The organism is Pseudomonas sp. PsB, assembly GCF_043658375.1.
Taxonomy (GTDB): domain Bacteria; phylum Pseudomonadota; class Gammaproteobacteria; order Pseudomonadales; family Pseudomonadaceae; genus Aquipseudomonas; species Aquipseudomonas putida_Z.
This window is the reverse complement of record NZ_JBIGLU010000004.1, coordinates 57,134-112,074: the sequence shown is the minus strand read 5'-3', so window position 1 is coordinate 112,074 and position 54,941 is coordinate 57,134. Positions and strand designations below refer to the sequence as shown.

At 63.5% G+C, this 54,941-nt stretch carries 53 protein-coding genes and 3 pseudogenes (1 of these 56 cut by a window edge); 26 read left to right on the top strand and 30 right to left on the bottom strand.

What is annotated here, in order from left to right; translation table 11 throughout:
- Window positions 1–118 precede the first annotated feature (118 nt).
- The 3 genes from ACGLHT_RS08210 to ACGLHT_RS08200 form a co-directional block, all read right to left on the bottom strand.
- Window positions 119–1,444 (bottom strand): SDR family oxidoreductase, encoded by a 1,326-nt coding sequence (locus tag ACGLHT_RS08210; protein WP_274119931.1) that lies wholly within the window; start codon window positions 1,442–1,444, stop codon window positions 119–121.
- A 225-nt stretch (window positions 1,445–1,669) separates the two neighbouring features.
- Entirely contained in the window at window positions 1,670–2,971 is a 1,302-nt protein-coding gene (locus tag ACGLHT_RS08205) for an Nramp family divalent metal transporter (protein ID WP_137164189.1), read from the bottom strand.
- Between the two features lie 196 nt (window positions 2,972–3,167).
- Complete coding sequence (locus ACGLHT_RS08200; protein ID WP_274078420.1) at window positions 3,168–3,920, bottom strand: SDR family NAD(P)-dependent oxidoreductase; 753 nt, start codon at window positions 3,918–3,920, stop codon at window positions 3,168–3,170.
- A 100-nt stretch (window positions 3,921–4,020) separates the two neighbouring features.
- Between ACGLHT_RS08200 and ACGLHT_RS08195 the strand changes: the two genes are divergently transcribed.
- Window positions 4,021–4,980 (top strand): LysR family transcriptional regulator, encoded by a 960-nt coding sequence (locus ACGLHT_RS08195; RefSeq protein WP_137164817.1) that lies wholly within the window; start codon window positions 4,021–4,023, stop codon window positions 4,978–4,980.
- A gap of 180 nt (window positions 4,981–5,160) precedes the next feature.
- Here the strand turns inward: ACGLHT_RS08195 and ACGLHT_RS08190 are convergent, their stop codons facing one another.
- A complete protein-coding gene (locus ACGLHT_RS08190; protein WP_137164188.1) occupies window positions 5,161–5,544 on the bottom strand; it encodes a MerR family transcriptional regulator in 384 nt (127 codons plus the stop codon).
- 164 nt (window positions 5,545–5,708) lie between these two features.
- A complete protein-coding gene (locus ACGLHT_RS08185) occupies window positions 5,709–6,287 on the bottom strand; it encodes an NAD(P)H-dependent oxidoreductase (RefSeq protein ID WP_274119930.1) in 579 nt (192 codons plus the stop codon).
- Window positions 6,288–6,435: 148 nt separating this feature from the next.
- Between ACGLHT_RS08185 and ACGLHT_RS08180 the strand changes: the two genes are divergently transcribed.
- On the top strand, window positions 6,436–7,341 hold the full coding sequence (locus ACGLHT_RS08180; protein ID WP_337993812.1) for a lipoyl synthase: 906 nt from the start codon (window positions 6,436–6,438) through the stop codon (window positions 7,339–7,341).
- Between the two features lie 15 nt (window positions 7,342–7,356).
- On the opposite strand, the pseudogene ACGLHT_RS08175 reads toward ACGLHT_RS08180, so the two are convergent.
- The 5 genes and pseudogenes from ACGLHT_RS08175 to ACGLHT_RS08155 all read right to left on the bottom strand — a co-directional run.
- Window positions 7,357–7,530, bottom strand: a pseudogene (locus ACGLHT_RS08175) (glutathione-dependent formaldehyde-activating protein); the annotation flags it as partial.
- 15 nt (window positions 7,531–7,545) lie between these two features.
- Window positions 7,546–8,679 (bottom strand): aminotransferase class V-fold PLP-dependent enzyme, encoded by a 1,134-nt coding sequence (locus ACGLHT_RS08170; RefSeq protein ID WP_075045417.1) that lies wholly within the window; start codon window positions 8,677–8,679, stop codon window positions 7,546–7,548.
- 381 nt (window positions 8,680–9,060) lie between these two features.
- Window positions 9,061–9,522 carry a type II toxin-antitoxin system YhaV family toxin gene (locus ACGLHT_RS08165; RefSeq protein ID WP_137164187.1) on the bottom strand — a complete coding sequence of 154 codons (462 nt, stop codon included), beginning with the start codon at window positions 9,520–9,522 and terminating at the stop codon, window positions 9,061–9,063.
- Entirely contained in the window at window positions 9,522–9,839 is a 318-nt protein-coding gene (locus tag ACGLHT_RS08160) for a type II toxin-antitoxin system PrlF family antitoxin (protein WP_075045414.1), read from the bottom strand. Before ACGLHT_RS08160 ends, ACGLHT_RS08165 begins: the two co-directional genes overlap by 1 nt.
- Window positions 9,840–9,993: 154 nt before the next feature.
- Window positions 9,994–10,908 carry a LysR family transcriptional regulator gene (locus ACGLHT_RS08155; RefSeq protein WP_038409468.1) on the bottom strand — a complete coding sequence of 305 codons (915 nt, stop codon included), beginning with the start codon at window positions 10,906–10,908 and terminating at the stop codon, window positions 9,994–9,996.
- A 206-nt stretch (window positions 10,909–11,114) separates the two neighbouring features.
- Here ACGLHT_RS08155 and ACGLHT_RS08150 point away from each other — a divergent pair, with 206 nt between their 5' ends.
- The 3 genes from ACGLHT_RS08150 (at window position 11,115) to ACGLHT_RS08140 (ending at window position 15,392) form a co-directional block, all read left to right on the top strand.
- On the top strand, window positions 11,115–12,137 hold the full coding sequence (locus ACGLHT_RS08150; protein WP_038409469.1) for a zinc-dependent alcohol dehydrogenase family protein: 1,023 nt from the start codon (window positions 11,115–11,117) through the stop codon (window positions 12,135–12,137).
- Between the two features lie 514 nt (window positions 12,138–12,651).
- The gene (locus tag ACGLHT_RS08145; protein WP_274079668.1) at window positions 12,652–14,037 is read left to right on the top strand and encodes a hypothetical protein; all 1,386 of its coding nucleotides are present in this window, start codon (window positions 12,652–12,654) and stop codon (window positions 14,035–14,037) included.
- A complete protein-coding gene (locus ACGLHT_RS08140) occupies window positions 14,037–15,392 on the top strand; it encodes an aminotransferase class I/II-fold pyridoxal phosphate-dependent enzyme (RefSeq protein WP_274079669.1) in 1,356 nt (451 codons plus the stop codon). The genes ACGLHT_RS08145 and ACGLHT_RS08140 overlap by 1 nt, the downstream gene beginning before the upstream one ends.
- 133 nt (window positions 15,393–15,525) lie before the next feature.
- Here the strand turns inward: ACGLHT_RS08140 and ACGLHT_RS08135 are convergent.
- Window positions 15,526–15,675, bottom strand: a pseudogene (locus tag ACGLHT_RS08135) (MFS transporter); the annotation flags it as partial.
- Here ACGLHT_RS08135 and ACGLHT_RS08130 point away from each other — a divergent pair.
- From ACGLHT_RS08130 to ACGLHT_RS08120, 3 genes and pseudogenes are all read left to right on the top strand, one after another.
- Window positions 15,673–16,798 (top strand): annotated as a pseudogene (locus ACGLHT_RS08130) (MFS transporter); the annotation flags it as partial. The pseudogenes ACGLHT_RS08135 and ACGLHT_RS08130 overlap by 3 nt on opposite strands.
- Before the next feature lie 229 nt (window positions 16,799–17,027).
- Window positions 17,028–18,677, top strand: coding sequence for a VRR-NUC domain-containing protein (locus tag ACGLHT_RS08125; protein WP_274079670.1), 1,650 nt, complete (start codon window positions 17,028–17,030; stop codon window positions 18,675–18,677).
- Window positions 18,674–20,935 carry an ATP-dependent DNA helicase gene (locus ACGLHT_RS08120; protein WP_274119929.1) on the top strand — a complete coding sequence of 754 codons (2,262 nt, stop codon included), beginning with the start codon at window positions 18,674–18,676 and terminating at the stop codon, window positions 20,933–20,935. Before ACGLHT_RS08125 ends, ACGLHT_RS08120 begins: the two co-directional genes overlap by 4 nt.
- Window positions 20,936–20,963: 28 nt before the next feature.
- Here the strand turns inward: ACGLHT_RS08120 and ACGLHT_RS08115 are convergent, their stop codons facing one another.
- On the bottom strand, window positions 20,964–22,145 hold the full coding sequence (locus ACGLHT_RS08115; protein ID WP_274119928.1) for an NnrS family protein: 1,182 nt from the start codon (window positions 22,143–22,145) through the stop codon (window positions 20,964–20,966).
- Between the two features lie 214 nt (window positions 22,146–22,359).
- Between ACGLHT_RS08115 and xerC the strand changes: the two genes are divergently transcribed.
- The 9 genes from xerC to ureG all read left to right on the top strand — a co-directional run bounded on the left by xerC (window position 22,360) and on the right by ureG (window position 29,215).
- Window positions 22,360–23,274 (top strand): tyrosine recombinase XerC, encoded by a 915-nt coding sequence (gene xerC / locus ACGLHT_RS08110; protein ID WP_015270152.1) that lies wholly within the window; start codon window positions 22,360–22,362, stop codon window positions 23,272–23,274.
- 378 nt (window positions 23,275–23,652) lie between these two features.
- Window positions 23,653–24,486 carry an urease accessory protein UreD gene (locus ACGLHT_RS08105; RefSeq protein WP_137164182.1) on the top strand — a complete coding sequence of 278 codons (834 nt, stop codon included), beginning with the start codon at window positions 23,653–23,655 and terminating at the stop codon, window positions 24,484–24,486.
- Between the two features lie 9 nt (window positions 24,487–24,495).
- Window positions 24,496–24,798, top strand: coding sequence for an urease subunit gamma (locus ACGLHT_RS08100; RefSeq protein ID WP_003256923.1), 303 nt, complete (start codon window positions 24,496–24,498; stop codon window positions 24,796–24,798).
- Window positions 24,799–24,817: 19 nt separating this feature from the next.
- A complete protein-coding gene (locus ACGLHT_RS08095) occupies window positions 24,818–25,135 on the top strand; it encodes an urease subunit beta (protein WP_025339426.1) in 318 nt (105 codons plus the stop codon).
- Window positions 25,132–26,835, top strand: a complete 1,704-nt coding sequence (ureC, locus tag ACGLHT_RS08090) for an urease subunit alpha (RefSeq protein WP_137164181.1) — start codon at window positions 25,132–25,134, stop codon at window positions 26,833–26,835. Before ACGLHT_RS08095 ends, ureC begins: the two co-directional genes overlap by 4 nt.
- A 10-nt stretch (window positions 26,836–26,845) precedes the next feature.
- Window positions 26,846–27,343, top strand: coding sequence for an urease accessory protein UreE (ureE, locus tag ACGLHT_RS08085; protein ID WP_085663694.1), 498 nt, complete (start codon window positions 26,846–26,848; stop codon window positions 27,341–27,343).
- A 17-nt stretch (window positions 27,344–27,360) separates the two neighbouring features.
- Window positions 27,361–27,906 (top strand): HupE/UreJ family protein, encoded by a 546-nt coding sequence (locus tag ACGLHT_RS08080; protein ID WP_137164180.1) that lies wholly within the window; start codon window positions 27,361–27,363, stop codon window positions 27,904–27,906.
- Entirely contained in the window at window positions 27,906–28,580 is a 675-nt protein-coding gene (locus tag ACGLHT_RS08075; RefSeq protein WP_137164179.1) for an urease accessory protein UreF, read from the top strand. Before ACGLHT_RS08080 ends, ACGLHT_RS08075 begins: the two co-directional genes overlap by 1 nt.
- A gap of 11 nt (window positions 28,581–28,591) precedes the next feature.
- Complete coding sequence (ureG, locus tag ACGLHT_RS08070; RefSeq protein WP_010953755.1) at window positions 28,592–29,215, top strand: urease accessory protein UreG; 624 nt, start codon at window positions 28,592–28,594, stop codon at window positions 29,213–29,215.
- Between the two features lie 296 nt (window positions 29,216–29,511).
- Here the strand turns inward: ureG and ACGLHT_RS08065 are convergent, their stop codons facing one another.
- The 11 genes from ACGLHT_RS08065 to mcpP all read right to left on the bottom strand — a co-directional run bounded on the left by ACGLHT_RS08065 (window position 29,512) and on the right by mcpP (window position 41,412).
- The gene (locus ACGLHT_RS08065; protein ID WP_137164178.1) at window positions 29,512–30,240 is read right to left on the bottom strand and encodes a thioredoxin family protein; all 729 of its coding nucleotides are present in this window, start codon (window positions 30,238–30,240) and stop codon (window positions 29,512–29,514) included.
- A 93-nt stretch (window positions 30,241–30,333) separates the two neighbouring features.
- Window positions 30,334–32,535: an LTA synthase family protein gene (locus tag ACGLHT_RS08060; protein WP_137164177.1), complete on the bottom strand. Its 2,202-nt coding sequence runs from the start codon at window positions 32,533–32,535 to the stop codon at window positions 30,334–30,336.
- 136 nt (window positions 32,536–32,671) lie between these two features.
- Window positions 32,672–33,952, bottom strand: a complete 1,281-nt coding sequence (locus ACGLHT_RS08055) for a hypothetical protein (protein WP_025339419.1) — start codon at window positions 33,950–33,952, stop codon at window positions 32,672–32,674.
- 46 nt (window positions 33,953–33,998) lie between these two features.
- Window positions 33,999–34,751 carry a hypothetical protein gene (locus ACGLHT_RS08050; RefSeq protein ID WP_137164176.1) on the bottom strand — a complete coding sequence of 251 codons (753 nt, stop codon included), beginning with the start codon at window positions 34,749–34,751 and terminating at the stop codon, window positions 33,999–34,001.
- A 46-nt stretch (window positions 34,752–34,797) separates the two neighbouring features.
- Window positions 34,798–35,478 (bottom strand): C39 family peptidase, encoded by a 681-nt coding sequence (locus tag ACGLHT_RS08045; protein ID WP_025339417.1) that lies wholly within the window; start codon window positions 35,476–35,478, stop codon window positions 34,798–34,800.
- A gap of 62 nt (window positions 35,479–35,540) precedes the next feature.
- Window positions 35,541–37,088, bottom strand: a complete 1,548-nt coding sequence (locus ACGLHT_RS08040) for a hypothetical protein (RefSeq protein WP_025339416.1) — start codon at window positions 37,086–37,088, stop codon at window positions 35,541–35,543.
- Between the two features lie 48 nt (window positions 37,089–37,136).
- Window positions 37,137–37,715: a hypothetical protein gene (locus tag ACGLHT_RS08035; RefSeq protein WP_025339415.1), complete on the bottom strand. Its 579-nt coding sequence runs from the start codon at window positions 37,713–37,715 to the stop codon at window positions 37,137–37,139.
- Between the two features lies 1 nt (window position 37,716).
- The gene (locus ACGLHT_RS08030; RefSeq protein ID WP_274079678.1) at window positions 37,717–38,151 is read right to left on the bottom strand and encodes a hypothetical protein; all 435 of its coding nucleotides are present in this window, start codon (window positions 38,149–38,151) and stop codon (window positions 37,717–37,719) included.
- 298 nt (window positions 38,152–38,449) lie between these two features.
- Entirely contained in the window at window positions 38,450–39,019 is a 570-nt protein-coding gene (locus ACGLHT_RS08025) for an AAA family ATPase (protein ID WP_075045391.1), read from the bottom strand.
- The gene (gene pnuC, locus ACGLHT_RS08020; protein ID WP_025339412.1) at window positions 39,016–39,582 is read right to left on the bottom strand and encodes a nicotinamide riboside transporter PnuC; all 567 of its coding nucleotides are present in this window, start codon (window positions 39,580–39,582) and stop codon (window positions 39,016–39,018) included. Before pnuC ends, ACGLHT_RS08025 begins: the two co-directional genes overlap by 4 nt.
- Window positions 39,583–39,777: 195 nt before the next feature.
- Window positions 39,778–41,412: a methyl-accepting chemotaxis protein McpP gene (mcpP, locus tag ACGLHT_RS08015; protein ID WP_025339411.1), complete on the bottom strand. Its 1,635-nt coding sequence runs from the start codon at window positions 41,410–41,412 to the stop codon at window positions 39,778–39,780.
- 298 nt (window positions 41,413–41,710) lie between these two features.
- Here mcpP and ACGLHT_RS08010 point away from each other — a divergent pair, with 298 nt between their 5' ends.
- Together ACGLHT_RS08010 and ACGLHT_RS08005 are read left to right on the top strand one after the other, a co-directional pair.
- Window positions 41,711–42,541 carry an undecaprenyl-diphosphate phosphatase gene (locus tag ACGLHT_RS08010; RefSeq protein WP_025339410.1) on the top strand — a complete coding sequence of 277 codons (831 nt, stop codon included), beginning with the start codon at window positions 41,711–41,713 and terminating at the stop codon, window positions 42,539–42,541.
- On the top strand, window positions 42,534–42,947 hold the full coding sequence (locus ACGLHT_RS08005) for a DUF1294 domain-containing protein (protein ID WP_025339409.1): 414 nt from the start codon (window positions 42,534–42,536) through the stop codon (window positions 42,945–42,947). Before ACGLHT_RS08010 ends, ACGLHT_RS08005 begins: the two co-directional genes overlap by 8 nt.
- A gap of 119 nt (window positions 42,948–43,066) precedes the next feature.
- Here the strand turns inward: ACGLHT_RS08005 and ACGLHT_RS08000 are convergent, their stop codons facing one another.
- Both ACGLHT_RS08000 and ACGLHT_RS07995 read right to left on the bottom strand, forming a co-directional pair.
- Window positions 43,067–43,426 (bottom strand): MmcQ/YjbR family DNA-binding protein, encoded by a 360-nt coding sequence (locus ACGLHT_RS08000; protein ID WP_043935581.1) that lies wholly within the window; start codon window positions 43,424–43,426, stop codon window positions 43,067–43,069.
- Window positions 43,419–44,321, bottom strand: a complete 903-nt coding sequence (locus ACGLHT_RS07995; RefSeq protein ID WP_013972466.1) for a LysR substrate-binding domain-containing protein — start codon at window positions 44,319–44,321, stop codon at window positions 43,419–43,421. The genes ACGLHT_RS08000 and ACGLHT_RS07995 overlap by 8 nt, the downstream gene beginning before the upstream one ends.
- A gap of 133 nt (window positions 44,322–44,454) precedes the next feature.
- Here ACGLHT_RS07995 and ACGLHT_RS07990 point away from each other — a divergent pair, with 133 nt between their 5' ends.
- Window positions 44,455–45,066 (top strand): FMN-dependent NADH-azoreductase, encoded by a 612-nt coding sequence (locus tag ACGLHT_RS07990; RefSeq protein WP_049277030.1) that lies wholly within the window; start codon window positions 44,455–44,457, stop codon window positions 45,064–45,066.
- Window positions 45,067–45,103: 37 nt separating this feature from the next.
- On the opposite strand, the gene ACGLHT_RS07985 is transcribed toward ACGLHT_RS07990, so the two are convergent.
- The 3 genes from ACGLHT_RS07985 to ACGLHT_RS07975 all read right to left on the bottom strand — a co-directional run bounded on the left by ACGLHT_RS07985 (window position 45,104) and on the right by ACGLHT_RS07975 (window position 48,968).
- Window positions 45,104–46,306: an NAD(P)/FAD-dependent oxidoreductase gene (locus ACGLHT_RS07985; protein WP_137164172.1), complete on the bottom strand. Its 1,203-nt coding sequence runs from the start codon at window positions 46,304–46,306 to the stop codon at window positions 45,104–45,106.
- Window positions 46,307–46,375: 69 nt separating this feature from the next.
- Window positions 46,376–46,975, bottom strand: a complete 600-nt coding sequence (locus ACGLHT_RS07980) for a helix-turn-helix domain-containing protein (RefSeq protein ID WP_025339404.1) — start codon at window positions 46,973–46,975, stop codon at window positions 46,376–46,378.
- Window positions 46,976–47,015: 40 nt separating this feature from the next.
- A complete protein-coding gene (locus ACGLHT_RS07975) occupies window positions 47,016–48,968 on the bottom strand; it encodes an FAD-dependent oxidoreductase (RefSeq protein ID WP_274119927.1) in 1,953 nt (650 codons plus the stop codon).
- A gap of 176 nt (window positions 48,969–49,144) precedes the next feature.
- Here ACGLHT_RS07975 and ACGLHT_RS07970 point away from each other — a divergent pair, with 176 nt between their 5' ends.
- Window positions 49,145–50,188, top strand: a complete 1,044-nt coding sequence (locus ACGLHT_RS07970) for an ABC transporter substrate-binding protein (protein ID WP_137164170.1) — start codon at window positions 49,145–49,147, stop codon at window positions 50,186–50,188.
- A gap of 23 nt (window positions 50,189–50,211) precedes the next feature.
- Window positions 50,212–50,967, top strand: coding sequence for a class II aldolase/adducin family protein (locus tag ACGLHT_RS07965; protein WP_137164815.1), 756 nt, complete (start codon window positions 50,212–50,214; stop codon window positions 50,965–50,967).
- Between the two features lie 89 nt (window positions 50,968–51,056).
- Here the strand turns inward: ACGLHT_RS07965 and ACGLHT_RS07960 are convergent, their stop codons facing one another.
- Window positions 51,057–52,454, bottom strand: coding sequence for a cytosine permease (locus tag ACGLHT_RS07960; RefSeq protein WP_274119926.1), 1,398 nt, complete (start codon window positions 52,452–52,454; stop codon window positions 51,057–51,059).
- 234 nt (window positions 52,455–52,688) lie between these two features.
- On the opposite strand from ACGLHT_RS07960, the gene ACGLHT_RS07955 reads away from it, so the two are divergent.
- The 4 genes from ACGLHT_RS07955 (at window position 52,689) to ACGLHT_RS07940 (ending at window position 54,883) form a co-directional block, all read left to right on the top strand.
- Complete coding sequence (locus tag ACGLHT_RS07955) at window positions 52,689–53,573, top strand: EamA family transporter (RefSeq protein ID WP_137164168.1); 885 nt, start codon at window positions 52,689–52,691, stop codon at window positions 53,571–53,573.
- A gap of 210 nt (window positions 53,574–53,783) precedes the next feature.
- Window positions 53,784–54,104 (top strand): YbjQ family protein, encoded by a 321-nt coding sequence (locus ACGLHT_RS07950; RefSeq protein WP_274119925.1) that lies wholly within the window; start codon window positions 53,784–53,786, stop codon window positions 54,102–54,104.
- 138 nt (window positions 54,105–54,242) lie between these two features.
- Window positions 54,243–54,431: a hypothetical protein gene (locus ACGLHT_RS07945; RefSeq protein ID WP_003253897.1), complete on the top strand. Its 189-nt coding sequence runs from the start codon at window positions 54,243–54,245 to the stop codon at window positions 54,429–54,431.
- A 146-nt stretch (window positions 54,432–54,577) separates the two neighbouring features.
- The gene (locus ACGLHT_RS07940; protein ID WP_137164166.1) at window positions 54,578–54,883 is read left to right on the top strand and encodes a hypothetical protein; all 306 of its coding nucleotides are present in this window, start codon (window positions 54,578–54,580) and stop codon (window positions 54,881–54,883) included.
- 46 nt (window positions 54,884–54,929) lie between these two features.
- Here the strand turns inward: ACGLHT_RS07940 and ACGLHT_RS07935 are convergent, their stop codons facing one another.
- On the bottom strand, window positions 54,930–54,941 hold the 3' end of the coding sequence (locus ACGLHT_RS07935) for a hypothetical protein (RefSeq protein ID WP_003253895.1). It continues 321 nt past the right edge of the window; 12 of the gene's 333 nt are visible here — the last part of the coding sequence; the start codon falls outside the window, past its right edge; the stop codon is at window positions 54,930–54,932.

Here is a 54,941-nt window from a genome sequence, read left to right as displayed (position 1 = left end):
TCTGCTCGTCCCGACGGGTTGCGCGAAAGAACCCGTGCGGGCGACTGTGGCGCCACAGAGCTTTGTACGCGAACCTCTGGGGGATTCTGACTTGCGTCGACTTTGACGGCACGGTCGTTCAGCTCCTGCGTCGTGAAAAGGTGATTGCAAGACCTACGATCACTCCAAGCGCCGCTGCGCCGATCAGTACAGGCGTCTTGTCTTTTGATTTCCTCCAGCCCCCATCGATACTCCTCCTGCCACTCGGCGGCTCAAAGAGGTTGCCAGATGATGTTTCGGCTTTGGGACTGCGGTTTATCCCCCGACGCGTCAGCCACCCCGATAACAGGGGCAGGCCTGGTACCAGGTAACTGGCCAGATGCGCCAGGCGGGCTGTGGCACCGACCGTGGTGTGAGCGCGTGGTGAGATTGCGCAGGCCACCATGGCCTTCGCCACAAGTTCGGGATCATATACAGGGCCCGGAGGCGTCAGCGCATGGCCTGTGTAGTTGCCGCCGTCTCGGAAGCCCGGTGTGTCCATGACGGCCGGATAGATATCGCACACGTGGATCTCGGGGAACGCCGTCAATTCCCCTCGCAGCGCCTCAGTCAGCCCACGCAAGCCGAACTTGCTCGCCGAGTACGCGGCTGCATAGGGTTGGGCCACCCAACTGCCCAGTGACAGCGTGTTGATCAGGATGCCGCTGCCTTGGGCCTTGAACAGGGGAAGGGCTACAAAAGCGCCGCGCAGGTAACCCATCAGGTCGGTCTGGATGACCTGCTCGTGGGCCTCCAGTGGTGTTTCCTCGAAATTGCCGACCGCCCCAACGCCGGCGTTGTTGATCCAGATATCGATTCGTCCGTGGCCGAATTCTGCTGCCTGCGCGGCCAGCGCTTGCACCTGGTCGTTGCGGGTGACATCGGTCGTGATCGCTATGGCATCCGTCCCGCAGTCGGTGCATTCGTCCAGGACGTCGAACAACGCTGGTTCATCGCGTGCGGCAAGCACCAAGCGAGCACCCTTGCAGGCAAATGCGTGCGCGGCGGCACGGCCGATACCGCTGGAAGCGCCAGTGATGACCACGACTTTGCCGCGCAGCGGCCCTCTGCTCGGATAGCCCTCTCGGGGCGATTCCCGCTCTTTGCCAGACGTAGTCTGGTCGTCAACTGGCGCGATCGTTTCGCTGGCTTCGATCCGAGAGATTTCAAGAGCGGTGCCGTCGACCAGGGTCAACGTCAGCCCTTCAACCGTGCCAGCCTCCCGGTTCGGAAACACGGGTTCACCCTCGGCATCCACGCTGTCGTAGATGAAACGCGTGCCCTCGATCCAACCCACGGCGGTCAGAAGCTCAGGGCCGAGGTAGTACTTCCCGTCCTGGAAGAAGCCTGGGAACTGATGTGCCCGCTCCACGTTTTCCACGCGATAGCGTTCACCTGATTTCATACCTGTCGCTTGATCGATCATTTTGCGAACCCCTGTAGATCTCGAAAATGTCAGCCTTCTGCTAGGCATCTTTGCGTGATGGATATGCAGGGGAAGCCAAGGTGGGCCGCAAAGTTCAGACCAACAAGTCCGGTGGTACGCTGCGTAGTGTAATGCAGGCAGAAAAATACCGGTCACGCCGGTATCAGGCCGAGGCGCAGCGCCAATCAGCCCTGGCCAACATTGAGCCAGGGCTGTCCGTTACCTTCAGGCGATAAGGTCCACTGCCAGCTGGAAGGCTACCCATAACGCCAGGCCAGTGGCGAAGGCCAGCGCGATGTTTTCGAACCAGTTGTTGCGGTACGCCTTGCCCAGCAGCGATTTCTGGTTGGACATGATCAGCAGGCCCAGCGAGATCACCGGCAGGCCGATGATGTTCAGCGCGCTGACACCGATGGTAAGGCTCACGAAGTCGGGCATACCCGGGATCGACCAGGCCAGTGGCGTCACCAGGATGAACAACATGAACCATTTGTGCATCGGGTCGTTGTGGAATTCCTTTCCATAGCGTTCGCGCCGCTCGGGCTTCACATGCTGGAAAGCGTCGGTGATCAGCATGGGGAACGCAGTGGTCTTGCCAGAAATGCTGGCGAACAAAGTGGCGAATACGCCTACGAAGAAGATGTACCAGCCGATCGGGCCGAAGAACAGTTCCAACGCCTTGCCCAGGTCGCCGAGCGTTTTCACCTCGATGCCGTTGGGCCGCAGGATTTCCGCGCCGACGATCCAGATTGCCAGGTTGATGACGATACCGACGAATACCGCAAACAGCAGGTCGTTGCGCTGGATGCGTTTGTGTTGCGGGCCGACCCAGCCTTTTTCACGCATGACATAGGGGTGCACGAAGTTGGCTACCGAGCCTGCCACGGCACCGATCACCGATACCGCTACCAGCAGTGCACCATGAACGCCTTCATCGGCTGGAATGCTGAAGCCGATGGTGCCTTTGACGATACCCGCCACGTCGGGGCCGGACATCACCGCCAGCGCCAGGAAGGCCAAGGTCATCACCGCCAACAGTAGTTTCATGACCCCTTCGATCATTGCGTAGATGTTGCGCCCCACCAGCATCCACACGGCCAGCACCACGGCCATGGAGCACAGCAGTGGGTAGTCGATCCGCAGCAACATCGCCAGCGCTTCCCCCGCACCCTTGATCATGTAGGCGTTCATCAGGTGCCCCATCAACAGGGCATAGGCCAACATGAACCAGGCGAACACCGGGTGCAGCTGCGCATAGCCCTGCAGAATGGTCATCCCTTGGTTATTGCACAGCTGAAAGCGGGCGATGATGTTTACGATCAGGTATCGGAGCAGGAGCGAAACGGCCAGCACCCACATCATGGCGTAACCATAGTTCGCCCCGGCGACAGATGAGGTTATCAGATCTCCTGCCCCCAACCACGACAGAACCGCGATGACGCCGGGGCCAAGCAATTTGATCAGCTTTGACAGGCGATTTTGAGGGGTTACGGCAGTTTTCCCCTCGACAGAAGGTATGCTCGACATGGTGACTCCATTGTTTTTTTTGTGAGAGCGGAGCGTAGTCGATCACAGTAGATAGGATGTCGTACAACCTAAATTTCAGCAAAAATATTTCTTAATGTTTCGAGGTAAGGGGCAATGTCCATAGAACGGTCGAGACGAAACTGACAGGCTTCCTCAAACAGTGAGGGAAGGCCGCATTTGTCGCGGCCTTTACTCGTTAGACTTGCGCCTGGCCACCGTCGACGAACAGTTCGGCCCCGTTGACGAAGCTGGCGTCGCTGGACGCCAGGAACAGAGCGGCTTTGGCAATCTCTTCAGGCTCGCCGACGCGCCCCAAGGGAATCTGCGATGCCAGGTAGTCCAGCAGGCCTTGCTGCTGAGCTGCGTCCGGCCCGGCGAGGTCTACCAGACCCGGGGTGCGAGTCGCGCCGGGGCTGATGGTGTTGACCCGGATGTTGCGATCTTTAAGGTCGAGGATCCAGTTACGGGCGAAGGCACGCACCGCAGCCTTGGAGGCCGCGTACACGCTGAATGCGGGTGTGCCCGAGCTGGCGGCAGTGGAACCGGTCAAAATCACTGAAGCGCCTTGAGCCAGAAGTGGCAGCGCTTTCTGAACCGTGAACAGCGTACCTTTGACGTTACGATCAAAAGTGTCGTAGTAGTGTTCTTCAGAAATGTCTCCCAGAGGCAACATCGAGCCACCGCCTGCGTTTGCGAACAATACGTCGATTTGCCCGTGCTCTGCAGCCACCTGTTGGTACAGGGCATCGAGTTCGTCCGGCTTGGAAGAATCCACTCGAACCCCGACTGCGCTACCAATCTGTGCGACGGCGTTGTCCAGCTCCACCTGGCGGCGCCCGGTGATGAATACTCGTGCGCCTTGTTGAGCGAAAAGCTTGGCGGTCGCCAGCCCGATGCCTGAGGTTCCGCCAGTCACGATTGCGATTTTGTTTTCAAGCTTGCCAGTCATGATCATCTCCGGTGTTTGTGATGTTGCGTTGGGAGAAGCGTATCGACGACCGGGAAAAACCAAAATAGAATTGTTGGAAACTCATCGTTGCAGAAATGAAATGAGCAAACTTCCGGATTTTGAAGGGCTGGCGATGTTTGCCAAGGTAGCTGAGGAGGGCTCGTTCGCAGCCGCCGCCAGAGTCATGGGCGTTTCAGTGCCCACAGTGTCCAGGGCGGTAGCACGGCTGGAGGAGCGGCTGGGGGGGCGCCTGTTCAACCGCACGTCTCGACAACTTTCATTGACCGAATTCGGCCAGAGCATGGCTGGCAAGGCTGGGGAAATCTACCGACAGGCCGAAGAGGTGGAAGGCGAGGCAATGGAGCTCTCCGTTCGACCTCGCGGCCTGGTTCGCCTCGCGATCCCCATGTCGTTCGGCTTGAGATGGGTCGCGCCCTTGATGCCCCAACTCATTCGGCAGTATCCAGAGCTCTCGGTAGACCTCCATTTGTCCGACGCTTCGGTTGACCTGATCGCGGATGGTTTCGACGCGGCCTTGAGGATCGCTGCATTGCCCGACTCTTCATTGGTGGCTAGAAAACTGTGTGCCGTGACTCAGTTTCTTGTCGCCTCACCGGCCTACCTCAATCAGCACGGAAGGCCAAAGCACCCCCGAGAGCTTGCAAGTATGCTTTGCCTTAGCTACGCCTACCGTGCTCGGACGCAAGTCTGGAGATTCACGCATATATCTGGAGTAGAAGAGGATGTCGTGCCTACCGGGCCTTTGCGTGTCACTAATTCGGAGGCGATGATCCCAATGCTGCTAGAAGGGATGGCCATCTCTGAACTGCCTGAGTTCATCGCGAGTGAGTATCTGGCGGATGGGCGCCTGGAAAGAATCTTGCCTGAGTGGAGTATGACTCGGGGCGGCTTGTATTTCGTGACACCGTCTGCGCGAACTCGGCCAGTGAAGATCAGAGCTGTTTCCGATTTCTTCTTTGAACACCTGTCCGCGCCGACGTGGCGTTGGGCGCCTGGGTATGAGTCATCAGGTGATATTCAGCGAGCAGGGCTGGAGTAAGGTTGGTTCATCTACAGAATGCTGATTTCGCCGTGGTTCTTTGCCTCGATTGTGCCGCAACCAGCAGTGCAAGAGGGCGAGCAGCCGCGGGGTGAGGCTGTGCCAGGCTAAATCGCCGGGGCGCCTGCGTGTTGAAAACGGCACGGGGCGCCATGGCCGTTCAGGGGCGGCGGTGCGGATTCAGCGGGCTTTTTCCAGGTGTTCGAACTGGCATTGCATCCGAGCATCTTTGAGGCTCAGCTCAAACTCTACCAAGCCGTCATGCACTTGCTGCAAGGCCTGGATCTGCCCCATCAATTCCTGCTTTTTGTTATTGATGGCCTGCATGGCCAGATCCCAGGGCAGCTCCTGGCCGCGATGATCCTGCAGAATGGCCTGCATTTCCTTGAGTTTGAAACCGAGTTGCTGAGCACATTTGATGAAGGTCAGCAGCTCTACGCTTTGCTGGCTGTAGATGCGGTACTTGCCTTCGCGTTGCGGGGGGGGCAAGAGGCCGATTTCTTCGTAATGTCGAATGCTTTTGACGGTGGTGCCCGACAGCTGGGCGGCTTTGCCGATGTACATGAAAATCCCTTTTTTGACGCATCGGAAGCGAAAAGATGTCGCGTGCTCGTACGGCGCGCGACATCTTTGCACAAGCGTCAGGGGGTTGGAAGCCAAGTTGGACAAGGTGTCGCAGCAGGGAGGCTCGGCTGGGCAGCGCAGGGGCACGATACGACCGGGGCCGATCAGCGGCTGGCGACTGCCTGGACTTGTTTGAGCCAGGCTTCACGCTGTTCCGGCCTGGAGCCCAATACCGGACCGAAGGTCAGGGTTTTCAGGGTTTTTATGCCGCAGAACTCCAGGGTGGTCTTGCGCATCTGGTGCAGGCCCGGCATGCGATACACCCACCGGTAGTACCACGGCGGCGTGTCCATGGTCACCAGAAGGTGAGCCGTGCGGCCCTTGAGCAGCTTATCCGGGAAGGGCGAGCCTTTGCAGTACTTGAAGGCAAAACCGGGCAGAAACACGCGGTCCAAGAACCCCTTGAGCAACGCCGGAATGCCGCCCCACCAGATCGGGTACACCAATGTCAGGTGTTCGGCCCAGGCAATGTCGTTCTGTGCGTTGATCAAATCAGGCTCAAGCAACTGGACCTGGTTATAGCCATCGTGCAAGACCGGATCGAAATCCAGGGTGTCCAGGCGCAGCAGGCGCACCTCATGGCCTGCTTGCGTGGCGGCCTCGACATAACGTTCGGACACAGCGCCGCAAAAGCTGTCGTTCGAAGGGTGGCCGAGGATTACGAGCATGCGTTTGCTCTTCATGACGAACTCCAGGTGATGAAGAGCCAAGGGTAAAGTCTGCCCCTTACGGTAGAGTCAAGCGTTGCCGGTTAGCGGTAGAGACAAACAGTCCAGCAGCGCTCGGGTGTAGCCCGGCAAACTGTCGAATGAGTGGGCGCAGGAACGTAATGTGTCAGGATCCCCGAAGAACATTTGGACAGGGCTGAGTCCGTTTGGGAATGCTTTCACGAACGGCTGCTATCGACCCAAAGCGGACACTGATCCAAAGCTCTGTAGTCAGTGCAGGCCTCATCGCCGGCAAGCCGGCTCCCACAGGAATATCACCAGCCTTAAGGCATGCGCTGTACTTGTGGGAGCCGCGCTTGCCGGCGATGGGCCGCGAAGCGGCCCCGGTTACAGATGTCCGCTTTGGGTCGAAAGCGTTCAGTCGCGATCAGGGCCCAAGCCACTGGATGCCGATGAGCCGACGAACCTTGCCATCGCCATTGCCGACCTTGGCCTGAAGTATGTGGTGATCACTTCGGTGGACCGTGACGACCTGCGCGATGGCGGTGCCCGCCACTTCGCCGATTGCCTGCGCGAGATCCGCAGGCTGTCGCCGGGTATTCAGCTGGAAACCCTGGTGCCGGATTACCGTGGCCGTATGGACGTTGCTCTGGACATCACGGCGCAAGAGCCGCCAGACGTGTTCAACCACAACCTGGAGACCGTGCCGCGCCTGTACCGGGCGGCACGGCCGGGCTCGGACTTCGAGTGGTTGCTGGACCTGCTGGAGCGCTTCAAGCAACGCCTGCCGGCGGTACCGACAAAGTCCGGCCTGATACTCGGCCTGGGCGAGACCGATGCCGAGGTGGTCGAGGTGATGCAGCGCATGCGTGAGCATCAGGTTGACATGCTGCCCCTGGGGCAGTATCTGCAACCGTCCCGCAGCCACCTGCCGGTGCAGCGCTTCGTGCACCCTGACACCTTCGCCATGCTTGCCGAGCAGGCCTTGGCGATGGGGTTCAGAAACGTGGCCTCCGGGCCGCTGGTGCGCTCGTCCTACCACGCTGACCGGCAACTGCAAGCAGTTTAAGGGTTCAGATCACCATCATTCGCGGTAGGTGCCTTTTTGCTTGGCGGCGTGAACCGCGAGTGCATCCATGAGTGGGGGCGACAAGCAGTCGCAAGGTTCCAGGCCAAGTTCACGCAGACGCTCGCGAATCGCCGCCATCTGTGCCGGTGGCGTGCCGCTTTCGATCACCGAGGACAAGAAAGCGGCAAATGCCAGGATGAGGCCTTAGTTCACCATCACTTCGTCCAGTGCCTGCTCAAGGGTGCTGACCGTGCGCTCGATATCGTGCAGTTTTTCGAGCCCGAACAGACCGATGCGGAAGGTCTGGAAGTCGGCCGGCTCGTCACATTGCAACGGCACTCCGGCGGCTATCTGCAGGCCGTGCTCGACAAATTTCTTACCGCTCTTGATATCGGCATCATCGGTGTAGCTCACCACTACGCCCGGGGCCTGAAAGCCGGCGGCGGCCACGCTCTTGATGCCTTTGCCGGTCAACATGGCGCGCACTCGATCGCCCAGAGCCTGCTGTTCGCCGCGGACCTTGTCGAAACCGTAGGCTCGCATCTCATTGATTACTTTGTTAAATCGCGCGAGAGAGTCGCTGGGCATGGTCGCATGGTAGGCATGCCCGCCCTGTTCGTAGGCCTGCATGATCTGCAGCCACTTTTTCAGGTCGCAGGCGAAACTGCTGCTTTGCGTCTGCTCGATGCGCTCCAGGGCCAAAGCACTGAGCATCACCAGGGCGCAGCAAGGGGAGGCGCTCCAGCCTTTCTGTGGAGCGCTGATCAGCAGGTCGACTGCGCACTTTTGCATATCAACCCAGATCGTGCCCGAGGCGATACAGTCGAGCACGAACAGGCCGCCCACCGCATGCACAGCGTCGCCGACGGCCCGCAGGTAATCGTCGGGCAGGATAATCCCGGATGAGGTTTCAACGTGGGGGGCGAAGACAATCTGCGGCTTGTGCGCCTTTATCGCCGCCAGCACTTCGTCCAGAGGGGGCGGAGCGTAGGCAGCCTGGCGACCAGTGTCGACCGGTCGGGCTTTCAGCACTGTGGTGGCCGCCGGGATGTTGCCCATCTCAAGGATCTGGCTCCAGCGATAACTGAACCAGCCGTTGCGTATCACCAGGCATTGCTGACCGGTGGCAAACTGGCGCGCTACCGATTCCATGCCGAATGTACCGCTGCCGGGCACTACCGCAACAGCCTGGGCGTTATAGACCTGTTTCAGGGTCCTGGAAATGTTCTTCATCACGCCTTGAAACGTCTGCGACATGTGATTGAGCGAGCGGTCGCTGTACACCACCGAGTACTCGACCAGCCCCTCAGGATCAATGCTGGGATAAAGCTTCGACATGGGTGACTCCTTTGGCAGGGATGTCATTGGTATCGACCCTGTCCTTAGCCTTGTCAAATGCCAAGATTGACCGGGACTGATGAAATCCATGTGATACCGCGGCGCCTGCTTCGCGGCTGAAGCCGCTCCCACAGGGGGGCGTGGCGTTCTTGCCGGCCAAGCGTGAAAGCCTTGATCCATAGCGCCTGGGCCATTTGCGCGATGAGGTGTTGGGGATCGTGCTGAGAGACTGTCCGGATCCCCGAATAACATTTGGCCCTTCATATAAATCAAATGGTTATGAATGGGGCCCCTTTTTACAGCAGCTACGAGTGGATTACAGTGGACGCACCGGGGGCGGGGCTGGCGCAGAACGTGCAATCCCTCACCCATTTGCGCAACTTATGCTTTGGGCTCGTCCCAGTCGCTACGCGTTGCAGCAGTCAGCGCATCCCAGTCATCAGGAGGGTTGCCGCGGCCCAGCATCTTCTCGAATACGGCGTAGGGATCGGATTTGCTGCCTGCGGACCGTAGGGTATTTTCGTCGTTGACCCATGCATAGACGATGACCTTGGACCTTGAGTCGTAGCGAAAGAACAGCCGAAAGCGCCTGCCGATTTTTGCGCGGCGCCAATGTCTGTAGGCGGTGCCCAGCGTGTTGCCTTGGCGGAACTCATCACGGCCTGGGTCGGCAGGCACAGCCTCCATGATCAGATGGCTCAATGCCCGAAACAGCTTGACGTTGGCGTTGCTTTCAAAACCTTGCGGATCGTTCTGCTCGGCCCGGGCGGCGGCTTCTTGCAATATGCGTAGCTGTAAAGTCACACCTTCATGGAACAACAGTGTCCAGCCATGTCGCAGCATTAGATCGCGACCTCACCATCGATATCTTCGTCCAGGTTTACAGGGTGGTTTGCATTGGCGAGCATGGTTTGCGCCAAGTCTTCCGGCAGGGTGGTGAGGTTGCGTCCGTTTCGGATATCAGCCTCCAGCAAACCCAGGAACGCACCGATGGCAGGGTCTTCGTGGGTGGTTTCTACGCGGCTGACCACGATTTCACCCCCGCGCACGTCGAATGCAATCTTGCCACCTGTGTCAACGCCCAGTAGCTGGCGAACGGATTTTGGCAGTGTGACCTGTCCCTTCGAGGTCAACGTGGCGATTTCGTGGATGGCAGGCATGAGTGTTCTCCCGGATGTATTGATCGGATGGTAAGGAATAATCCTTACTCGGTCAATCTTGGTTTTCTGCTGATCAAGGATAGGCGGGGAGGACGCTCAATAGCGCCGCAGGATGAGTTACACCACTTCCAGGGACGCGATCGGCGCGAAGCCCCTAAAGACTGTCAGGGTCGCCGAAGAACATCTGTATCCGCGACCGCAACCACCGCTCTGCCGGGTCATTGTCCTGCGCCCCGCGCCAGGCCATGTGCAGCTCGAAACTGCGCACATCCAGCGGCAGATCCTCAGCCCGCAACCCACCCGCCGCGGTCAACGCATCCGCCGTGTAATCCGGCACTGTAGCGACAATATCGGTGCCCGCCAGCAAGCTCCCCAGCCCGTTGAACTGCGGCACCGCCAGCACCACGTGGCGCTTGCGGCCAATCTCGTCCAGCGCCTCGTCGATGAACCCCGACAGGTCCCCGGCAAACGACACCAGCGCATGCGGCCGCGCGCAGAAGTCGTCCAGGGTGATGGCGCCGGGCACGCTGTCGGCGCGCAGCAGTTTCGGCATGCTGCGGCGCAGCACCTTGCGCTTGGCGTTGGCTGGCAGTTCGCTGGTGTAGCTGACCCCCACCGAGATCTCGCCCGAGGCCAGCAGCGTCGGCATCAGCAGGTAATTGACCCGGCGCACCACCAGCACGATACCCGGCGCTTCGGCGCGGATGCGCTTGAGCAGCTGCGGCAGCAGGGCGAATTCGGCGTCGTCCGACAGGCCGATGCGGAACACCGCATTGCTGGTGGCCGGGTCGAATTCGGCAGCGCGGCTGACGGCGGTGGAAATCGAGTCCAGCGCCGGGGACAGCAGGGCGAAGATTTCGTGGGCCCGGGCCGAGGGCTCCATGCTGCGGCCGGTGCGCACGAACAGCGGGTCGTCGAACAGGTTGCGCAGGCGCGACAGGGCCGCGCTGATGGCGGGCTGGCCGAGGAACAGTTTTTCCGCGGCACGGGTCACGCTGCGCTCGTGCATCAGCGTTTCGAACACGATCAGCAGGTTGAGGTCTACGCGACGCAGGTCGTTTCGATTCATCGGTGCGCTTCGCCTAAAGTGGGGCAGAGGTGAATCTTAAGGCCAAAGGCTGGTACCCTGCACGGGTTTAGGGGGACCAATCGCAGGGAAAGTCAGGTGCCCAATCGATGACAAGCATGTCGACTATTAATGACCACTGATGGTCTAACCAGCAAAGCCCGGATAAAGTCCGTGGTAATTAGAGGTTCACAAAGGCGAGGTATGCGATGTCCCGCATGATCCGTTTCCACAAGTTCGGCGCTGCCGATGTGCTCCGTTGCGAGGAGCAGGCCGAACCGTCACCTGCTGCCGACGAGGTACAGATCCGCGTCGAGGCGGTTGGCGTCAGCTGGTATGACGTGCTCTGGCGCCAGAACCTGGCACCGTCCCAGGCGCGCCTGCCGGCGGGGATCGGCCACGAGATGGCGGGGGTGGTGACCGCGGTCGGCGAAGGGGTCGAGGATATTGCGGTGGGTGACCGGGTTGCCAGCTTCCCGGCCACCAGTGCCAACGACCACCCGGTGTATGGCGATGTCATCGTGCTGCCGCGTTCGGCCATTACCCGTTATCCGGATGTGCTCACCCCGATCGAGGCCAGCGTGCACTACACGCCGCTGCTGATCGCCTATTTCGCCTACGTCGACCTGGCCCGGGCCAAGGCCGGGCAGACCGCGCTGGTCACCGACGCCAGCCACTGCGCGGGCCCTGCCTTCGTGCAACTGGGCAAGGCCCTGGGGCTGAAGGTGTTTGCCGCCACAAAAGAGGCGGATCAGCGTGAGTACCTGCTGGGCCTGGGCGCCGACAAGGTGATTGTCACTGAAGAGCAGGACCTGTTGCTGCAGGTTGGCAAGTACACCGATGGTCGTGGCGTGGACATGGTCCTGGATGGCATGGGCGGGCCGCAGATGTCGCTGCTGGGCGATGTCCTGGCTCCACGTGGCAGCCTGGTGCTGTATGGCCTGCAAGGCGGCAATCAGACGCCGTTCCCGGCTTGCGCGGCGTTCCAGAAGAACATCCAGTTCTATGTGCACTGCATTGGCAACTTCACCGGCAAGCCGGAGCTGGGTATCAGCCAGGATCAGGTGGCGCTGCAGCGCGCCCTGCGTGATATCAACCAGTTCACTGCCGACCAGTTGCTGACACCGCAGATCATCAAGGTGTACCCGTTCGAACAGGTGGTCGAGGCGCATCGCTACATGGACCAATGCCCGTGCGGCGGGCGTGTGGTGCTGGACATGGCGCAACACTGACAGCGGTCTGCATCTATCAGGAAACCCGGGCAGAGTCCCGGGTTTTTTGTTGCTAATAGAGACTGGTTTTACGTTAAAAAAAGAAGTTTCCTACAATTAAATACGACGCGGACTATATTTGAACTGATTGCTCCGTGGCTTGCCGAAATATCCCGCCAAGTTTTTTGTCTTGTACTGTTCCCGTCTGGCAGTCAATGTGTTTTCTCACTTCCGCTGAATGGTTTTTTTACCCTGATCTGTATCTTCTATTCGCTTTGCATCCCTCGATAATGGCTCAATGATAGTTTGCGCAAGGAGCGTGGAATGAGCATGGCTATGCCCAGGCCAGGGCGGTGTATGGCAGCGGCGGGGCGTCGCGACGATGGGTTTTTCTCGATGTCATGGCGACAGTGATGGTTACGTCATTACTTCCAATTAGTTGTAGGAAATTTCTTCTGGGAAAGTTCGGGGCATGTTGATGTTCAGGTCCTCTGATCAACGTGCGCTGGCTGCATGAAGTTGATGAGGTGATCTCGTGACTGCTATTCACGACCAGGCAATGCACTATATCTACCAGCAAGTACTCGAGCGCTTGCTCAGTCATATGTCACAAGCACAGCGTGCTTCCTTGCAATTGCTGATACAACGGCTGCTGGTTGCTGCAGGCGGGCCCGACTACATCGGTACCTGCCGCTTGCTGGTGCTGCAAGGCAATGATCGCCGCAGCACCCGGCTGCTGGCCATGCTGCGTGCCGCACAACTGAGTATCGCCCTGCGTGCGCCGGTAACCTTCCAGCTGCGGGTGCTGGTGGTGAGCCTGCCCGTGGCTGACAGTGCCACGCTCGAATGCCATGAGCGCAGCTTCAATGCGCTGTTCTTGCAGGATGACCCGCGGGTGCAACTGCAGATGATCAAGGGGCGTGAAGTGGTGCCGTTCAGCCGACATGCCCCTGCCGCGCCCGACAACTGGCTGTTGGCGAGGGATGCCATGCTGATGTTCGGTCACCTGGTCGATGCCAGGCCCGAAGCGCTGCTGGGGTGTCGCCTGCACCTGGAACTGGCGGCGGCCGTGGGCTTTGCGCTGCAGGCCCATTCACCTGCTGATGTATTTATCACCGCCATCCCTGCGCGCCAGCGCCGCCGGTACCTGGCCTGGGCACGTCGCAGCCTGCGCCTGGCAGGGGAGCGCGGTCCGCATGTGGTGCACCAGTGCCTGGCGACGCTGGCACAAGGGCTGAGCCGCCTGCACGGCAGTATCGGGTTGCCATCGGGTGCCTTGGCGGGGCCGACCTCGGCGAGCGTGCCGCAGAGTACGCCGGTGCGGTTGATTGCCATTGACGACCTGCTGCCGCCATTGCTCGAAGAGCAGCAGCTGGACCTCATGCTCGGTTGTCGCTTCGAGGGGAGCCAGGACGCCTGGCCATTGACCGCGTTCGTCGAGCCGTTGGCCCCGGTGCAGCTGCGGGAGCTGCACGCACGCAGTCTCGAGCCGCAGGCCAGTCGCCCGGCATTGCGGCTGGCTGGCCAGCCGGGCGCCAACAAGCGGCGCGACACGCATCAGCTGCAGTTCGGCAAGGCATATGGCATCAACCAGATCCAACAGGTGTGCCTGCTGTTCAGCCCGTTTGCCAGGCAGGGGAAGAACCTGGAGCGTTTTCTGCAATGCTGGCATGCCGACATGCTGGTGGCGCTGCCATACCTGCATCGAGCCTTGCAGGGTAAACCCTGCCCTGAAGCGGTGAAAAACTGGCTGGTGAATACCAGCGGCCTGCCGCTGGGGCAACTCCGGTTGATCTATGGCGGAGGCCTGCCGCTGGCCTCCTGGCGCCTCATGAGCCACCTGGCCCGTCGCGATGTACAGCTGAGGTTGCTGCCACGGCGGGCAACGGGGCGGCGGCGTGGTCATGCGGGGCCGCCTTGATGGCGCAATCGGGCTCCGGCGAGTTCGCCTATCGCAAGGTCTATCGCTACCTGGAAGCCCTGATCGACCAGGCGCCACCCAGTGGCCCGTGCCGATTGCCGTCGTTGCGCGTGTTGGCCCGGCGGTTGCGGGTGTCATTGGCCACCGTGCAGAGTGCCTACAGCCTGCTGGAAGAAGAGGGGCGCGTGCAGTGTCTGCCCAGGTCGGGCTATTACGTACAGGGCGCTGCCAAGGGGGATGCTGCGGCCATGCCCCGGCAGGCGTCCCTGCCGGCACAGCCGATGCTTGAGCGCACCCTGTTCACCCACGAGCGGCGCCTGGCGCGTCAGCGCTCGCACAGTGTCGCCCCGTGGGACGCACCCGGCAGCGCCCGCCTGCGCAATGCCGTCGCCGAGCGCTATACCCGCTCCTCCAACCAGTACTGGCGTGCCGAGGACGTCCAGCTGGCGCCAGATGTGCAGGCGTTGCTGGAGACTTTGCTGGCGGCGCTGGCCCTGCAAGGCGGGACCGTGGTAGTGCACTCGCCCTGTTGCTGGCAGGTACTGCGCGCATTGGCCCGTGCCGACATGCGAGTGCTGGAGGTACCACTGGATAGCCGCGGCAACCCGGACCTGCGCGCCCTGGGCCGGCTGCTGGCCAGCGAGCCGGTGTGCATGCTGGTCATGCCGTCGTGCCTTGGCATGCCGCAGGGGCGGCTGGTTTCACTGCACTATCAGCAGCAGCTTGGCCAGCTGCTGGGCCAGCACCCTGTATGGTTGCTGGAGAACGATCTGGACAGCGAGCACTGTTACAGCGGGCCGCCGAATACGCGCCTGCGCGATTGGGTCGACCCGCGTTGGCTGTTGGTGATGGGGGCGTTCGATGCCGCAGTGGGGGGCGAGGCGCCCTATGCCTACCTGCTGGGTCATGATGCCGTGCTGGCCCGGGCTTTCGCTGAGCGTGCATTTCGGCTTGCACCGCTTCGCCTGCAAGCGCTGGCGCACATGCTGGGCAAAGGCGAAATCGAGGCGCAACTGGTGCGGCTGCGCACCGACCTGCAAAAGCGCATGCAATGCCTGGCGCGTGAGTTGCAGCTGCAGTTCGGCCAGCGGGTGGTGTTGGAAACGCCGGAGGGTGGCCGGACACTGTGGGTGCGCTTTCGCCAGCCGCTGCCGTGGGAGGGTATTGCAGCAGCGCTGGCTGGTTCAGCACTGCATGCCCTGCCGGGCGAGCAGTTCAGCCTGCAGGGCCGCTACCAGCAGTATCTGGCGATGGCGTGGCTGGGTGATCACCCGGGGGAGCTGCAACAGGCGGTAGAGCGCCTGGCTCAGGTGCTGGAACTGCGCTGCGGCCGGCCTGCCGGCGCTACACCTTGAGCCGCCGGGGTTGCGTTGCAACCCATCGCCGGCAAGCCAGCTCCCACGGGTGCAGCGTTGAACTCAAGGTTGTCGCTGTACCTGTGGGAGCCGGCTTGCCGGCGATTAGGCCTTGGCAGGCAAACGCCTCCTGTCAGCGATTCGCTTGCTCCTGCCCTTGCCGCAAGCGGGTACTGACCAGCGCTGCCACCACCAGCAACGCGGCGATGATCCACAAGCCATTGCGGGTACTGCCGGTGGCCTGCTCGATCAGGCCCATCACCGATGGGCCGACGAAACCGCCCAGCTGCCGATGGGCATGATCATCGACCGCCTGGGCAGCAAGATCGCCCTCGGCGCCTCGTTGCTGGGCTGGTCGGTGGCCCAGGCAGCGTTCGGCATGGTCAACAGCTTTGCCGGCTTCATGGGCCTGCGTGTGCTGCTGGGGATTGGCGAGGCGCCGATGTTCCCGTCGGCGGCCAAGGCCCTGTCGGAGTGGTTCGATGCCAACGAACGCGGCACCCCGACCGGCGTGGTTTGGTCCTCGACCTGCCTCGGCCCGTGCCTGGCGCCACCCTTGCTGACGCTGTTCATGGTCAACTTCGGCTGGCGCGGCATGTTCATCATCACCGGCGTGATCGGCGCTGTGCTGGCTGACCTTCTACAAAAGCAAGGCACGTTACCTGGCGGAGCTTGCTGCCGAGGGCAAGCCATTGCCGAGTGGGCAGCAGGCGCCGGCAGCCACTGCACAAGCGCCGAAGGCCTCGTACTTCGCCGGCTGGCTCGACCTGTTCAAGCACCGCAGTACCTGGGGTGCGGTGCTGGGCTTCATGGGCGTGATCTACATGCTCTGGCTGCACCTGACCTGGCTGCCTGGCTACTTCGAGCGTGAGCACGGCCTGGACCTGTACAAGACCGCCTGGGTGGTGTCGCTGGCCTATGGCTTTGGCGCAGCGGGCACGATCGTTGCCGGGCGCTTCTGCGACTTGCTGGTGAAGCGCGGCATGAGCGTGCTGGCCAGCCGCAAGTTCAGCGTCATCACCGGGCTGGTGCTGGCGGCGCTGTTTACCCTGCCGCTGTCGTTCGTCACCGGCCTGACCGGTTGCATCGTCCTGCTGTGCCTGGCGCTGTTCAGCATCAACATGGCCAGTGCCACTGCCTGGATGATCGTCAACACCATCGTCGACAGCCAGCGCGTGGCCTCGTTTGGCTCGATCCAGAACTTCGGCGGCTACATTGCCGGCTCGGTGGCGCCGATCGTCACCGGCTTCAGCATCCAGTACTCGGGCTCGTTCACCACGGCGTTCATGATCAGTGCGGTGGTGGCGCTGTGTTCGGCGGTGGCTTACTTCCTGCTGCTGCAGGCGCCGATTGGCAGTGCCAAGGTCAAGGCGGCGGAGATGGTCGGGGCGACGGAACAGGGGTGAATTCCGGGGGGGCGCTTTGCGCCCCAATCGCGACGCAAGGCCGCTCCCACAGGTATCGCGCTGGTTTCAGCAGCACTGCAATACCTTGTGGGAGCGGCCTTGCGTCGCGATTGGGCTGCAAAGCAGCCCCCAAGCCGACAGCCGATCGTTGAGCGACCCACGGCACTTGCCAGGCATACTGGTCTGTATGTATAACCAGTATCCATTCCAGCCGCCTGACCCCCAGCCCGTGATCGCCCATTCCGTCGACGACCCGTTCTACTACCTGCACAATTTCCGCCAGGTGCTGCTGTGGGTCGAACAGCGCTACGAAGACCTGCTCGACGATCAGGAACTCGCTTTCATCCGCACCTTCGGCCAACTGGACGCTCCGGCACAGGCCCTGATGGTGCGCATGGTCATGCGCAAGGGCGAGCTGTTTCGCAGCGATCGCCTCGACTATGCCGAAATCGGCGATACCGGGCAGGCCCTGCAGCCGTTGCTGGCCCTCGGCTGGGTACGGGAGCCCGCGCAACTGGAACTGCAGCAACTGTTCGCCCTGCTGCGCAAGGACGAACTTGCCCGTTGTTTTGCCCCGCAGCTGAGCCGCCCTCGCGCTGCCAAGCATGACCTGCTTGCACAACTGCAACCCCTGGGCCTGCAAGCCCGTTCATTGGCCGAGTGGTTTCCGGACAGCGGCGTGCGCATCCTCCAGTGGTGCCTGCAACCCTTGTGCGACCGCATGCGCCTGCTGTTCTTCGGCAACCTGTACCAGGACTGGTCGGACTTCGTCCTCGCCGACCTCGGCTTGTTGCGCTACGAACAGGTGCCGTTCAGTACCGATTCGCGTGCCCTGCAGCAACGCGCCGAAGTCGACCTGGCCATGGCCTTGCACCAGTGCACCGAGCGCCTGGAGCAGGGCGACGACCCGCTGTCGATCCTGGCAGCCATGCAGGGTCTGCACAGCGACAACCCATGGCTGGCCCGGCGCCATGCGCGCCTGCAATTTGCCCTGGGCCAGCAATGCGAGCGCCTGGGCGACTGGGCGCAGGCCATGGCTGTGTACACGCAGTGCAGCCATGCCCAGGCGCGCATCCGCCAGGTGCGGGTGCTGGAGCGCAGCGAACAGTGGCCCCAGGCCCATGCACTGGCGCTGCAACTGGCGGCGGCGCCGGCCAACGCCCTGGAAGTGCAGGCGCTGGAACGCATGTTGCCACGCCTGGCACGCAAGCTCGGTGGCCCGCCACAGCGGCGCCAGCGTGTCGCGCCCCTGGAGCTGATCGAGCTGGAACTGCCCCGGGAACTGGCAGCGCTGGGTGTGGAGGAGGCGGTACGCCAGCACCTGGCCGAAGCCGGTGGGCCGGTGCATTACGTGGAGAACACGCTGTTCAACAGCCTGTTCGGCCTGCTGTGCTGGGAGGCGATCTTCGCCCCGGTGCCTGGCGCGTTCTTCAACCCGTTCCAGGCCGCCCCGCAGGACCTGCATGACAGCGACTTCCAGCAACGCCGCAGTCCTCTGTTCGAACGTTGCCTGGGGCGGCTGGACGATGGCAGCCATCACCGGGCGATTCTCGACTGCTACGCCGCCAAGCAAGGGCTGCAGTCGCCGTTCGTGTTCTGGTCCGTGCTCAGTGAAGCGTTGCTTGAGCAAGCCTTGGCCTGCCTGCCGGCGGCCCATTTGAAACAGTGCTTCCTGCGCCTGCTGCAGGACATCCGCAACAACCGCGCCGGCATGCCCGACCTGATCCAGTTCTGGCCCGAGCAAGGTCGCTACCGCATGGTCGAGGTCAAGGGCCCTGGCGACCGCCTGCAGGACAACCAGCTGCGCTGGCTGGAGTTCTGCCGGGCCCACGGCCTGCCTGTCGCGGTGTGCCACGTGCGCTGGAGCGAAACACCGTGAGCTACAGCGTGGCGGTACGCGCCTTGTGTGAATTCAGCGCCAAGGTCGGCGACCTGGACCTGCGCTTCACGCCATCACCCACCGCCCAGGAGGGGATCGAGGGGCATCGGCGGGTGGTGGCGCGACGTGCTGCGGGCTATGAGTCGGAAATTGCCCTTGAAGGCCAGTTCGAAACCCTGAAAGTGCGTGGCCGCGCCGACGGTTACGACCCTGCCTGCAACCGCCTGGAAGAGATCAAGACCCACCGTGGCGACCTGTCGCGCCAACCGGCCAACCATCGCCAGTTGCACTGGGCGCAGGCCAAGGTCTACGGCTGGTTGATGTGCCAGGCACGGCAACTGCCGGCCATCGAGGTGGCGCTGGTTTACCTGGACGTGGACAGCGATGGCCAGACGCTGATCAGTGAGCACTGCACGGCTGCCGAACTGCAGGCCTTCTTCGAAACCCAGTGCCAGCACTTTCTGGCGTGGGCACAAGGGCAGGAGCAGCGCCTGGCCGAGCGTAACCTGGGCCTGCAAGCACTGGGCTTCCCCTATCCGGCGTTCCGCCAGGGCCAGCGACAACTGGCGGAAACCCTGTACAAGGCCGTGAGTACCGGCCGTTGCCTGATGGCCCAGGCCAGCACCGGAATTGGCAAGACCGTCGGTACCTTGTTCCCTCTGCTCAAGGCCATGGTGCCGCAGCAGCTGGACAAGCTGTTCTTTCTCACCGCCAAGACCCCGGGCCGGGCCCTGGCCCTGGATGCCATACGCCAGATCACCGATGCCACGCCGCAGCCGGCTTTGCGCACGCTGGAGCTGATCGCCCGCGACAAAGCCTGTGAGCACCCCGAGAAGGCCTGCCATGGCGAATCCTGCCCCTTGGCCGCAGGCTTCTACGACCGCCTGCCGGCCGCGCGGCAGGCAGCGGCAGCGTTGCCCTTGCTCGACCGCGCCCAGCTGCGCGAAGTGGCCCTGGCGCACCAGGTATGCCCGTATTACCTGGGCCAGGAAATGGCGCGCTGGGTAGACGTGCTGGTGGCTGACTACAACTACTACTTCGATGCCCATGCCTTGTTGTTCCGCCTGACCCAAGCCAACCAGTGGCGGGTCGCGGTGCTGGTGGACGAGGCGCACAACCTGGTCGAGCGCGGCCGCGGCATGTACAGCGCCAGCCTCGACCAAGGCCAGTTGCAGGCCCTGCGCCAGAGCAAACCGCCCGGGCTGGTCAGTGCGCTGGACCGGCTGAACCGGCAGTGGAACGCCCTCTACAAGGAGCAGCGTGCCCCGTACCAGGCCAGCGAGACGCTGCCGGACGCTTTGCTGCGTGCCCTGCAGCAATGCATCGGGCTGATCCAGGAACAAATGAACCAGGCGCCTGCGCAAATGGACCCGCAGGTGCTGCAGTTCTTCTACCAGGCGTTGCAGTTCAGCCGGGTTGCCGAGCTGTTCGACGAGCACTTCCTGTTCGACATCAGCCAGCGCCAGGGCCCGCGCAAGCGGCGGCTGGCCACCCTGTGCCTGCGCAATGTCACCCCGGCGCGCCTGTTGGGCCCACGCATGCAGGCGGCGCGCAGCGTGACGCTGTTTTCCGCCACCCTGAGCCCACGGCACTTCTACAGCGACCTGCTTGGCATGCCGGCCGATACCGCCTGGCTGGAAGTGGCCGCGCCGTTTCGCGCCGAACAGCTGGAAGTGCGCATCGCCAGCCAGGTATCCACCCGTTACCAGCAACGCCAGGCTTCGCTGGCGCCGATCGTCGAGCTGATTGCCCGACAGTATGAGCGCATGCCGGGCAACTACCTGGCGTTCTTCAGCAGTTTCGAGTACCTGCAACAGGTGGCCGGGCTGCTGGCCGAGCGGCATGCACAGATACCCATGTGGGCCCAGGAACCGGGCATGGACGAAGCGGCCCGCCAGGGCTTTCTCGACCGTTTTGTGGCGGATGGCCGTGGGGTGGGCTTTGCGGTGCTGGGTGGTGCATTCGGGGAGGGGGTGGACTTGCCGGGCACACGGCTGATCGGCGCGTTTGTCGCCACCCTCGGGCTACCCCAGGTCAACCCGGTCAACGAGCAGTTCAAGCAGCGTCTGGGGCGGCAGTTTGGTGCGGGGTTCGATTACGCCTATCTCTACCCGGGCGTGCGCAAGGTCATCCAGGCGGCAGGCCGGGTCATCCGGGGCGACCAGGACCGTGGTGTTCTGGTCTTGATCGACGAGCGCTTCGCCGAACCCCGGGTGCAGCAGATGTTCCCGGGGTGGTGGCCAGCGCCGGGAGGTTAACGCGGCCCCGGCAATCTGGGCATCAAGGCTAGCCAGGCATACCGTCAGCCCGTGGCCGCAGCAAGATGGGCAGGTAATGTTGCAGGAACAGCAGCAGCGCCAGGCTCCAGCACACTACCGAAAGGCTCAGCCCCAGCGGCGTGAACAGCGGCAGCACCACCCGCGCCAGCGTCGCCAGTTGTATCAAGACAAAGGCCCAGGCAATGCTGGTCGGCACCTGCAGCGGCCTGCCGGTGTGGCCCAGGCTGACCCGTGCCATCATCGCCAGAATCAAGCCGCTCATGGCGCCCACGGTCAGGGCGTGGGTCACCAGGCTCGGGCCCAGCGCCACCCCGGCATGCCACAGCGCCATGCCCAGGCAGGCAATGGCAATCCAGGCATAGGCCAGGTGCAGCGACCACAGCAGGGGCACCCGCCACAAGCCACGGTCATGCCACAAGGCCAGGCGGGCCGTATGCAGGGCGAACAAGGCGCTGAACAGCAGGACCAGGGCGATACGTGGCGTATCGGCCAAGCCCGAGGCAAAGGCCAGCGGTACCGCCACGCTCAGCAGCAGGCAGGCCCGGTCCAGCCAGGGGCGGGCAGGGGCCGGGGCCATGTTGCCCAGGCCGCGCCGGGTGAAGAACGGGATCACCCGCCCGCCAAGCACGGTCATCATCGCGGCTACCAGCCACAACCCGGCAAACACCCCGCGGCGCTGCCACAGTTCGTCCTGGCGCAGCCAGCCGACCAGCGTCAGCCACTGGCAGGCGGCGATCAACAGCACCAGGCCGACGATCGGGTAGTTGTTACGCAAGCGCCGTTGCACGATCGGCCGTGCCAGGGCCAGTGCCACCAGTGGCAGGAAGCTGCCCTCGATCACTACCAGCAAGCTGCCCGGTAATGGCAGGAACCAGCTCGCCCGGCCCAGCAGCCAAAGCAGGAACAAACCCTGCAGCGCACGCCCGCTCAAGCCTGGGGTGCCGCTCCAGTTCTGCACGGCAGTCAGCAGGAAACCGGCGATGATGGCGGCAGCGAAGCCATAGAGCATCTCGTGGCGGTGCCAGGCAAGCATGCCGCCGGGGGGCGTTGGCTCCAGCACCCCGGCCAGTACACCGGCCCACAACAGCAAGGCGAGCAGCGCAAACAAACTGCCACCCAGGAAGAATGGGCGGAAACCCAGGCCCCAGACGGCCTGGCGTGGGCGTGAAGCGATCGGCTGCACAAGCATGGGCGGACCTTCGTTCGTTCAGTAGGCTCAATTGGGGTAAGATCACGATCCGTGCCAGCTCCGAACCCCTTGTATATCAAGGTGATGGCACCTCTCGGGGTCCGAATGACATGCGTTTTCTGCTGTTATTTGGACCTGCTTGTATGTCGTATTGACTTGCTTCAGGGTCTGGCCGGTTCGCCGCTGGCCAACGCTTCGCTACAGGATTCACGTTTTGTCCGACCTCTCGAAAAATCCACTGCTGCAGTACATGGCCCGCCTGGCCCCATCCAGCCAGCAAACCATGCGCTACATCCTTCAGGACGCTGCCGACCGGCTGGGGTTTGTCGACTGCAATATCGTCGATGTGCCCTGGCATCGGCTCGAGCCCGGCCATGTGATCGCCCTGGTGGCGGCGCTGCGTGCCGACGGTTACGCACCCAACAGCTCGTCGCTGTACGTCAACGCCATCCGCGGTGTGATGAACGAAGCCTGGCGCCAGGGCCTGATCGATCACGAGCAGTTGTTGCGCATCCGCGAGGTCAAACCGGCCACCGGCAGCCGCCTGCCACCGGGGCGCAACCTGCGCCGCAGCCTGATTCGCGAGCTGATGGATGTGTGCGCGGCCGACCCACGGCCGCAGGGTGTGCGCGACGCGGCGATCATCGCCTTGCTGTACGGCACCGGCATGCGCAAGTCGGAGTCGGTGGACATCGACCTGGACCAGGTCGACTTCGAGGCGCGCAGCCTGCAGGTGCTGGGCAAGGGCAACCGCCAGCTGATCAAGTACGCCCCGCCATGGGCGTTCGAGAAGTTGCAGGCGTGGCTGGACCTGCGCCGCCAGGACTTGCCGGCAGGGGCCGAAGACGACCCGTTCCTGTTCAACCGCATCCGCCGTGGCAGCCATATCACCCGGGCGCGCATCACCAAGCATGCCATTTACTACATCGCCCGCCAGCGTGGTGCGCAGGTGGGCGTAAAGATCATGCCGCACGATTTCCGCAGGGCATTCATCACCCGGGTGATCGAAGAGCACGACCTGTCGATTGCGCAGAAGCTGGCGCATCACGCCAACATCCAGACCACGGCCATCTATGACCGGCGTGATGACAACGAACGCCGGCGTGCGGTGGACCGCTTCGATTACTGAGTTTCGTCACACTTGGGGCTGCTGTGCAGCCCATCGCCGGCAAGCCAGCTCCCACGCCGACCGCGCTGACCTCAAGCCATGCGCGATCCCTGTGGGAGCTGGCTTGCCGGCGATGGGCCGCGTAGCGGCCCCAGCATTCTCTCAGTCCAGCACCTAAACAGGGCCTGAGTGCGCCCCCACTTTGTGCGCCATCCCCCTGTATGCCCGATGCCAGAGCGGCTTGGGCAAAAGTTTCATCTTCGTTCACCTGCGGAGTTGGCCCGCAACCTGCTATATCCAGCCTGCGAATTTGATCGAGTGGTCAGGCCGCGCGCGCCGTAGCCGTGCGTGCCTGCCCCTCTAAACGGCCAGCAGGCCACGGATTTCAGGGGCCGCAGGATGTCGCTCGCGGAGCAGATCGAACAAAAACACGACGATGCCGGCTGGAGCGCTCACCTGCAGTTGCGTTTCGTCAGGCGTGACGAGGTGACCCGCCTTGGTGCGTGGCGGCATTTCGGACCTCTTTTGGTGCAGCGACCGTTCTATCCGGAAGGTGCACCGTGCCATGTCTACGTGCTGCACCCACCCGGTGGGATCGTCGCTGGCGACCGCCTGGAGCTGGATATCCAGCTGGAGCCGGGCAGCCACGCTCTGCTGACCATGCCCGGCGCCAGCAAGTTCTACCGCAGCATCGGCCCGACCGCGCGGCTGGCCCAGCGCTTTCACCTGGCAGCCGGCAGCACCCTGGAGTGGCTGCCGCAGGACAGCATCTTCTTCTCCGGCGCCCGCGCCAGCCTCGCCAGCCGTTTCACCCTCGAACCGGGGGCGCGCCTGCTGGCCTGGGAAACCCTGTGCCTGGGGCGCCCGGTGATGAACGAGCGTTTCGAGCAGGGTGCCCTCGACAGCCGCCTGCAAATTGAACTGCCCGACGAAGTGGGCCTGCACGAGCGCCTGCGCGTCGAAGGCGGGCGCCTGGACAAACTTGGCGGGCATCCGCTGCTGGCCACCTTCTGCGCCGCACCCGCCGACCAGGCCGTGCTGGATCTGGTGCGCCCGCTGCTCGACGAGATGGCCAACCCGGCCGGCGCGACCCTGCTTGGGTCGTTGCTGGTGATCCGCGTGCTCGACCATGACAACCAACACCTGCAACGCACCCTGCAACGCCTGTGGCATGTGCTGCGCCCGGCCGTCCTCGGCCTGCCGGCCTGCCCGCCGCGTATCTGGGCCACCTGAGAGAGCGCCATGGAGCTGACCCCGAGAGAGAAAGACAAACTGCTGCTGTTCACCGCCGCGTTGCTGGCGGAGCGGCGCCTGGCCCGTGGCCTGAAGCTCAACTACCCGGAAGCAGTGGCGCTGATCAGTGCCGCCGTGCTCGAAGGCGCCCGTGATGGCCGCACCGTCGCCGAGCTGATGAGCCTGGGGCGCGAAGTATTGAGCCGCGAGCAGGTGATGCCTGGCATTGCCGAAATGCTCCACGACGTGCAGGTCGAAGCGACCTTCCCGGATGGCACCAAGCTGGTGACCGTGCATGACCCCATCGTCTGAAACTGCCCAGGAGCCCCGCATGATCCCAGGTGAAATCCAGGTCGCCGCCGGCGATATCGAGCTGAACAGCGGCCGTGCGACGGTCAGCGTCAGCGTGGCCAACCATGGCGACCGGCCGGTGCAGGTCGGCTCGCACTACCACTTCTACGAAGTCAACGAGGCGCTGGTGTTCGAGCGCGCGCCGACCCTGGGCTTTCGCCTGGACATTCCCGCCGGTACCGCCGTGCGTTTCGAGCCCGGCCAGGCGCGTACCGTGCAACTGGTGGCCTACGCCGGCAAGCGCGAGGTCCATGGCTTCCAGGGCAAGGTGATGGGCGCGCTGGAGGGCAGGGCATGAGCCGCATTTCCCGCCAGGCCTATGCCGACATGTTCGGCCCCACGGTAGGTGACCGCGTACGCCTGGCCGACACCGCGCTGTGGGTCGAGGTGGAGCGCGACTTCACCATCTATGGCGAAGAGGTGAAGTTCGGTGGCGGCAAGGTCATCCGCGATGGCATGGGGCAGGGCCAGATGCTGGCCGCCGAAGCCATGGACCTGGTACTGACCAATGCCCTGATCATCGACCACTGGGGCATCGTCAAGGCCGATATCGGCATCAAGCACGGGCGTATCGCGGTGATCGGCAAGGCTGGCAACCCCGATGTGCAGCCGGGCGTAAATGTGCCCGTGGGCCCCGGCACCGAGGTGATCGCGGCCGAGGGCAAGATCGTCACCGCCGGTGGCGTCGACTCGCACATCCACTTCATCTGCCCGCAGCAGGTGGACGAGGCGCTGAACAGCGGTGTCACCACCTTCATCGGCGGCGGCACCGGGCCGGCCACCGGCACCAACGCCACCACCTGCACGCCCGGCCCCTGGTACCTGGCGCGCATGCTCCAGGCCGCCGACAGCCTGCCGATCAACATCGGCTTGCTGGGCAAAGGCAACGCCTCGCGGCCGGAAGCACTGCGCGAGCAGATCGCGGCCGGCGCCGTGGGCCTCAAGCTGCACGAAGACTGGGGTTCGACACCAGCAGCCATCGACTGCTGCCTGGGCGTGGCCGAGGAAATGGACATCCAGGTGGCGATCCACACCGACACCCTCAATGAGTCCGGCTGCATCGAAGACACCCTGGCGGCCATCGGCGACCGTACCATCCACACCTTCCACACCGAGGGTGCTGGTGGCGGCCACGCCCCGGATATCATCCGCGCGGCGGGGCAGGCCAACGTGTTGCCGTCCTCGACCAACCCGACCCTGCCGTACACGGTCAACACCGTGGACGAGCACCTGGACATGCTCATGGTCTGCCACCACCTGGACCCGAGCATCGCCGAAGACGTGGCCTTTGCCGAGTCGCGCATCCGCCGCGAAACCATCGCCGCCGAGGACATCCTCCACGACATGGGCGCCTTTGCCATGACCTCGTCCGACTCCCAGGCCATGGGCAGGGTTGGCGAGGTGGTGCTGCGCACCTGGCAGGTGGCCCACCAGATGAAGCTGCGCCGCGGGCCACTGGCGCCGGACACCAGCTACAGCGACAACTTCCGGGTCAAGCGCTACATCGCCAAGTACACCATCAACCCGGCACTGACCCACGGCATCGGCCACGAAGTGGGCTCGGTGGAAGTCGGCAAGCTGGCCGACCTGGTGATGTGGGCGCCGGCGTTCTTTGCGGTCAAGCCGGCCCTGGTGATCAAGGGCGGAATGATCGTCACCGCGCCCATGGGCGACATCAACGGTTCCATCCCCACGCCGCAACCGGTGCACTACCGCCCGATGTTCGGCGCCCTGGGCGCGGCGCGGCATGCCACGCGCATGACTTTCCTGCCCCAGGCGGCGATGGACCGTGGCCTGGCCGAGGAGCTGAACCTGCGCAGCCTGATCGGCGTGGCCCACGGCTGCCGCCGGGTGCGCAAGCCCGACATGGTCCACAACACCTTGCAGCCGCTGATCGAGGTTGATGCGCAGACCTACCAGGTGCGTGCCGACGGCGAACTGCTGGTCTGCGAGCCGGCCCGCGAACTGCCGCTGGCCCAGCGTTACTTCCTGTTCTGAAGGAGCACCGATGATTGTCTTGACCCGCCGTATCACCGACCCCGGCCAGCTGGGCGAAACCGGCACCGTTACCCTGGACGTGGACAGCCGCATCAAGAGCCGCCTGCGGGTGACCCTGGATGATGGTCGCGAGGCCGGGCTGATGCTCGAGCGCGGCCACCTGTTGCGCGGGGGCGAACTGCTGGCCGATGCCGAGGGCACCCAGCTGATCCGCGTGCTGGCGGCGCCCGAGGCGGTGTCCACGGTGCGCTGCGCCGACCCGCACCTGCTGGCCCGCGCCGCCTATCACCTGGGCAACCGCCATGTGCCGCTGCAGATCGAGCCCGGCCTGTTGCGCTTCCAGCACGACCACGTGCTGGACGACATGTTGCGTGGCCTGGGCCTGACGGTAGAGGCCGAACAGGCGCCATTCGAGCCTGAAGCGGGCGCCTACCAGAGCGCGCCGCACAGCCACAGCCATGCCCACGGCCACGATCACCCGTTCGTGCGCCTGCCTGCCCATTCCTGAACTGCCTGGAGCAACCGATGAAAAAGACTTTCGCCCTGTTTCTGCTGATGCTGGCTCTGCCTGCCTTCGCCCACCCCGGGCACGACGCCAACCCACTGCAGGACGGCCTGCTGCACCCGCTGACCGGTCTTGACCACCTGCTGATGCTGCTGGGCACTGGTGTACTCGCCGCGTTGACTCGGCGCAGCCTGACGCTACCCCTGGCAACCCTGGCGGCGATGTTCAGCGGCGCGGTGTGCGGCCACCTGTTCGGCGATGTGCTGGGCATGGAAACCCTGATTGCCGTGTCGCTGCTGGTGGCTGCCGGTGCCGTGCTACTGCCCAGCCGCCAACTGCTGCTGGCCATGGCCATGCCGGTGTTCGCCCTGTTCCATGGCTGGGCCCATGGCGTGGAAGCCACGCCAAGCGCGTTCTGGCAGTTCAGCGCCGGCTTCGTCACGGTCAGCGGCCTGTTGCTGGCGGCTGGCTTTGCGGTTGGTTGCCTGTTGCGCAGGCATAGCGGCCTGCAGAAGGCCTTTGGCGGTGGCCTGCTGGCCGGCGCCGCGCTGGTACTGGCCGGTTGATGGACAGTGACCTGGCGTTGTTGCGCCTGCTGCAGCTGGCCAGCCCTGGCTTGCCGGTGGGTGGCTTCACCTACTCGCAAGGCCTGGAGTGGGCGGTCGAGGCGGGCTGGGTACGGGGCGTGGATTGTTTCGCTGCCTGGCAGCGCGAGCAGATAGACGACACCCTGGCCTGCCTCGACTGGCCGGTGCTGGCGCGCCTGTACCACGCCTGCCAGGCCGAGGACGCCGAGGCCTTCGGCCACTGGAGCCGCTTTCTGCTGGCCAACCGCGAAACCGCCGAGCTGCGCCAGGAAGAACAGCAGCGCGGCGCGGCGCTGGCACGGCTGCTGGACGGCTGGGAACTGGGCCAGGCACCGGCCTGGCGGGCCAGCCTCGAACTCACCCAGCTCGGCGGTATGGCCTGGCTGGCTGCGCACTGGGCGATCCCACTGCGCCAGTTGGCCCTGGGCCATGGTTTTGCCTGGCTTGAGGGCGCGGTAATGGCCGGGGTCAAGCTGGTGCCGTTCGGCCAGCAGGCTGCCCAGACCTTGCTGCGCGACCTGGGGTCAGGGCTGCCCGCGGCCCTCGACCAGGCACTGGGCCTGGGCGATGACCAGCTTGGCGGCGGTCTGCCGTTGCTGGCCATTGCCTCATCGCGACACGAAACCCAATACACCCGATTGTTCCGTTCCTGAGGACTGCCTGCATGCAAAGCTATCAACAACCCCTGCGCGTCGGTGTCGGCGGCCCGGTCGGCTCCGGCAAGACGGCGCTGCTCGAAGCCTTGTGCAAGGCCATGCGCGATCACTACCAGATCGCAGTGGTCACCAACGACATCTACACCAAGGAGGACCAGCGTATCCTCACCGAAGCCGGGGCCCTTGAGCCGGAGCGCATCGTCGGTGTGGAAACCGGCGGCTGCCCACACACGGCGATACGTGAGGACGCCTCGATGAACCTGGCGGCGGTCGAAGCCCTGGCGCGCAAGTTTGGCAACCTCGAGGTGATCTTCGTCGAAAGCGGCGGTGACAACCTGAGTGCCACTTTCAGCCCGGAGCTGGCCGACCTGACCATCTACGTGATCGACGTGGCCGAAGGCGAGAAGATCCCGCGCAAGGGTGGGCCGGGGATTACCAAGTCGGATTTCCTGGTAATCAACAAGACCGACCTGGCGCCCTATGTGGGGGCTTCGCTGGAAGTGATGGAGCGCGATACCCAGCGCATGCGCCCGCAGCGGCCATGGACCTTCAGCAACCTGAAGAAGGGCGAGGGGCTGCAGGCGGTGATCGACTTCATCGTCGAGCGCGGGATGCTGGGCGTGCGCGGGTGATGTAACGGGTTGAACGCAGTCTGGACCATGGCGCAATTCCTGTGGGAGCGGGTTTACCCGCGAACACCGGCGCAGCCGGTGCCACCCCACCGCGTTGGCTTCTTCGCGGCTAAAGCCCACACAGGTACAGCGTTGCTCTCGAGGTTGTCGCTATACCTGTGGGAGCGGCCTTGTGTCGTGAAAGGGCCGCAACGCGGCCCCAGGGTTGATTCACAACAGTTGAAATTGCTGGGGCCGCTTTGCGGCCCTTTCGCGACACAAGGCCGCTCCTACAACGACCGCGTGTGGGCTGAGTATCACTTATGGCAGCAGTTGGGCTTGTCCGGCTGCCCTTCATAACGGTCATGGTGCCGCACCCAGTCCATGGTCCCGGCCTCATTGCGCCCCAGTGGCGCAATGTCGAGGAAGTTGTAGGTGTTGACCAGGATGTCCAGCCCGCGGGCATAGGTCGAGTAGGTGTGGTACACGCTGCCATCCGGCTCGCGATAGAACGCACTCAGCCCGGGAAGCTCGCTTTCATCGCCCTCGTATGGCTCATAGTTGTACTGCCGCTGGCCCTCGCCGCCAACGCTGACGCCAAAGTCCTCGTTGAACCCGCTGCCATGTGACGAATACCAGGGGAACTGCCAGCCCATGCGCCGGCGGAAGGCCTGGAACTCGGCATACGGTGCCCGCGACACTGCAACCAGCGACACGTCGTGATGCGCCAGGTGCAGGTTGGCGCCGTCAAAGTGGTCGGCCAGGAACGAGCAGCCGTGGCAGCCTTCGCTCCAGCCCTCGGCGAACATGAAGTGGTAAACCAGCAACTGGCTGCGGCCCGCGAACAGGTCGGCCAGGCTCAGTTCGCCGTCCGGCCCCTCGAAGCGATAGTCGTGCTCCACCTTGACCCAGGGCAGGGCGCGACGGGCTGCGGACAGCGCGTCGCGGTGGTGGGTGAAGGCCTTTTCGTGCAGCCACAGCTGCCGGCGGGCCGCCAGCCACTGGCTGCGGGAAACCACCGGGTGCCTGCTTTCGCTCGTGCTCATGGTGCTGTCTCCACATTGGGGGATTCACACACTAGTCGAGCACGGGCGGGTCGAATCGACAGGCCGCGGCGGCCGGGCGATGAGTGGTATTGCTCAGCCCGAATGGGCGATATGCCCTTCGGTCAGTTCATCCGCTGCTTCATCTTCCCCAGGCAGCGCGGTGATCACGCTGAAGTCGCTGACTTCCACCTGGCCACCGCCATAGCCCAGCAAATGGAAGGAAAACGCCTTGCGCGCGGTCGGGTTGTCGAAGCTGAACTCCATCTCCAGCGGCTCGTCGGCGGTGACTTTCACTTCGTCAGGCAAGCCCAGCGGTACGTCCTGCTCCAGCTGCTTGGCCTTGAGCTGGATATAGGCTGCGCGCTTGGGGTCCAGCGAGCGTACCTTGACCCGTACGCGGGTATGCGAACCCTCGGGCATTTCCAGGTACTGGGCGCCGATCAGGTTGTCGGCCCAGTCATCTTTGATGCGCTTGCGCAGCTGGATCGGCGATGGGCCGCCGAACTGGTAACGCAGGTTGAGCGGTGTTTGCAGCAGGGACTGGTCGAGCACCCCGGCGAGGGCACCGATCTGCTGGCCGAGCAGGCTGTCGCCCGGGCCAAGGTAACGTGCCTGGTCGGCGATGAAGCCCTCGCTGGCGTAACGTCGGCAGCGCTGCTGGAAGTCGCATTCGGTGAACACACCCTGGCCGTCGTGATAACGCAGCATGCCGTTGGTGTAGGAGATCATCTCGCGACCGCTGTCGTAGTCGCGGTACAGCGAGCGACCGCCGAGCGCCATGGGGATGGGCAGGGCAAAGTAGTCGAGCAGGGAGGTGGCCAGGTCGATATGGCCATAGGTACCGCGCTTGATCCGTGGCAACTGTGCCTGCTCCGGCGCCAGGGTGAGGTTGAAGCCCCAGGACGAGGCCAGGCGCACACCGTCGATGCCGTGGGACTCGTCGGAAGTCACCACCACCAGGGTGTCCTTGAGCACGCCCTGGCGTTCGAGGTTGTCGAGGAATGCACCGAGTGCGTCGTCCAGGTAGGCGACTGCCGCCTGTTTCGGCGTGTCGTAGCGCTCCAGGTACTCGGCCGGTGCCGAGTACGGCTGGTGGGTGCCCACGGTGAGCAGGGTCAGCATCCATGGCTTGTCCTGCTTTTGCAGCTGGCCGACGTAATCCAGCGCACCCTCGAAGAAGGCGCGGTCATCTTTGCCCCAGGGGAAGTCCAGGTAGTTCCTGTTGCGGAACCACTCCTGGCCGTGCACCGCGTCAAAGCCGATGTGCGGCATGATGCGGTCCTTGGCCATGAAGCGCAGGCCGGCGCCCTGCAGGTAGTGGGTGGTGAAGCCGGCCTGGCGCAACTGCGCCGGCAGGCAGGCCTGGTTGCGTTCGTTCTGGGTCAGCAGTTCCACGCCCTTGGGTGTGCCGTTGGCCAGCTTGTCGTAGTCACCGCACAGCATTGCGTACAGGCCACGGATGGTCTGATGGGTATGCAGCACGTAGTCCGGGGTGTTCATGCCGCGCTCGGCCCACTGGCTGAGTTTGGGCATCAGCTCTTCATCGAAGCGGCTGTGCAGGGCCTGGCGGTTGGGCCGCAGGTAGGCCCCGGGGATGCCTTCCACGGTGATGACCAGCAGGTTGCGGGCGTTGCCTGGCCCGGCGAGCAGGCGCTGGCCATGCAGGTCGGACTGGGTCAGGCCGGTGCTGGCCAGAGGGGTGAAGGTTTGCGTACGGCCCATCCAGCCTTCGACCTGGCGCTGCAGGTTGCCGGCCCCGGCCGACAGCAGCTGGTGGGTGAGGTTGTATTGCCGCCATTGGTCGGCGTCGGAAGGTACCAGCTGCTGGCTGCCCCAATGGGCGCCGAACAGCAGCAGTGGAATGGCCCAGGCCGTGCGTGGCAGCGGCTGGCTGGGTTGGGTGCGGCTGCGCCAGGCGCTGGCCAGCCAGGCCAGCAGGCCGGCGCCCATGGCCCAGGGCAGCCAGGCATGGGCCAGGCCGCCACCGGTCGAGTTTTCCATGAACTGCGGGTCGAGCAGGTACGTCAGGTCGGCGCTGGTGGGCAACCGGCCCACCGCGCTCACCAGTTCGGCCGAAGCCACCCAGAGGGCCGCCCAGGCCAGCAATACGGGGAGCGCCAGCCACCACGGCCGACGATGCAGCAGCAAGACCAGCAAGCTGCCGAGGGCGAGGTCGGACAGGTAACCGAGTGGGTTGGACCAACCCAGCATGGCGCGCGTACCCAGTGGGATCACCAGTACCAGGGTCGCCAGGGCGACAAGCCGGGTACGTGGGTGGTCTGACAGGTTCTTCACAAAAACATCCCTTTTGCCATTAAATCGTCATGCAACTGTGCTTGATGATAACAGGCCGTGGCAGGGAAGGCGGTCCGGGACAAGGCTGGTAACTAAAAGCCGGGCCCGTTCGCGCGAGCCCGGCCGATGGCAAGTATCAGAAGTAGTAGGGGAATTTCAGGCTGAAGGAAAAGTCCGGCGCGTCATCGGTCAGACCAATGGCCAGGTTGGGCACGATGGTCAGGTTGTCGGTGGCGGCGAAGGTCATGCCGATGTTGAAGTTGGCTGCGTTGTAGTCGCTGTTGGAGATCGACTGCCAGTCGCCGCCATCCGGTTTTATCTTGCTCTTGCGGGCAAACTGGTCGGACACCGAGAACGACATGCTCATCTTCTCGTTCAGGGCAAAGGCGATACCGCCGCCGATCTGCCACGAGTCGCCCAGCTTCACGTCGCCCGGCACCTTGCTGTTGACCTGAGGGCTGATGTCGCTGAACGAGTCTTCCATGTTGTAGGTGTAGGACAGGCTGCCGAACAGCACGGCCGGGTCGAACGTCTTGACCAGCGAGATGCCCGGCGTGATCGACCAGACGCCGTTGCCGGTCGGCAGGCTTTCCGGTACCGACAGGTTGTCGTTACCCTCTACCTGGCGCAGTTTGATGCCATAGGGGTCTTTGCCGGTCGGCGCCTTGATGCGCAAGGTAGCGACGGCGTCAGGCCAGGTCTCGTCTTCGTCGAGGAACTTGTAGGCGACACCGACGTTGACGTCGCCGATTTCTGGGTCGCGGGTTACGGTTTCGTCCGAGGTGCTTGCCCCGGCGCCGCCCGCACCGCCGGAAGAGTAGGTGGATTCGCGGTACACCACCGGGACGTTGATGTCGAACTGCCAGCGCTGGGCGAGGTTGTAGCGGGCAGTCATGTCCAGGGTCCAGTTATCTGCCTTAACCCGGTCAAGGTTGATACTGCCGAGGAAGATCGAGTCCAGCGCCAGGAAGCCGTTGAGCACAAGCGCCCGGGTATCGTAGTGGGTATAGGTGACACCGGTCTCGAAGCTGAACTTGCCGCCGCCGAAGAAGCCGCTGGCCTCATCGTACAGGTTGGACACGCTCTGAGCCGGTTCAGCGTCGGCGGTCAGCGCCTGGCCATAGGAGCTGCCGGTGGTGCCCGGTGCACCCGAAGCCACCGTCTGTGCACCCTTGACCCCTTCGGCCGGGGACCTGACCAGGCGTTTGGGTGGGGGGGCTGCCGGGGTTTCTTCTACCTGGCGCACGCGCTGCTCCAGCACCATCAGCGCTTGCTGCTGGGCTTCGTAGCGTTGTTTCAGTTCCATCAGTTCCTGCTTGAGAGCCTCGACCTGAGGGTCGGCTGCGGCGTAAAGCAATGTGGCCGGGGCCAAGGTGGACAAACACACAAAAGCTTTGAGCGATAAAGATCGGTGCATGGAATTGCCGTCCCTGCCGACTACTTTTGATGAGACTGAGCGTAGATCAGTATCCAAATGTGCGAAGACCTTTGAGCTGATCGAGGCTACCGTTCAGCGACGCGGCTGTCGGCACGCTTTCGCGCATCACTACATTGAGCGTGGTGACGTTATTGACCCGGTTGCCATTGCCCAGCAGCGTCGAGTTCTGCATCAGGCCACCCTGCGCCAGGCGCTGCACGCTGCTGCCCTGGTTGTTACTGGCACTGATATTGAACTGTACCCCTACGCCGCTGGCGGACACACTCAGCGCCCCTGCGCCGTTTGCGCCTGTCAGTGTCTGGCCGTTGGCCAGTGCCTGGCCATGTGGCTGCGCGGTAGGCGCCTGGTCGGCCTTGGAAACATTGATGGCGACATTGTTGTAGGCGGTATTGTTGTCGCCAGCTGCGCGTACCACCTGGGTAACACCCTCTGTGGTGTTGAGGCCGGCGCCGCCTGTAACGGTACCGGTGCCCGGTGCCGTGGCTCCAGCTGACGCTGTGCCAGTGCCGCTTTCGTCGATCAACGACACGTAGAATTGCGGTTTGATGGTCGACTGCTGAATCTGCATCGTGCTCGTCGCGCCGATCACGTCCCCTTTGGCATTCTGCCAGGTGCTGGACATGACAATACCGAAACTCACGATCCGCCCCGGCATCACGTAGCGGCCACGCAAGGTCGCCAGCTCATGGTCCTTCAGCTCGATGGGCTTGAAGGTTTCGGCCTGGGTAGGAAGGCTGACGGTCAGGCATGCGATTGCAAGCCAGAATGCATTCTTCATTGGGGTGCTCCCCGGAGCCTCGTGCTCCTTGTCGTTGCAAGAGTCGTTAGAAGAAGTCGCTTTTGATGAACCCGAAGTCCAGCAGCTCTGCATCCTGCACCGGGGTGAAGTTGTTCACCCGGCCCTTGGCGGTCAGGGGCAGGGGCGGGTCGAGCAGGATGTTGTTCTTGTCGTAGCCCTGGCCGATCACGGCGAAGATGATGCCGTTCCAGCCCTTGAGAAAGTCGTCGACCTTGTAGCGCTTGTGGCCCAGTACCGGGTCACCGATGTACACCCAGCCCTTGTCGACCTTCTGCATGACCACGAAGTGCTTGTAGCCGCGCACGTCCATCAGCACCACGACCGGGATGCGCACGCTGTGCAGGGTCTCGGGCGCCACCCGGTAGCCGCGGGCACGCATCCCCAGGCTTTCCACGTAGCGTTTCATGTCGAGCATCGAGAAGCCTTGCGTGCGCACCAGGTCCTGGTCGGCGTGGGCCAGCATGCCTTCGATGATCTGTTGTTCGTCCACGTCCAGCCAGTAGGCCTGGCGCAGGATGGTGGCCAGCGCGGCGGCGCCGCAGCTGAAGTCGGTCTTCTGTTGTACCAGGTCGGCGAACTTGCGCTCGCGTACGCTCTGGATGGGCTTGAACACCACGGCGCCGCCCGGGAGGACGGACAGCGGCATTTGCGCCGCTTCGCTCACGCTGGCCAGGCACAGCAAAAACGCCAGGGCAATGATGCGCATGATCGGATGCCTTCCGGTTCTGTTGAAGAAAGGCCCCCCGAAGGGGGCCTCAAGCACAGCGATCAGAACGAGGTGTTGGAGATGGCCAGCGAGTTGCTCTGCTGGTTGCCCACACCGGCTGCCACGTTCACGCCCAGGTTGCCGCTGCCACCGTTCACCGAACCGCTAAGGGTTGCAGTGTTGGTAACAGGGTTGGCCCAGCCGGTCGGGGTCAGCACTTGGAAGGACACGGTATTGCTCAAGTCGTAGGCACTGCTTTCGCTGTAGCTCTTCGACACGTCGTTCGACGATTGAGACGATTTCTCGCCAGACTTTTCAAACGCCGATTCCGATGCGTTGGCATAGGTCGACTCGTGAGCCTTCTCATACGAGGAGTCGCGAGACTTCTCGTAGGCCGATGCGCGAGTCTTGTCGTACGACGATTCGTGGTTACGGTCGAAGGAAGACTCGTTCGACTTGTCGAATGACGAGTCGAACGCTTTCTCGAACGATGCGTCGTACGAGCTGTCACGTGTGCGGTCTACATCGACATTGAGCGATGCGTTGAGCGATGCATCGAAGCTGTCGGTGCGGGTGCGTTCGCGACGGCCGTCATCGGTGGTCACGGTGCGGCTGGCATCGGCTGCGGCTGCCAGGGTGGCATTCAGGCTGGAGCTGCTGGACGAACTGGCAGTGGCGCCAACCGAGCCACTGGCATTCCAGCTGTTGGAGCCGCTGGCACTGGAGCTATTGGAACCACTGGCACTGGAGCTGTTCGACCCGCTGGCACTGGAGGTCTTGGAGCCACTGGCATTCATGCTGCTCGAACCACTGGAGGTCCAGCCATTGGAACCACTGGAACTGGCACTTTGCGAGCCGGCCACGCTGAAGCTTGAGGACGAGCTGCGGTCGTCGGTCGAGTTGAACGTGCCCTCACGCGAGCTGGAACCGCTCTTGGTGGTGGTGATGGTCAGCGTATCCACCCGGTAGGTGCGGTCGGCGCCGTTGTTCACCGTCAGGCCTGGGCCGTTCTGGTCGGCAGAGGCGGTGGCAGTGGCATTGCCCAGCGGGGCACCGGTGTTGGCGATGGCCATGGTGTTCTTCTGCTGGTTCAGGTCGCCGCCAGCGATGTTGACGCCGACGTTACCCTCTGCACCATCGGCCGAGCCAGTCATGACCGCCGAGTTCTGGGTGGACCAGTTGTCGACACGGTTGTTGTTGCTGAACTGGCGAACGTCAGCGGTGGCTTCGGCGGAGCCGAACACGAAGCTGTTGTCCAGGCTGGATTCGGACGATGCGTTGGCAATGGCCGCAGCGTTGTCCTGTTGGTTGCCGTTACCGGCCGCCACGTTGACACCTACGTTGCCGCTGGCACCCGAAGCCGAGCTACTCATCTCGGCTTCGTTGATGGTGCCTTGGTTGGTGATGGTGTTGCCGGTGCTGCGCTGGCTGTCCATGGCGTTGGCGGTGGCAAACACAGGGATCCTGGTGGGAGGAGGCGTGTGCTGCCCGTTGTTGTGGTGACCATTGTGGTGCCCGCCACGCCGGTCGTTCTGATCAGCTTGTACAGCAACAGCCATGACCGCAGCAATTGCGAAAACCAGAGGCTTGATTGCCATCGAGGGTTTCATGGTGATTCTCCGTACGATTAGGTTAAGTGTCGTTCTTGACTGGCAGGGTCAATCCGCGACCCGGATGCTCAGGGTGTTGGCCATGCGGTTTCCCACCCCGGCACTCTGGTTCAACTGAATCACTCCACGGCTACCGGTGAAGGCCTGGTCACTGGTGGTGACCTGGCGATGGCCAGTTGAAGTGTCAATCGGACCGGAGTTGTTGAGCAGCGCCACGTTCTGCTGCATGAGGACGCTGTCGTCGATGCTTTGCGGCTGGGCACCGATACTGATGCTCAGTGCGTTCGCTTGCTGGGTGTTGGCGCCGGCGCTCTGGTTGACCCCCAGTGCGCCGCTACCGTTGCTGAAGGCGTCGCCTTGTATGGTCGAGCGTGCGTTCATTGCGGGGTCTGCAGGGGTGTTCAGGCGCTGGCGGATCTGCGTGGTGGCGCTGGCCTCGGGCCCAACGGCGAAGGCGCGTGCGTTGGCCTGTTGCTGTTGGTCGCCAGCCGCCTGGTTGACCGACAGGTTGCCCAGGTAACGGCTGCCCGAGCTGTCGATGTCGGCGTTGTTGATCACGGGAACCGGGGATTGCGCGAAGGTCGATGTACTGCACAGCGTGACCAGGATCAGCAGCGTGTGCTTCATCTCACTTGCCTCCGGTCAGGATCTGCAGCGGCGCCAGGCCGCGCTGCACACTCGAATTGACCATGTTCGAGATGCCATTGCCCGAGCCCGTGCCTCGGCCACCGGCCAGGTTGGGCAGCTGGGACTGGTTGTTGAGGTTGCCGCCCAGGTTGTTGGTCTGCTGGGTAATCAGGGTACTGATACCCGCACCGCTGCTGATGTTGGCGAAGTCGCCATCACTCAGTTCGTTGGTTTGCTTGAGGATGTGGGCGGAAGGGTTGGCATTGACGGTGGTGGGGTTGGGGTCGGGTCGTAACGGCGGGACAACGGCGTTGCGTGTCTGCACATCACGGGTTATCACGATGATGCCGTTGTCGGCCTCGGCCGTCAGGCTCAACGAGGCCAGCACACAGCCCATCAGCAATAGGTGATAGAGGCGTTTGTCAGTTTTCCTCACGACGGCAACTCCTTCAATGAGCGCTGGCCCGGTTCAGCGATGCAAACCAGGCAGCAGAAGGTGTGCCGCTTTTGAGAAGCGTTTTCAGATCAAAAGCTTAAGGTGATTACCATGCCAAGCTGCGGCGTATTCTGTGTCAGGGTTGAAACAGGCAGCGGCGAGCGGTGCAGGCAAAGCCCGTGTTGGCCTTGATTGGAAGGGTTTTTGCAGGAGTGTTTCAGCGCCTTGACACTACCTTCGACGCCCCGCAAAACCCCATGTTTTCAGGGGCTTCGCCCCACAGGGGTGTGTCGGTGGATTAACACTCGGTGGGGCAGGATGGCGCATCGCTACCAATGAGCTTAGCCACTGTTTGCAGTGCCAGCAACTGGCGTTGTGGCCAATTGCCCTCAATTATTTTGTACGCCTGGTCATGCCGTTGCAGCCAGTGCAGGCTGTCGTCGAAAAAGCGCTGGCGGTCGCGCAGTTCGGGCTGGCTGCGCTGGCCATCGGCAACCCAATCCACCCCTTGCGGGCTCAGCAGCAGGTGCAGGTGGTAATGCCGTGCCAGCAGCGCCTGCTCCAGCCAGGCCGGGCAGTCGCCGAACAGGGCGTGGCTCCAGAGCATGTTGCTGAGCAGATGGGTGTCGAGAATCAGCAGCGGCGGTGCCTGCTCGCGGGCGTGGTCTTCCCAGGCCAGCTGGCCGCGGGCGATGGCAGGGATGTCGGCATAGCAGGTGTCGCGGCATTCCTGGTCGATGAAGTGGCGCACGTATTCGGCCACCACCACGCCGCCGAAATGCGCCTGGATTACCCCGCTGAGCCAGCTCTTGCCGCTGGATTCCGGGCCGCACAGCACCAGTACTTTCATGGATTGTGCCGCGCTCATGGCTGCACCAACGCCGGGTCACGGCGCCATTCCAGCCAGCCACGCACGGCAATCAGGGTGAGCACGGCGAAGAAGCCTGCGGTGAAGTACAGCTGCTGGTGCAGGTACTGGCCCACGTAGATGATGTCTACCACCACCCACAGCGGCCAGCACTGCAGGCGCTTCTGCGCCATCCACAGTTGTGCCACCAGGCTGAAGCCGGTCAGGGTGGCATCCAGCCAGGGCAGGGCGGCGTCGGTCCAGGTGGCCATGGCTGCGCCCAGGGCGGCGCTCAGCAGCACCCCGCCGGCCAGGCCGGCGAGCAATGCCGGGCGCTGCAGGCGGGTGACCTGGCGGGCGTCTTCAGCATGGCCCGGGCGCTTCCATTGCCACCAGCCGTAGACCTGCAGGATGGCATAGGCCACTTGCAGCAGCATGCCCGAGTACAGCTTCACCTCGTAGAACAGCCAGCCATAGATCAGCACCATGACCAGGCCGATCGGCCAGCACCAGGCGTTCTGCTTGACCGTGAGCCAGACAGCGGTGACGCCGAGGACGGCGGCGATGAGTTCAAGGCCGGACATCGGCGATCCTTGGAGACTGCGGGGGAGGGGCGCGATTGTAGCGGGTCGGCCGGGGAAGGTGTAGGGCGGTGGGGTCTTTGGGGCTGCTTTGCAGCCCATCGCGACACAAGGCCGCTCCTACAGGGGGACGCGATCGTCTGTAGGAGCGGCCTTGTGTCGCGAAAGGGGCGCAAAGCGCCCCCGGCATTCTCAACCTTATACCCGGAACTGCCGCAACAACTGCTCCAGCTCTTCGCTCAGTTGCCCCAGCGCCATCCCGGCATCGCTGGATTGCCGCGCCGCATCGGCGGTCTGCTGGGACAACCCGGCAGTATCCAGCACGTTGCGGTTGATCTCTTCGACCACGTGTGACTGTTGCAAGGTGGCGCTGGCAATGGAGGCATTCAACGCAGTGAGGTTGTTCAGCGACTGGTTGATGGCATCCAGGCTGGCACCGGCCTCGCGGGCCTGCTCGACGGTCTGGCGCGAGGCCTCGCTGCTGGTGTCGATGGCCTTGACCGCAGCGTCCGACTGGCTTTGCAGGTGCTCGATCATGGTATGGATCTCGGCCGTCGACTGCGCCGTGCGCTGGGCCAGCAGGCGCACCTCATCGGCGACCACGGCAAAGCCACGGCCTTGCTCGCCGGCCCGCGCCGCCTCGATGGCTGCGTTCAGCGCCAGCAGGTTGGTCTGTTCGGCGATGGAGCGGATCACGTCCAGCACACCACCGATGCGCGTACTGTGCCCGGCCAGGTCGCGGATCACCTGCACGGCCTGGTCGATGGTCAGCGACAGCCGGTCGATCTGCGCCAGGCTGCCGTGAATGGCTTCCTGGCCGTGTGCTACCTGCTGTTGCGCGGTGCGCATTTCGCCAGCGGCCTGTTCGGCGGTCTTGGCCACGTCCTGCACGGCGTAGGTCACTTCGTTGACCGCAGTGGCCACCTGGTCCATCTGCAGCGATTGCTGGGCGCTGTGCTGTTGCGCGGCACCGGCATTGTCGCCGACATGCCCGGCGGACCGGGCCAGGGCATGGGCCGCCCCTTGCAACTGGCCGACCACCCCTTGCAGCTTGCCGTTGAAGCGGTTGAAGTGTTCGCCCAGGTGGGTGATTTCGTCACGGCCGTGAGTGTCCAGGCGCCGGGTCAGGTCGCTTTCGCCGCTGGCGATGTTGCCCATGGCCTGCACCGCTTCCTGCAACGGGCGGGCGATGCTGCGGGCAATCAGCATGACCACCAGCGCCATCAGCAGGGCAATGGCCACGCCCACCAGCGAGGCGTCGCGCAACTGGCGGGCGAATTCGGCCTGCACGTCGTCGACATACACGCCTGAGCCGATGATCCAGCCCCAGGGCTTGAACAGCTGGATGTAGGACGTCTTGGCCACCGGCTCGCTGGCACCGGGCTTGGGCCAGCGGTAGTTGACCGGCCCGGCGTCCTGCTGCCGGGCCAGGGCGACCATCTCGTTGAACACGGCAAAGCCGTCGGGGTCGCGGATGGCCGACAGGTCCTGGCCGTCGAGCTTGGGGTTGGCCGGATGCATGATCATCTTCGGCCCCAGGTCGTTGATCCAGAAGTAGTCGTTCTGGTCGTAGCGCAGCGCGCGTACCACTTGCAGCGCCTGTTGCTGGGCCGCTTCGCGGCTGAGTGTGCCGGCTGCTTCCAGGCCTTGGTAATAGGCCAGCACACCGGCTGCGGTCTGTACCACGTGGCGGGTCTTTTCCGCTTTGGCCTGGTACAGGTCACCGTGGATCTGGCGCAGCATCAGCAGGCCCAATACCACCAGCATGGCCACCGCCACCAAAAGGATCAGCCACAGACGGCGGCTGATAGACATCGATCTCAGGGTTTTCATACCACAGCTCCCGCATTGTTCTTTTTATTCAGGCGCATCCAAGCATGCTTTGCGCCACGCCCCCACTCGACTAATGGCTAAGTGCTATCCATCCAATAGTCTGCAGCAGTTTGTACAAGGCGATTGCAAAGGCGCTCTGCCAGGATTTCGGCCGCGCAAGATGAAACCTTTAGGCGGCGTGAACTTTTCTACTGGCATTGCGCCCAACAGTCGCTGTAAAACAGCCGGGCCGCGTGCGGCAACTTCAAGCAAATCAAGAACAAGGGGCCTGCACGAGCAGCGCTCCATCGGGGGAACGATGGATTTTTGGACTGCCTTCCAGGCAATCATCTTAGGCGTGGTCGAAGGGCTGACGGAGTTTCTGCCGATCTCCAGTACCGGCCACCAGATCATCGTCGCCGACCTGATCGGGTTTGGTGGCGAACGGGCCATGGCTTTCAACATCATCATTCAGCTGGCGGCGATCCTGGCGGTGGTGTGGGAGTTTCGCGGCAAGATCTTCGATGTGGTCTTCGGCCTGACCAGCCAGCCCACGGCGCGGCGTTTCACCGGTAACCTGTTGCTGGCGTTCCTGCCGGCAGTGGTGCTGGGCGTGCTGTTCGCCGACCTGATTCACGAATACCTGTTCAACCCGATCACCGTGGCGGCTGCGCTGGTGGTGGGCGGGGTGATCATGCTCTGGGCCGAGCGCCGCGAGCACCGTGTGGAGGTGGACCACGTGGACGACATGCGCTGGAGCCACGCGCTGAAGATCGGCTTCATCCAGTGCCTGGCGATGATCCCGGGCACTTCGCGCTCCGGCTCGACCATTATCGGTGGCCTGCTGTTCGGCCTGTCGCGCAAGGCAGCGACCGAGTTCTCGTTCTTCCTGGCGATGCCGACCATGGTCGGTGCGGCGGTGTATTCGGGCTACAAGTACCGCGACCTGTTCCAGCCCGGCGACCTGCCGGTATTTGCCATCGGCTTCGTGACCTCGTTCATCTTTGCCATGATTGCCGTGCGTGGCTTGCTCAAGTTCATTGCCAACCACAGCTACGCGGTGTTCGCCTGGTACCGCATTGCCTTTGGCCTGCTGATCCTGGCGACCTGGCAGTTCGGTTGGGTTGACTGGGCGACGGCTCATGGCTGAGGCAGCGCGGGGGCAAAGGGGGGAGGGCGTACGTAATGTGCGCTTGAAGCTGCTGCTGTTGGGCCTGCTGTGCCTGCTGCCGGGCCTGGGCGCGGCGCGCATGGCCTGGGTCGACCAGGCCTGGTGGCCGCTGGCGCTGTACCCGGCAATGAGCCTGATCAGCCTGTTGCTGTATTGGCAGGACAAACAGCAGGCGCGTACCCAGGCCTGGCGTACGCCCGAGAAGGTGCTGCATGCCAGTGAGCTGCTGGGCGGCTGGCCGGGGGCACTGCTGGCGCAGCAGCTGTATCGGCACAAGACGCGAAAGGTGTCGTACCAGCTGGTGTTCTGGGGGATTGTGCTGGTGCACCAGGTGTTCTGGGCGGACTGGCTGTTTCTTGGCGGGCGGTATCTGCCCTTCAGTTGATGTTTGACTGTGCCGCCTCTTCGCGGGCTTGCCCGCTCCCACAGGTATTCCACAGGTCTTGAGGGCAGTGAAAACCCTGTGGGAGCGGGCAAGCCCGCGAAGAGGCCGGCACAGGCTGGCTAGATTACCAACCCCACCTGTAACCGCTTTGGCAACCGCCGCACCACCAGCTGGTGCGAGCGTTGCAACAGATCACACAGCTCCTCACGCCCCATTGGGTAGGGCGATGCCATGCTGATCCACCGCGCCCGCGCCAGGTACGGCGCAGGCCGCACCCCCGGGCGATCGCAATAGCCGAGAAACAGTTCGTCGGCCACCTTGAACGACAACCCCGCACCCGCCAGGTCGAGCACCGCGAACATCTTGTTGCCGGCCACCGAGAACACCCGGATGCCGCCCCATTTGTAGTCTTCCCGCGCACCCGGCAGGCTCAGGCAGAACGCTGCCACCTGGGCTTCGCTCATGTTCCGCTCAGACATACTTTTCTCCACAGGCCTCGAACGACGCCGCCAGGTGGTCGATCCATACCCGTACCGCAGGCAGCAAGCCGCGCCGGTGCGGGTACACCGCCTGCAGGTAGCCACCCGGCAGCGACCAGTCCGGCAGCAGGCGCACCAGTTCGCCGCGCGCCAGTTCTTCTTCACAGAACATGCTGGGCAGCGCGGTAAACCCTAGGCCTGCCCGTACAGCAGCATTACGTACTACGAAATCATCGATGGCGAGGCGCGGTTCCAGGGCGATTTCCTGCTGTTTGCCATGGGGGCCGAACAGGCGGAAGTGTACCAGCCGGTCAGCCTCGGCAGCGCCCAGCACCGGCAATGAGGCCAGTTGGCCCGGTTCGCGGATGTGGTCGGCGAAACCGGGCGCTGCAACCAGCTGCATCTGCGCCTGGCGCAGACGGCGGGTGACCAGGGCCGGGTCTTCATCGCCTAGGTCGCGTACGCGCAGGGCCACGTCGATCCCTTCGGAAATCAGGTCGACCCGGCGGTTGAGCAGCACCATGTCCAGTTGCACCAGCGGGTACTGCGCGAGAAAGCGGCTGATCACATCCGGCAGGAAGGCGTGGGCCAATGCCACCGGGCAGGACACCCGCAAGCGCCCGCGCGGTTCGCTGCTCATGCTGGCCACGGCCTCGTCGGCGGCTTCGGCTTCCAGCAGCATGGCCTGGCAGTGGTGCAGGTAGCGCTCGCCCACCGCGGTGAGCTTCAGTTGCCGTGTAGTGCGTTGCAGCAGGCGCGTGCCCAGGCGTTCTTCAAGCTCGGCGATGCGCCGCGACAGGCGCGACTTGGGGATGCCCAGCTGGCGGCCGGCTGCGGCGAAACCGCCGGCTTCTACCACGCGGGCGAAGTAGAAAAGGTCGTTGAGGTCTTGCATGGGAATGTCTCACTGTTCCACCTGTAGGACAAACTAACGCATTTTTGCTGCCTTATCAGCTATTGTTGATGTCGGTAGGATTCTCCCCATCGTGATCGCCCAACGTCGCGGTCTTCATTCACAGGAGAGTCCCATGAAACTGTTGCATATCGATTCGAGCATCCTGGGCGACAATTCCGCCTCCCGCCAACTGAGCCGCGAAGTGGTCGAAGCCTGGAAAGCCGCCGACCCGAGCGTGGAAGTGGTGTACCGCGACCTGGCCGCTGACGCCATCGCCCACTTTTCCGCGGCTACCCTGGTAGCGGCTGGCACCCCGGAAGACATGCGCGACGCAGCCCAGGCCTTCGAAGCCAAGCTGAGCGCGGAAACCCTGGAAGAGTTCCTGGCTGCCGATGCCGTGGTGATTGGTGCGCCGATGTACAACTTCACCGTGCCGACCCAGCTCAAGGCCTGGATCGACCGCGTTGCCGTCGCCGGCAAGACGTTCCGCTACACCGAAGCCGGCCCGGAAGGCCTGTGCGGCAACAAGAAGGTAGTGCTGGTGTCCACCGCCGGTGGCCTGCACGCTGGCCAGCCGACTGGCGCCGGGCATGAGGACTTCCTCAAGGTATTCCTGGGCTTCATTGGTGTCACCGACCTGGAAATCGTCCGCGCTCATGGCCTGGCCTATGGCCCTGAGCACCGCAGCCAGGCGATCGATGCTGCCCAGGCGCAGATTGCCAACGAGCTGTTTGCTGCTGCCTGATCGAAGGTACGCGATCGAATGTAGGAGCGGCCTTGTGTCACGCGACTGGAATAGCCGGGTCAGCCGCCGCCAGCGCCGCAGCACGTTCGGCCGCCGGCGGATAGATCCACACGGTATTGATCTGCGCCTTCAACACCTTGGCCTCGGCCTTGTCTTCCGGTGGCGACACCGTGCGTTCCCACCCTTCGGTATACACCGCCCCCCAGGCCCCAAGGTCCAGGCAGGTCACGTACTTGGGCTGGCTGTAGGTCTTCGGTGCCACGCCAATCAGCTCGGCCGCCGCATTGTTGCCCGCATGACGCCCCAGCGGAATCGCATGCTGGCAGGACATCACCGCGTAATTGCCAAGCTCGTCGCAGGCGGCATAGGCCACATCACCTGCCGCGTACACGGCATCATTGCCTTTCACCTTGAGATTGCCGTCGACATGCAAGCGGCCCTGGCGGTCGCGCTCGCCACTGATCTGCTCGGTGAGCGGGTTGGCCTTGAAACCCACGGTCCAGATCACCGTGCTGGCGTCGATGCGCTGGCCGTTGTCCAGCAGCACGCCGGCAGGGTCGACCGAGGCTACCGTGGCGCCACAGATCCACTCCACGCCCAGGGCCTCGGAGGCCTGCTCGATGGCAAGGCGGATGCCGTCACCCAGGGCCGCGCCAATCCTCGCCCCACGGTCGACCACCACCACGCGCAACGCCGCGTCCTCGCCGAGGATTTCGCGCAGGCGGGCCGGCAGTTCGGTGGCGGTCTCGATGCCGGTAAAGCCACCGCCGGCCACCACCACGGTATTGCGCGCCGGTGTGTCGGGCAGGTTCGCCAGTGACTTCAGGTGGGTTTCCAGGCGCGCGGCGCTGTCGAGCTTGTCGACATCGAACACATGCTCGATGCCGACCATGTCGGGCCGGTTGAGCACGCTGCCGCAGGCCATGATCAGGCGATCGTAGGGCAGGGCGCACTGGGTACCGCTGCGGGTGCGGTAGCTGACGCGGCGGGCCGCTTCATCGATGTGGAAGGCCGTGCCCTGCACGAAGCGGACGTTGACGGCATCGAACAGCTCTTGCAATGGCGCGGCCATGGCATGGACGTCGGGTTCGTAGAAGCGCGGGCGCACATGCAGCTCGGCCTGGGGTGCAAGCAAGGTGACCTCGACATCCTTGCGGCCATGGAGGTCAAGCTGGCGGACGGCGCTGAGCGCGCTCCACAGGCCGGCAAAGCCCGCGCCAATGATCAGGATCTGCTTCATGGTTGTGCTCCTCTGAAGTTCGGGTAACAAGGTAGACCCTGTTGCTGGATGTTGGGGAGCGAGCATGCTTCAGAATGTTGGCGGCGTGATCACCCAGATCACCACGGCATCCACCTCGCCGGGGTTGCCATAGCGGTGCGGTTCCTGGCTCGAGAAGCTGAAACTGTCCCCTTCACCCAGCTGGAAATGCCGCTCGCCCACCCACAGCTCGAAGCTGCCGCTGAGGATGTAGCCGGCCTCTTCACCGTCGTGGCTGTAGCTCTGCTGGCTGTAGCTGCCCGGAGGGAAGCGCGAATGCAGGATTTCCAGCTGGCGGTTGGGCTGGGGCGTGAGCAGTTGATCGACGATGCCATCTTCGTAATGCACGCTCAGGCGGCTGTTGCGCCGTACCACATAGCCCTGGTCCTCGGGCGCAGTGGTGGCTTCGCTGGCGAAGAACCACTGGATGGTCACCCCCAGGCTGCGGGCGATGTTGAACAGCGCCGGAATCGATGGATAGGAGAGGTTGCGCTCCAGCTGGCTGATGTAGCCCGCGGTCAGTTCACTGTGCGTGGCCAGCTCCGCCAGGGTCATGCCACGGCGTTTGCGCAGGCCGCGAATGCGGCTGCCGAGAAACTGCGGCGCGGCGCCCCCGGCTTCGCTGGCGGGGGGCTGGGGGAGTTGGCTCATGCACGTCGGTCCATCGTGAAAAGCCGCAGTATGTACAGCCTCAGAGCGCCCAGGCAACCGTCAGGCCATCGTGAATCGCTTCCTCGGCAGTACGCGGTGCCAGGCAGTCGCCAATGCGGCGCACCTCGACCAGGCCGGCCAGCTCCGTGGCCAGGCGGTCTTCCGGTTGATGGCCCAGGCACAGTACCAGGGTATCGATACCTTCGAAGATCATCGGTTCGCCGCTGGCGGTGTGCTGCAGGTACACCGTGTTGTCGTCGCTGCCATACAGGCGGGCATACGGTGTGACGGGAATACCCAGGCGATGCAGCTCGCCGGCCAGTTGGTCGCGCACGTACAGCGGCAGGCTTTCGCCGCAATGGGTGCCATTGACCGCCAGTTGCACTTGGTGGCCCTCGCGTACCAGGCGTTCGGCGATGCCTGGGCCGATCCAGTCGCAGCGCCAGTCGATCACCAGCACCGAGCGACCCGGTTTTGCTTCATTGCGCAGTATTTGCCAGGCATCCACCACCTGTAGCTCACCGGTGCGCTCGAAGGCCGGCCAGTAGGGGGTGGCACCGGTGGCCGCGATCACCAGGTCGGGGCGTTCTCGTTCGACCAGTGCGCGTTCGACCCGGGTGTTGCGCACCACTTCCACGCCTGCCAGGGCCATTTCCCGCTGCAAGTTGGTGCTGGCGCCACCGAACTCGCTGCGCCGTGGCAGCAACTGGGCCAGCAGCACCTGGCCACCGAGCTGCGGGCCGGCCTCGTACAGCGTGACCTGATGCCCGCGCGCAGCGGCCACGGCGGCGGCTTTCATGCCGGCGGGCCCGCCACCGGCCACGAGGATGCGCTTGGGGTGAGTGGTGATGGACAGTTGCTCGTACTGCAATTCGCGGCCGGTTTCCGGCCGCTGGATGCAGGAAATGGGCAGGCCACGGTGGAAGTGCCCGATGCAAGCCTGGTTGCAGGCGATACAGGCACGTACGTCCTCGACCTGGCCATGCTCGGTCTTGTTCGGCATCTGCGGGTCGCAGATCAGCGCACGGGTCATGCCGCAGACATCGGCCTGGCCACGGGCCAGGATCAGTTCGGCTTCCTGGGGCTGGTTGATGCGCCCGGTGACGAACAGCGGGATGCCCAGGTGCTGCTTGAAGGTGCCGGCCTCCCGGGCCAGGTAGGCCGGTTGAATGGCCATCGGCGGCACGATATGCACGGCGCCGCCCAGGGATGCCGATGTGCCGGCCACGATGTGCAGGTAGTCGAGCTGGCCCTGCAAGGCAACCGCTGCAGCCAGCGATTCGTCCTCGCTCAGCCCCTGGCTGTCGCGCTCGTCGGCACTGATGCGCAGGCCGATGATGAACTGCTCGTCGGTGGCCACGCGTACGGCGGCCAGCACTTCGCGCAGGAACCGCAGGCGCTGTTCGAGCTCACCGTTGTAGCCATCCGTGCGCTGGTTCACCCGCGGGTTGAGGAACTGCGCAGGCAGGTAGCCATGGCTGGCTACCACTTCAACGCCATCCAGCCCGGCCTGGTGCAGGCGGCGGGCAGCGCTGGCATAGCCCTGGACGATCTCGTCAATCATTGCCTGGTCCAGCGCGCGTGGCATCACCCGGAAGCGTTCATTGGGCACCGCGGACGCCGAGTAGGCCACCGCCAGCAAGCCGTCCGCCGACTCCATGATCTCCCGCCCGGGGTGGAACAGTTGCGACAGCACCACGGTGCCATGCTCATGGCAGGCCTCGGCAAGCTGGCGATAGCCGTCGATGCAGGCATCGTCGGTGGCCATCAGCACATGCGAGGTGTAGCGGGCTCTGTCATGCACCCCGGCCACCTGCAGCACGATCAGGCCGACGCCACCGGCGGCGCGGGCGCGCTGGTAGGCGATGAGCTTGTCGTTAACCAGGTTGTCGGTAGGCAGGCAGGTGTCGTGGCCGGTGGACATGATGCGGTTCTTCAAGCGTTTGCCGCGGATCTGCAAGGCTTCGAACAGGTGAGGGAAGGCGGTCTGCATACAGGCGGCTCCGGTGCGGTGTTGTTCTTGTTTTTTTATGAAAGTGTAGCGTAAGTAAAAAATCAACTTGTTTTTTTACTGGTCGACGACTAGGTTTTTCTCACCCTCATGGCGAGGGCCTGACCTCACAACAACAAGAAAACGGGCCCCTCGGGCACCGGCAGGAGGCAACTACGATGCAGGTATTCCCACGTGTAAGCAGCCTTTGCGCAGCGTTGCTGGCCATGGGCCTGGGCAGTGCGCAAGCGGCGCCGCAGATGGTCGTGGTCGGCTATGGTGGTGCCGGCCAGAAAGCCCAGGACGAGGCGATTTTCAAACCGTTCAGTGCCCAGGATGGCAGCAAGCTGATCCAGAGCGAGTACAACGGCGAAATGGCACGGATCCAGGTAATGGCCGACACGGGCAATGTCGACTGGGACGTGGTGCAGATCGAAGGGCCTGACCTGATGCGTGGCTGCGACGAGGGCATTTACGAGCAGCTGGACTGGCAGCGCATGGGCCATGCGGGTGAACTGATTGCCGACGCGGCACAAGCCTGCGGCTCGGCCGCGCTGGTATGGAGCGTGGCTATTGCCTATGACCGCAGCAAGCTGGCCCAGGCGCCTGCGTCGTGGGCCGACTTCTGGGACGTGAGCAAGTACCCGGGCAAGCGCGGCCTGCGCAAGCGTGCGGTGTACAACCTGGAGTTCGCCCTGCTCGCCGACGGGGTCAAGGTCGAGGATGTATACAAGGTACTGGCCACTCCGGCCGGGGTCGAGCGTGCCTTTGCCAAACTCAGCGAACTCAAGCCGCATATCCAGTGGTGGGACGCCGGGGCCCAGCCTGCCCAGTGGCTGGCGGCGGGTGATGTGGTGATGACCTCGACCTACAGCGGGCGCATCGCCGTGGCGGCCCAGCAGGGCAGCCCGCTGGCAGTGGTCTGGCCTGGCAGCCTGTATGGCATGGATTACTGGGCGATCATCAAGGGCTCGCGGCATGTCGACCAGGCCAAGCGGCTGATCGCCTTCGCCAACCAGCCGGACACCCAGGTGCGTTATGTGCAGCAGATCCCCTATGGGCCGACCAACACCCAGGCGGCAGCGAAGCTCGACCCGTCCCTGGCCAGTTGGGTGCCTACTTCGCCGCAGAACCTGCAGGGGGCGTTGGCGATGAATGTGGAATTCTGGGTCGACCATGGCGAAGAGCTGGAACAGCGCTTCAATGCGTGGGCCAGCAAATAGCGTTCTGCAAAGGAATAACAATGATGACCGCAACGGAACAAAGCCTGCGCCAGGAGCTGGCCGCCTGCTATCGGCTGATCGCCCACTTCCGCATGAGCGACCTGATCTTCACCCATATTTCCCTGCGCCTGCCGGGGCCGGAGCACCACTTCCTGATCAACCCGTACGGCTTGCTGTTCGATGAGATCACGGCCTCCAGCCTGGTGAAGATCGACCTGCAAGGCCGGCCAGTGGAAGCGACGCCGCACCCGGTCAACCCGGCCGGTTTCGTCATCCACAGCGCCATCCATGCTGCCCGCGAGGATGCCCGTTGTGTGCTGCACACCCACACCCGGGCAGGTTGTGCGGTGGCGGCGCTGGAATGTGGGCTGCTGCCGCTCAACCAGATGTCCATGGAGTTTTATGGCAAGGTGGCGTACCACGCCTATGAAGGGATTGCGCTGGACATGGATGAGCAGCGACGGCTGGTGGCGGACCTGGGCGACAAGCCGGTGATGATCCTGCGCAACCATGGCCTGCTGACCACCGGGCGCAGCGTGGCCGAAGCATTCCTGCGCATGTACTACCTGGAGAAGGCGTGCGAGATCCAGTTGGCGGCACAGAGCGTCGGGCAGGTGATTTTACCGCCCGCCGGAGTGTGTAGGCATACCGAGCGGCAGTTCAATGATCCGGGGCGGGGGTTGAAGCAGGGCGAGCTGGCGGATCCGGATGCGCTGCAGCTGGCGTGGGCGGCGTTGTTGCGGATGCTGGAGCGAGTCGCGCCGGACTATCGTCGTTGACATTGGCGCGCTCGCGGTGAAAGCCGTCTTGCCCTCGCATCGCGTTTGCGGCGCGAGGGCAAGAATTTCTACGTTGATGGCGAGAGGGCTCAGTGTGCGTCAGGCACGATCATCGCTGGCGGTGCCTCTTGCGCCCGACGCCGCGCCACCCAGTAGTACAGCACGCTCGGCACTACCAGGCCGATCAGCCACGAGATATCCACACCGCCCAGGTGCGCGACCAGCGGCCCTGTGTACAGTTTGGTGTCGATGAACGGCATCTGTATCAACACGCCTACGGTGTAGACGATGATTCCAGGCCAGTTCCAGCGGCCGTATCGGCCTTGCGGGTCGGCGAGGGCGGGGATGTCGTAACGCTCCTTGGTGATGAAGTAGTAGTCGACCAGGTTGACCGCGCTCCATGGCACGAAGAACGTCAGCAGGAAGAGGATGAAGGACTTGAACGCGCTGAGAAACGAATGCTGGCCAAGCAAGGCCACCAGGGTGGCGGCGCCGACGATGCCCAGTACGAACAGCAGGCGCTGCGCACGGCTGATCGCCAGGTGGCCGCGGAAGCCGCTGATGATGGTTGCGATGCACATGAAGCTGCCATAAGAGTTCAGCGTCGAGATGGTGACCTTGCCAAAGGCGATGCAGAAATACAGCAGCGCTGCGGTGCTACCGGCGCCACCCAGGCCGACGATGTAGGCCACTTCGTGACCGGAGAACTGGGCACCGGCGATGGCGGCGGCGAACACCCCGAGGATCATTGATGCCTGGGCACCGATCACCGAGCCCAGGCCTGCGGCGAGGAAGGTCCTCACTGGCGATGTACTGCTTGGCAGATAGCGCGAGTAGTCGGCCACATAGGGGCCGAAGGCGATCTGCCAGGACGCAGCCAGTGATACGGCGAGCAGGAACGATGCCCAACTGAAGTGGCGGTTGTCGAGTAACTGCCCGATGTCGGCCAGCATCATGATGCGACTGAACAGGTAGACGAAGGCAATGATGCCCAGCACGCTGGCGATTCGGCCGATCCAGTGGATCACCCGGTATCCGGCCAGGGTGGCGAGCACGATTATGCTGGCGAAAATCAGGATGCCAGTGCTGTCGCTGACGTCGAGCAATTGGCCGATCGCCTGTCCGGAGAGCACCGTGCCGGTGGCGGTGAAGCCCAGGTACATCAGGCATACCAGCACCATCGGTATGGCCGCGCCGTAGACCCCGAACTGCACGCGGCTGGAAATCATCTGCGGCAGCCCCAGACGAGGACCTTGAGCGGCATGAAGGGCCATGACCGCGCCGCCGATCAATTGACCGAGCAGCAGGCCGATCAGCGACCAGAACACGTCGCCACCGAGCACCACGGCCATGGCGCCGGTCACGATTGCCGTGATCTGCAGGTTGGCTCCGAGCCACAGGGTGAACTGACTGTACACGCGTCCATGGCGTTCAGTCTCGGGTATGTAGTCGATCGAGCGCCGCTCGAGTACGGGTTTGCTGGACATTCAGTGGCTCCGCTTCATTGTTTTTGTGTAAGCGAGTCAGTCATCGGCGGGACGCAAGGCGGATGACCTCGCATGATATGAGCATGTATATACAAGTGTGGTCAAGCCATCTCTTGCGAGTGAAACAGTCGTGCTGTTGCGCAATGATGGGTTGCAACTGTGCTGGTCCCTGTCGAAGGAATAGCCTTATGCTGTAACGAAATATGTCTAGAAAGCTTGAAGAAGGATGTCGCAATGCCGCTCAAGGACCTGCTCATCGCCCTGGTGGTGATTGTTGCCTGGGGAGTCAACTTCGTGGTCATCAAGGTTGGCCTCGATGGGTTGCCGCCGATGCTGCTGGGGGCATTGCGCTTCTTGCTGGTGGCGTTCCCGGCGATCTTGCTGGTCAAGCGGCCCAAGCTGCCCTGGCGCTGGCTGATCGCCTATGGTGCGACCATTTCGTTGGGCCAGTTCGCTTTTCTGTTCCAGGCCATGTACAGCGGCATGCCGCCGGGGCTGGCCTCGCTGATCCTGCAGTCGCAGGCGTTCTTCACCCTCGGCTTTGCCGCGCTGTTCCTTGGCGAGCGGTTGCGCCTGGCCAGCGTGCTGGGGCTGCTGGTGGCCGCCAGCGGCCTGGCCCTTATCGGCAGCGAAGACGGCGGGCATGTGCCGATGCTGGCGCTGGTGCTGACCCTGTGTGCCGGCGCCATGTGGGGCATGGGCAACATCATTACCCGGCGCTTTGGCTCGGTTGACCTGGTGGCGCTGGTGATCTGGGGCGGGTTGATTCCGCCACTGCCGTTCCTGGCATTGTCCTGGTGGCTGGAGGGGCCGGAGCGTATTGGCCATGCCCTTGTCAATATCAGCTGGAGTTCGGTGTTGGCCCTGGCTTACCTGGCGTTCGTCGCCACCATGCTCGGCTACAGCCTGTGGAGCAAGCTGCTGTCGCGCCACCCGGCCGGCAAGGTGGCGCCGTTCTCGCTGCTGGTGCCGGTGATTGGCCTGAGTTCGTCGGCGTTGTTGCTGGGCGAGCGTTTGACCGCGACCCAGGGCTGGGGCGCATTGCTGGTGATGGCTGGGTTGCTGGTGAACGTGTTTGGCGCCCGCATTGGCCAACGGCTGCGCGCGGTCAGCGCGTAGTTGATCCTTCAACCACTGCCCGACTGAAAATCGCAAGCCAGCGCAATCCCTGTGGGAGCGGGCGTGCCCGCGAACACGGGCGAAGCCCGTGCCAACCACCGCGGTGCCTGCTTCGCGGGCACGCCCGCTCCCACAATGACGGCATATCTGCGAGTGGAATTGCGCTCTGTTAGAATCGGCCTCTTTTGCCAGGCCAATGGAGTGCACCCCATGATCATTTCCACCACCAGCCAGCTCGAAGGCCGCCCGATTGCCGAATACCTGGGCGTGGTCAGCTCCGAATCGGTGCAGGGCATCAACTTCGTGCGCGATTTCTTTGCACGTTTTCGCGACTTCTTCGGTGGCCGTTCGCAAACCCTGGAAAGCGCACTGCGCGAAGCCCGGGAACAGGCCACCGAAGAACTGAAGGCGCGGGCACGCCAGTTGCAAGCCGATGCGGTAGTGGGGGGGGATTTCGAGATCAGCATGCCGTCGGTACAGGGCGGCATGGTCGTGGTATTTGCTACCGGCACAGCGGTGCGCCTGAAGTAGAGCGTCTGCCGCTGGTCGGGTCCAGGGCTTAGGTCCGGGCGGTCCGCAAATGACCAGCTAGTCTCACCTTCACAGGTCGCGTTTGGTGGAGCAACTGTTCTGGTTGCCGGCGCGTCCGCCACTGGAGGGAGACAGGGCATGAGCGAATCCTTTTTCGAAGACCTGAACGACGCGTTCCCCATCAACAGCCAGGTGCGTTGCGGCCAGGCGGCATTCCGCCTGGGCTTCGCCCACATGACGCTGGATGATTCCGAACAGCTCCAGCCTGCACACCTGCAGCGCAGCAAAAAAGGCCGCTTCATGCCGCGGGTTCCGCTGAAGAAGTGATCCCGCTCCAGCACAACCCCGCCGAATGGCGGGGTTTTTATTGCCATTTCTTGATCCGCCTCATGGCATTGCCGGGTAGCGCTCGCAGGATGGCCGAGGCTGTGGTTTTCTTGCGCGGCATTCCAGCAACGGAGGATTGAACGCTCATGCGAGTCAGGGAAGAGACCTATTGGCAATGGGCCGACGCCCAGCTGCACAGCCGCTGCCACGACGAAGCACTCAGTGACGGCACCACGCTGGACGTGCAGGTGCGCTTGTCGCGCCTGGGGGCGACCCAGCTGTTCCTGGGGCTGTATGCCGGGGATGGGCGAGCATTGCTGGAGGAGTATTACCCCGCACGGCCAGGCGAGACCATGACCCGCGCCCTGGTGTGGGGTGTCGACCGTGCCCGGGCGATGGCAACCGGCGCCTTGCCGCTGCCAGCGCCCCGCAGCCAGCGGCGCCAGGCATGAAAAAGCCCGGCCTATGCGGGCCGGGCTCAGGTAAGGGTGGGAACCCTCAGTTGAGCGG

Excerpts from the sequence above, each read along its gene's own strand:
- ACGLHT_RS08210 (WP_274119931.1), bottom strand. The coding sequence starts at position 1,444 with ATGATCGATCAAGCGACAGGTATGAAATCAGGTGAACGCTATCGCGTG.
- ACGLHT_RS08205 (WP_137164189.1), bottom strand. The coding sequence starts at position 2,971 with ATGTCGAGCATACCTTCTGTCGAGGGGAAAACTGCCGTAACCCCTCAA.
- ACGLHT_RS08200 (WP_274078420.1), bottom strand. The coding sequence starts at position 3,920 with ATGACTGGCAAGCTTGAAAACAAAATCGCAATCGTGACTGGCGGAACC.
- ACGLHT_RS08195 (WP_137164817.1), top strand. The coding sequence starts at position 4,021 with ATGAGCAAACTTCCGGATTTTGAAGGGCTGGCGATGTTTGCCAAGGTA.
- ACGLHT_RS08190 (WP_137164188.1), bottom strand. The coding sequence starts at position 5,544 with ATGTACATCGGCAAAGCCGCCCAGCTGTCGGGCACCACCGTCAAAAGC.
- ACGLHT_RS08185 (WP_274119930.1), bottom strand. The coding sequence starts at position 6,287 with ATGAAGAGCAAACGCATGCTCGTAATCCTCGGCCACCCTTCGAACGAC.
- ACGLHT_RS08170 (WP_075045417.1), bottom strand. The coding sequence starts at position 8,679 with ATGTCGAAGCTTTATCCCAGCATTGATCCTGAGGGGCTGGTCGAGTAC.
- ACGLHT_RS08165 (WP_137164187.1), bottom strand. The coding sequence starts at position 9,522 with ATGCTGCGACATGGCTGGACACTGTTGTTCCATGAAGGTGTGACTTTA.
- ACGLHT_RS08160 (WP_075045414.1), bottom strand. The coding sequence starts at position 9,839 with ATGCCTGCCATCCACGAAATCGCCACGTTGACCTCGAAGGGACAGGTC.
- ACGLHT_RS08155 (WP_038409468.1), bottom strand. The coding sequence starts at position 10,908 with ATGAATCGAAACGACCTGCGTCGCGTAGACCTCAACCTGCTGATCGTG.
- ACGLHT_RS08150 (WP_038409469.1), top strand. The coding sequence starts at position 11,115 with ATGTCCCGCATGATCCGTTTCCACAAGTTCGGCGCTGCCGATGTGCTC.
- ACGLHT_RS08140 (WP_274079669.1), top strand. The coding sequence starts at position 14,037 with ATGGCGCAATCGGGCTCCGGCGAGTTCGCCTATCGCAAGGTCTATCGC.
- ACGLHT_RS08115 (WP_274119928.1), bottom strand. The coding sequence starts at position 22,145 with ATGCTTGTGCAGCCGATCGCTTCACGCCCACGCCAGGCCGTCTGGGGC.
- ACGLHT_RS08105 (WP_137164182.1), top strand. The coding sequence starts at position 23,653 with ATGTCGCTCGCGGAGCAGATCGAACAAAAACACGACGATGCCGGCTGG.
- ACGLHT_RS08100 (WP_003256923.1), top strand. The coding sequence starts at position 24,496 with ATGGAGCTGACCCCGAGAGAGAAAGACAAACTGCTGCTGTTCACCGCC.
- ACGLHT_RS08095 (WP_025339426.1), top strand. The coding sequence starts at position 24,818 with ATGATCCCAGGTGAAATCCAGGTCGCCGCCGGCGATATCGAGCTGAAC.
- ureC (WP_137164181.1), top strand. The coding sequence starts at position 25,132 with ATGAGCCGCATTTCCCGCCAGGCCTATGCCGACATGTTCGGCCCCACG.
- ureE (WP_085663694.1), top strand. The coding sequence starts at position 26,846 with ATGATTGTCTTGACCCGCCGTATCACCGACCCCGGCCAGCTGGGCGAA.
- ACGLHT_RS08080 (WP_137164180.1), top strand. The coding sequence starts at position 27,361 with ATGAAAAAGACTTTCGCCCTGTTTCTGCTGATGCTGGCTCTGCCTGCC.
- ACGLHT_RS08075 (WP_137164179.1), top strand. The coding sequence starts at position 27,906 with ATGGACAGTGACCTGGCGTTGTTGCGCCTGCTGCAGCTGGCCAGCCCT.
- ureG (WP_010953755.1), top strand. The coding sequence starts at position 28,592 with ATGCAAAGCTATCAACAACCCCTGCGCGTCGGTGTCGGCGGCCCGGTC.
- ACGLHT_RS08065 (WP_137164178.1), bottom strand. The coding sequence starts at position 30,240 with ATGAGCACGAGCGAAAGCAGGCACCCGGTGGTTTCCCGCAGCCAGTGG.
- ACGLHT_RS08055 (WP_025339419.1), bottom strand. The coding sequence starts at position 33,952 with ATGCACCGATCTTTATCGCTCAAAGCTTTTGTGTGTTTGTCCACCTTG.
- ACGLHT_RS08050 (WP_137164176.1), bottom strand. The coding sequence starts at position 34,751 with ATGAAGAATGCATTCTGGCTTGCAATCGCATGCCTGACCGTCAGCCTT.
- ACGLHT_RS08045 (WP_025339417.1), bottom strand. The coding sequence starts at position 35,478 with ATGCGCATCATTGCCCTGGCGTTTTTGCTGTGCCTGGCCAGCGTGAGC.
- ACGLHT_RS08040 (WP_025339416.1), bottom strand. The coding sequence starts at position 37,088 with ATGAAACCCTCGATGGCAATCAAGCCTCTGGTTTTCGCAATTGCTGCG.
- ACGLHT_RS08035 (WP_025339415.1), bottom strand. The coding sequence starts at position 37,715 with ATGAAGCACACGCTGCTGATCCTGGTCACGCTGTGCAGTACATCGACC.
- ACGLHT_RS08025 (WP_075045391.1), bottom strand. The coding sequence starts at position 39,019 with ATGAGCGCGGCACAATCCATGAAAGTACTGGTGCTGTGCGGCCCGGAA.
- pnuC (WP_025339412.1), bottom strand. The coding sequence starts at position 39,582 with ATGTCCGGCCTTGAACTCATCGCCGCCGTCCTCGGCGTCACCGCTGTC.
- mcpP (WP_025339411.1), bottom strand. The coding sequence starts at position 41,412 with ATGAAAACCCTGAGATCGATGTCTATCAGCCGCCGTCTGTGGCTGATC.
- ACGLHT_RS08010 (WP_025339410.1), top strand. The coding sequence starts at position 41,711 with ATGGATTTTTGGACTGCCTTCCAGGCAATCATCTTAGGCGTGGTCGAA.
- ACGLHT_RS08005 (WP_025339409.1), top strand. The coding sequence starts at position 42,534 with ATGGCTGAGGCAGCGCGGGGGCAAAGGGGGGAGGGCGTACGTAATGTG.
- ACGLHT_RS08000 (WP_043935581.1), bottom strand. The coding sequence starts at position 43,426 with ATGTCTGAGCGGAACATGAGCGAAGCCCAGGTGGCAGCGTTCTGCCTG.
- ACGLHT_RS07995 (WP_013972466.1), bottom strand. The coding sequence starts at position 44,321 with ATGCAAGACCTCAACGACCTTTTCTACTTCGCCCGCGTGGTAGAAGCC.
- ACGLHT_RS07990 (WP_049277030.1), top strand. The coding sequence starts at position 44,455 with ATGAAACTGTTGCATATCGATTCGAGCATCCTGGGCGACAATTCCGCC.
- ACGLHT_RS07985 (WP_137164172.1), bottom strand. The coding sequence starts at position 46,306 with ATGAAGCAGATCCTGATCATTGGCGCGGGCTTTGCCGGCCTGTGGAGC.
- ACGLHT_RS07980 (WP_025339404.1), bottom strand. The coding sequence starts at position 46,975 with ATGAGCCAACTCCCCCAGCCCCCCGCCAGCGAAGCCGGGGGCGCCGCG.
- ACGLHT_RS07975 (WP_274119927.1), bottom strand. The coding sequence starts at position 48,968 with ATGCAGACCGCCTTCCCTCACCTGTTCGAAGCCTTGCAGATCCGCGGC.
- ACGLHT_RS07970 (WP_137164170.1), top strand. The coding sequence starts at position 49,145 with ATGCAGGTATTCCCACGTGTAAGCAGCCTTTGCGCAGCGTTGCTGGCC.
- ACGLHT_RS07965 (WP_137164815.1), top strand. The coding sequence starts at position 50,212 with ATGACCGCAACGGAACAAAGCCTGCGCCAGGAGCTGGCCGCCTGCTAT.
- ACGLHT_RS07960 (WP_274119926.1), bottom strand. The coding sequence starts at position 52,454 with ATGTCCAGCAAACCCGTACTCGAGCGGCGCTCGATCGACTACATACCC.
- ACGLHT_RS07955 (WP_137164168.1), top strand. The coding sequence starts at position 52,689 with ATGCCGCTCAAGGACCTGCTCATCGCCCTGGTGGTGATTGTTGCCTGG.
- ACGLHT_RS07950 (WP_274119925.1), top strand. The coding sequence starts at position 53,784 with ATGATCATTTCCACCACCAGCCAGCTCGAAGGCCGCCCGATTGCCGAA.
- ACGLHT_RS07945 (WP_003253897.1), top strand. The coding sequence starts at position 54,243 with ATGAGCGAATCCTTTTTCGAAGACCTGAACGACGCGTTCCCCATCAAC.
- ACGLHT_RS07940 (WP_137164166.1), top strand. The coding sequence starts at position 54,578 with ATGCGAGTCAGGGAAGAGACCTATTGGCAATGGGCCGACGCCCAGCTG.